This window comes from Streptomyces sp. NPDC059452 (assembly GCF_042750035.1).
Lineage (GTDB): Bacteria > Actinomycetota > Actinomycetes > Streptomycetales > Streptomycetaceae > Streptomyces.
In genome coordinates this window covers 1-57,671 of the sequence record NZ_JBHYVE010000031.1, presented here as the reverse complement: position 1 = coordinate 57,671, position 57,671 = coordinate 1, and the positions used below count along the sequence as shown (strand labels likewise).

39 protein-coding genes are annotated in these 57,671 nt (G+C 72.1%); 21 read left to right on the top strand and 18 right to left on the bottom strand.

What is annotated here, in order from left to right:
- The first annotated feature begins 23 nt into the window (after positions 1–23).
- Entirely contained in the window at positions 24–2,405 is a 2,382-nt protein-coding gene (locus tag ACFW9Z_RS30895; RefSeq protein ID WP_384645922.1) for a peptidoglycan recognition protein, read from the top strand.
- A gap of 45 nt (positions 2,406–2,450) precedes the next feature.
- Entirely contained in the window at positions 2,451–3,956 is a 1,506-nt protein-coding gene (locus ACFW9Z_RS30890; protein WP_384645921.1) for a carboxylesterase/lipase family protein, read from the top strand.
- A 116-nt stretch (positions 3,957–4,072) separates the two neighbouring features.
- On the opposite strand, the gene ACFW9Z_RS30885 is transcribed toward ACFW9Z_RS30890, so the two are convergent.
- The 6 genes from ACFW9Z_RS30885 to ACFW9Z_RS30860 all read right to left on the bottom strand — a co-directional run bounded on the left by ACFW9Z_RS30885 (position 4,073) and on the right by ACFW9Z_RS30860 (position 10,802).
- The gene (locus tag ACFW9Z_RS30885) at positions 4,073–5,176 is read right to left on the bottom strand and encodes a CopD family protein (RefSeq protein ID WP_384645920.1); all 1,104 of its coding nucleotides are present in this window, start codon (positions 5,174–5,176) and stop codon (positions 4,073–4,075) included.
- Between the two features lie 80 nt (positions 5,177–5,256).
- Positions 5,257–6,048, bottom strand: coding sequence for a polysaccharide deacetylase family protein (locus tag ACFW9Z_RS30880; protein WP_384645918.1), 792 nt, complete (start codon positions 6,046–6,048; stop codon positions 5,257–5,259).
- A 375-nt stretch (positions 6,049–6,423) separates the two neighbouring features.
- Positions 6,424–6,939 (bottom strand): ATP-binding protein, encoded by a 516-nt coding sequence (locus ACFW9Z_RS30875; protein ID WP_384645917.1) that lies wholly within the window; start codon positions 6,937–6,939, stop codon positions 6,424–6,426.
- 304 nt (positions 6,940–7,243) lie between these two features.
- Positions 7,244–8,011, bottom strand: a complete 768-nt coding sequence (locus tag ACFW9Z_RS30870; RefSeq protein WP_384645916.1) for an enoyl-CoA hydratase/isomerase family protein — start codon at positions 8,009–8,011, stop codon at positions 7,244–7,246.
- Positions 8,012–8,108: 97 nt separating this feature from the next.
- Positions 8,109–9,356 carry an Ig-like domain-containing protein gene (locus tag ACFW9Z_RS30865; protein WP_384645915.1) on the bottom strand — a complete coding sequence of 416 codons (1,248 nt, stop codon included), beginning with the start codon at positions 9,354–9,356 and terminating at the stop codon, positions 8,109–8,111.
- Between the two features lie 204 nt (positions 9,357–9,560).
- The gene (locus ACFW9Z_RS30860; RefSeq protein ID WP_384645914.1) at positions 9,561–10,802 is read right to left on the bottom strand and encodes an Ig-like domain-containing protein; all 1,242 of its coding nucleotides are present in this window, start codon (positions 10,800–10,802) and stop codon (positions 9,561–9,563) included.
- 154 nt (positions 10,803–10,956) lie between these two features.
- Between ACFW9Z_RS30860 and glgX the strand changes: the two genes are divergently transcribed.
- Positions 10,957–13,287 carry a glycogen debranching protein GlgX gene (gene glgX / locus ACFW9Z_RS30855; protein WP_384645913.1) on the top strand — a complete coding sequence of 777 codons (2,331 nt, stop codon included), beginning with the start codon at positions 10,957–10,959 and terminating at the stop codon, positions 13,285–13,287.
- 63 nt (positions 13,288–13,350) lie between these two features.
- On the opposite strand, the gene ACFW9Z_RS30850 is transcribed toward glgX, so the two are convergent.
- The 4 genes from ACFW9Z_RS30850 to ACFW9Z_RS30835 all read right to left on the bottom strand — a co-directional run bounded on the left by ACFW9Z_RS30850 (position 13,351) and on the right by ACFW9Z_RS30835 (position 17,125).
- Positions 13,351–14,013, bottom strand: a complete 663-nt coding sequence (locus ACFW9Z_RS30850) for a response regulator (protein WP_384645912.1) — start codon at positions 14,011–14,013, stop codon at positions 13,351–13,353.
- 22 nt (positions 14,014–14,035) lie between these two features.
- On the bottom strand, positions 14,036–15,325 hold the full coding sequence (locus tag ACFW9Z_RS30845; RefSeq protein WP_384645910.1) for a sensor histidine kinase: 1,290 nt from the start codon (positions 15,323–15,325) through the stop codon (positions 14,036–14,038).
- 80 nt (positions 15,326–15,405) lie between these two features.
- Positions 15,406–16,206 (bottom strand): ABC transporter permease, encoded by an 801-nt coding sequence (locus ACFW9Z_RS30840; protein WP_384645909.1) that lies wholly within the window; start codon positions 16,204–16,206, stop codon positions 15,406–15,408.
- Between the two features lies 1 nt (position 16,207).
- Positions 16,208–17,125, bottom strand: a complete 918-nt coding sequence (locus ACFW9Z_RS30835) for an ABC transporter ATP-binding protein (protein WP_384645908.1) — start codon at positions 17,123–17,125, stop codon at positions 16,208–16,210.
- Between the two features lie 216 nt (positions 17,126–17,341).
- Between ACFW9Z_RS30835 and ACFW9Z_RS30830 the strand changes: the two genes are divergently transcribed.
- Positions 17,342–19,294, top strand: coding sequence for an ABC transporter ATP-binding protein (locus tag ACFW9Z_RS30830; RefSeq protein WP_384645907.1), 1,953 nt, complete (start codon positions 17,342–17,344; stop codon positions 19,292–19,294).
- Entirely contained in the window at positions 19,291–21,222 is a 1,932-nt protein-coding gene (locus ACFW9Z_RS30825; protein WP_384645906.1) for an ABC transporter ATP-binding protein, read from the top strand. Before ACFW9Z_RS30830 ends, ACFW9Z_RS30825 begins: the two co-directional genes overlap by 4 nt.
- 184 nt (positions 21,223–21,406) lie before the next feature.
- Here the strand turns inward: ACFW9Z_RS30825 and ACFW9Z_RS30820 are convergent, their stop codons facing one another.
- Positions 21,407–22,639, bottom strand: a complete 1,233-nt coding sequence (locus tag ACFW9Z_RS30820) for a hypothetical protein (protein ID WP_384645905.1) — start codon at positions 22,637–22,639, stop codon at positions 21,407–21,409.
- A gap of 420 nt (positions 22,640–23,059) precedes the next feature.
- On the opposite strand from ACFW9Z_RS30820, the gene ACFW9Z_RS30815 reads away from it, so the two are divergent.
- Positions 23,060–23,434: a hypothetical protein gene (locus tag ACFW9Z_RS30815; protein WP_384645904.1), complete on the top strand. Its 375-nt coding sequence runs from the start codon at positions 23,060–23,062 to the stop codon at positions 23,432–23,434.
- A 76-nt stretch (positions 23,435–23,510) separates the two neighbouring features.
- Here the strand turns inward: ACFW9Z_RS30815 and ACFW9Z_RS30810 are convergent, their stop codons facing one another.
- Positions 23,511–24,152 carry a TetR/AcrR family transcriptional regulator gene (locus tag ACFW9Z_RS30810; protein ID WP_384645903.1) on the bottom strand — a complete coding sequence of 214 codons (642 nt, stop codon included), beginning with the start codon at positions 24,150–24,152 and terminating at the stop codon, positions 23,511–23,513.
- A gap of 80 nt (positions 24,153–24,232) precedes the next feature.
- Here ACFW9Z_RS30810 and ACFW9Z_RS30805 point away from each other — a divergent pair, with 80 nt between their 5' ends.
- Genes ACFW9Z_RS30805 through ACFW9Z_RS30795 form a run of 3 tightly spaced genes read left to right on the top strand, consistent with a single transcriptional unit; the run spans position 24,233 to position 27,426 of the window.
- On the top strand, positions 24,233–25,213 hold the full coding sequence (locus ACFW9Z_RS30805) for a zinc-binding dehydrogenase (RefSeq protein ID WP_384645902.1): 981 nt from the start codon (positions 24,233–24,235) through the stop codon (positions 25,211–25,213).
- Positions 25,210–26,781 (top strand): MFS transporter, encoded by a 1,572-nt coding sequence (locus ACFW9Z_RS30800; RefSeq protein WP_384645901.1) that lies wholly within the window; start codon positions 25,210–25,212, stop codon positions 26,779–26,781. Before ACFW9Z_RS30805 ends, ACFW9Z_RS30800 begins: the two co-directional genes overlap by 4 nt.
- A 15-nt stretch (positions 26,782–26,796) precedes the next feature.
- Positions 26,797–27,426: a DsbA family oxidoreductase gene (locus tag ACFW9Z_RS30795; protein ID WP_384645899.1), complete on the top strand. Its 630-nt coding sequence runs from the start codon at positions 26,797–26,799 to the stop codon at positions 27,424–27,426.
- 30 nt (positions 27,427–27,456) lie between these two features.
- Here ACFW9Z_RS30795 and ACFW9Z_RS30790 read toward each other — a convergent pair whose 3' ends face one another.
- Positions 27,457–28,545, bottom strand: coding sequence for an FAD-dependent oxidoreductase (locus ACFW9Z_RS30790; RefSeq protein ID WP_384645898.1), 1,089 nt, complete (start codon positions 28,543–28,545; stop codon positions 27,457–27,459).
- Between the two features lie 131 nt (positions 28,546–28,676).
- Here ACFW9Z_RS30790 and ACFW9Z_RS30785 point away from each other — a divergent pair, with 131 nt between their 5' ends.
- Positions 28,677–29,267 (top strand): TetR/AcrR family transcriptional regulator, encoded by a 591-nt coding sequence (locus ACFW9Z_RS30785; RefSeq protein WP_384645896.1) that lies wholly within the window; start codon positions 28,677–28,679, stop codon positions 29,265–29,267.
- A 103-nt stretch (positions 29,268–29,370) separates the two neighbouring features.
- On the opposite strand, the gene ACFW9Z_RS30780 is transcribed toward ACFW9Z_RS30785, so the two are convergent.
- Positions 29,371–30,447 carry an LPXTG cell wall anchor domain-containing protein gene (locus tag ACFW9Z_RS30780; protein ID WP_384645895.1) on the bottom strand — a complete coding sequence of 359 codons (1,077 nt, stop codon included), beginning with the start codon at positions 30,445–30,447 and terminating at the stop codon, positions 29,371–29,373.
- A 680-nt stretch (positions 30,448–31,127) separates the two neighbouring features.
- Here ACFW9Z_RS30780 and ACFW9Z_RS30775 point away from each other — a divergent pair.
- Positions 31,128–33,170 carry a M4 family metallopeptidase gene (locus tag ACFW9Z_RS30775; RefSeq protein WP_384645894.1) on the top strand — a complete coding sequence of 681 codons (2,043 nt, stop codon included), beginning with the start codon at positions 31,128–31,130 and terminating at the stop codon, positions 33,168–33,170.
- A gap of 139 nt (positions 33,171–33,309) precedes the next feature.
- Here the strand turns inward: ACFW9Z_RS30775 and glgP are convergent, their stop codons facing one another.
- Complete coding sequence (gene glgP / locus ACFW9Z_RS30770) at positions 33,310–35,982, bottom strand: alpha-glucan family phosphorylase (protein WP_384645893.1); 2,673 nt, start codon at positions 35,980–35,982, stop codon at positions 33,310–33,312.
- A gap of 738 nt (positions 35,983–36,720) precedes the next feature.
- On the opposite strand from glgP, the gene ACFW9Z_RS30765 reads away from it, so the two are divergent.
- From ACFW9Z_RS30765 to glgB, 4 genes are all read left to right on the top strand, one after another.
- Positions 36,721–38,739, top strand: a complete 2,019-nt coding sequence (locus ACFW9Z_RS30765; protein ID WP_384645892.1) for an alpha-1,4-glucan--maltose-1-phosphate maltosyltransferase — start codon at positions 36,721–36,723, stop codon at positions 38,737–38,739.
- Positions 38,736–40,442, top strand: coding sequence for a maltose alpha-D-glucosyltransferase (treS, locus tag ACFW9Z_RS30760; protein WP_384645891.1), 1,707 nt, complete (start codon positions 38,736–38,738; stop codon positions 40,440–40,442). The genes ACFW9Z_RS30765 and treS overlap by 4 nt, the downstream gene beginning before the upstream one ends.
- Positions 40,443–40,675: 233 nt before the next feature.
- Positions 40,676–42,097 (top strand): phosphotransferase, encoded by a 1,422-nt coding sequence (locus ACFW9Z_RS30755; protein WP_384645890.1) that lies wholly within the window; start codon positions 40,676–40,678, stop codon positions 42,095–42,097.
- A gap of 58 nt (positions 42,098–42,155) precedes the next feature.
- Positions 42,156–44,672: a 1,4-alpha-glucan branching enzyme gene (glgB, locus tag ACFW9Z_RS30750; RefSeq protein WP_384645889.1), complete on the top strand. Its 2,517-nt coding sequence runs from the start codon at positions 42,156–42,158 to the stop codon at positions 44,670–44,672.
- Positions 44,673–44,753: 81 nt separating this feature from the next.
- On the opposite strand, the gene ACFW9Z_RS30745 is transcribed toward glgB, so the two are convergent.
- The gene (locus ACFW9Z_RS30745) at positions 44,754–46,088 is read right to left on the bottom strand and encodes an LPXTG cell wall anchor domain-containing protein (protein WP_384645887.1); all 1,335 of its coding nucleotides are present in this window, start codon (positions 46,086–46,088) and stop codon (positions 44,754–44,756) included.
- Positions 46,089–46,314: 226 nt separating this feature from the next.
- On the bottom strand, positions 46,315–47,682 hold the full coding sequence (locus ACFW9Z_RS30740; protein WP_384645885.1) for a cation:dicarboxylate symporter family transporter: 1,368 nt from the start codon (positions 47,680–47,682) through the stop codon (positions 46,315–46,317).
- A gap of 215 nt (positions 47,683–47,897) precedes the next feature.
- Here ACFW9Z_RS30740 and ACFW9Z_RS30735 point away from each other — a divergent pair, with 215 nt between their 5' ends.
- From ACFW9Z_RS30735 to ACFW9Z_RS30725, 3 genes are all read left to right on the top strand, one after another.
- On the top strand, positions 47,898–49,616 hold the full coding sequence (locus tag ACFW9Z_RS30735; RefSeq protein ID WP_384645883.1) for an ATP-binding protein: 1,719 nt from the start codon (positions 47,898–47,900) through the stop codon (positions 49,614–49,616).
- The gene (locus tag ACFW9Z_RS30730) at positions 49,613–50,287 is read left to right on the top strand and encodes a response regulator (RefSeq protein ID WP_384645882.1); all 675 of its coding nucleotides are present in this window, start codon (positions 49,613–49,615) and stop codon (positions 50,285–50,287) included. The genes ACFW9Z_RS30735 and ACFW9Z_RS30730 overlap by 4 nt, the downstream gene beginning before the upstream one ends.
- Before the next feature lie 182 nt (positions 50,288–50,469).
- On the top strand, positions 50,470–51,174 hold the full coding sequence (locus tag ACFW9Z_RS30725) for a helix-turn-helix domain-containing protein (protein ID WP_384645881.1): 705 nt from the start codon (positions 50,470–50,472) through the stop codon (positions 51,172–51,174).
- Positions 51,175–51,276: 102 nt separating this feature from the next.
- Here the strand turns inward: ACFW9Z_RS30725 and ACFW9Z_RS30720 are convergent, their stop codons facing one another.
- Complete coding sequence (locus ACFW9Z_RS30720; protein ID WP_384645880.1) at positions 51,277–52,302, bottom strand: ATP-dependent 6-phosphofructokinase; 1,026 nt, start codon at positions 52,300–52,302, stop codon at positions 51,277–51,279.
- Between the two features lie 325 nt (positions 52,303–52,627).
- On the opposite strand from ACFW9Z_RS30720, the gene pta reads away from it, so the two are divergent.
- From pta to pyk, 3 genes are all read left to right on the top strand, one after another.
- Positions 52,628–54,709 carry a phosphate acetyltransferase gene (pta, locus tag ACFW9Z_RS30715; RefSeq protein ID WP_384645879.1) on the top strand — a complete coding sequence of 694 codons (2,082 nt, stop codon included), beginning with the start codon at positions 52,628–52,630 and terminating at the stop codon, positions 54,707–54,709.
- 44 nt (positions 54,710–54,753) lie between these two features.
- Positions 54,754–55,986 carry an acetate kinase gene (locus ACFW9Z_RS30710; protein WP_384645949.1) on the top strand — a complete coding sequence of 411 codons (1,233 nt, stop codon included), beginning with the start codon at positions 54,754–54,756 and terminating at the stop codon, positions 55,984–55,986.
- Positions 55,987–56,060: 74 nt separating this feature from the next.
- Positions 56,061–57,488 (top strand): pyruvate kinase, encoded by a 1,428-nt coding sequence (pyk, locus tag ACFW9Z_RS30705; protein ID WP_384645878.1) that lies wholly within the window; start codon positions 56,061–56,063, stop codon positions 57,486–57,488.
- The last annotated feature ends 183 nt before the right edge of the window (positions 57,489–57,671 follow it).

Below are 57,671 nucleotides of genomic sequence, written 5' to 3'. Positions count from 1 at the left end.
CAGTCCTCGGGGAAACCACACACGTGAGATCACAGCGAAGAATATGGACCACGGCTGCCGTCGCCACGGCTGCCGTGACGGGCGTCCTGGTGTTCCAGGGCGTGACGGGCGGCTCGGCCCCCGACGGTGACGGCAAGGCGGAGGCCAAGTCCGCTCCCGTCGAGGCGGATGTGTACCGGACCCCGCTCAGGACCTCCGAGGACGGCAGCTCCGCCTCCCTCCCGCAGCGCTCCACCGAGCCGTTCAGCCTGCTCGGCGTCACCTGGACCGACCCCGCCGCCCAGGTGACCGGCCGGGTCGAGGCCCGTACCCGCTCCGCCGCCACCGGCGAGTGGACGGGCTGGCTGCCGCTGGACACCGAGATCGACGGGCGCACCGAGGCCGGCCGGCCCGGCGTCCGGGGCACCACCGAACCGCGCTGGGTCGGCCCCTCCAACGGCGTCGAGGTCCGGGTCAGCGCCGAGAACGGGGTGAAGGCCGGACTGCCCGCCGGGCTGCGGCTGGACACCGTCGACCCGGGCGGCACCACCACCTCGCTCACCGCCGAACCGGCCGCTTACACCGCCGAACCGGCCGCGTTCGACGCCGAATCTGCCGCCTTCACCGCCCGACCGGCCGCTTTCGCCGTCGAGGAGACCCCCTCGGACGAGCCCTCACCCAGCGAGGAGACCCCCTCGGGTGAGGTGACGGAGGAGCCCGGCGGCGAGGAGACGGATGAGCCGTCGCCCACCCCGACTCCGACCCCGACGACCGCGTCCCCCTCGCCGACGCCCCCGAGCCCCACGCCGAGCCGGACCACCCCGACCCCGAAGCCGACGACCGACACGCCGAAGCCCACCCCCTCCACGACCCCGCCGCTGCCGCCCGGCCCGCCCTCCACGGCTCCGCGGCCGCCGATCGTCTCGCGGGCCGACTGGAAGGCCGACGAGTCGCTCAGCAAGGAGTCGCCGGACTACCTGGACAGGGTCAAGGCGGTCTTCGTCCACCACACCGCGCAGACCAACTCCTACTCCTGCGCCGACTCCGCGGCCATCGTGCGCGGGCTGCACACGTACCACGTGAAGTCGAACGGCTGGAAGGACCTCGGCTACAACTTCGTGGTCGACAAGTGCGGCACGATCTTCGAGGGCCGCAAGGGCGGCGCGGACCGGGCCGTGATGGGCGCGCACACCTACGGCTTCAACCGGGACACCGCCGGGATCGCCGTGATCGGCATGCACACGGACACCAAGGCCGCGAGCGCCGCGACCACCTCGGTGGCCCGGATCGCCGCGTGGAAGCTGGGCCAGTACAAGGGCAACCCGGCCGGCACGGTCAACCTGACCGCCGGGGCGGCGGGCGGGAACTTCTTCGGGACGAAGTTCGCCGCGGGCAAGGAGTACCCCTTCCCGCAGATCTCCGGGCACCGCGACGGGTTCAACACCCAGTGCCCCGGCGGAAGCCTCTACGGACAGCTCCCCGCGATCCGCTCCCTGGCCGACGCGGTCGCCGGTTCGGTCACCGGCCTCACCATCTCCTCGGTGACCGGGGCGAGCGCCTCCGGCTCCACGTACTACACGAAGTCGAACATCACCGTCGGCTGGAAGGCGGCCACCCCCGCCTCCTTCGTCAAGAGTTACGAACTCCTCGTCGGCGGAAAGCCGGTGGCCACCGTCAAGGGCAACGTCACCTCGGCCCCGGCCACCCTCCCGCTCGGCAGGCACTCCGTGCAGGTCCGGGCCACCCACCAGTCGGGCAGGACGACGACATCGGCGCCCGCCACGGTCGTCGCCGAGAAGACGCCCCCCACCTTCACCACCAAGCCCGCCCTCACGCTGCGCACCGGCACGGTGAACAAGGAAGCGGTCCCGCTCACCCTGAAGTGGAAGGCGACCGACTCCGCCGCCCTGAAGGAGGTCCGCCTCACCGCGCCCGTCGCCCGGACGTACGGCCCGACGACGGGCAGCGCCTCGCACACCGCGCGGTCCGGCAAGGCGACCGCCTGGAAGATGACGGCGTACGACCACGCGGGCAACACGGCCGCCGCCACGGTCACCGGCAGCGCGGTCATCCTCCAGGAGTCCGCCGCCAAGAAGACCGGTAAGTGGACGACGAAGTCCTCCAAGAGCTACCTGGGCGGCAAGTCGTACTCCAGCAGCACCAAGAACGCGAGCCTGACCTGGACGTTCACCGGCCGGTCAGCCTCCTGGGTGGTGTCGCGCGCAGCCACTTCGGGGCAGGCATACGTCTATGTCGACGGCAAGAAGGCCGCCACGGTGGATCTGAAGTCCTCCGCCACCAAGTACCGGGACGCGATCTGGACGAAGTCCTGGGCGTCCAGCGGCAAGCACACGGTCAAGATCGTGGTGGTCGGTACGAAGGGCCGCCCGGCCCTCACCACGGACGGGCTGGTCTACCTGAGGTAGGCACACGGCCGGACCACCGCACCGCGAGAGGGGTAGGCACGCACCATGTCCGACATCGGGGCAGGCGCCCGGGCGGGGACTCCCCCGCGGGCCAGGACCGTGCAGGGCACCGTACGCGGTGCGGTGGAAGGGGGTGTCGCGGTCTTCCGCGGCATCCCGTACGCGGCGCCTCCCGTGGGCGCGCGGAGGTTCCGCGCGCCGGAGCCGCCGGAGCCCTGGGAGGGCGTGCGCGAGGCGGTCGCGTACGGGCCGACGGCCCCCAAGCGCCCCTACGCCCCGCCGCTGGACCGGCTGCTGCCGGACCCGGAGGTGGCGGGCGACGAGTGGCTGAACCTCAATGTGTGGACGCCGTCCACCGGGGAGGGCGAGGGGGCCGAGGGGCTTCCCGTACTCGTCTGGATCCACGGCGGTTCGCTGCTGCACGGGTCCTCGGCGGTGCCGGTGTACGACGGGTCCGCATTCGCCCGGGACGGGGTGGTGCTGGTCTCCGTCAACTACCGCCTGGGCATCGAGGGCTTCGGCCTCTTCCCGGACGCGCCCGCCAACCGGGGGCTGCTGGACCAGCTGGCCGCCCTGGAGTGGGTGCGGGACAACATCGCGGGGTTCGGCGGCGATCCGGACCGGGTGACGGTGGCCGGGGAGTCGGCGGGGGCGGTGAGCATCGCCGCCCTGCTGGCCACGGACCGGGCGGCGGGGCTGTTCCGGCGGGCGGTGCTCCAGAGCGGGGCTCCCGCCGCCCTGGACCCGGAGGCCGCGCGCGGGACGACCGAGCTGATCGCCAAGCGGCTCGGCGTCCCCGCCACGGCCGCCGCCTTCGCCGCCGTGGACCCGGAAGCCCTGCTGACCGCGCAGACCGAGGTGACGAGCGGCGGCAACCCGCTGACCGGCCGCAACTCCTTCCAGATCGTGGTGGACGGCGAACTGCTGACCCGGGATCCGGCGGAGGCGCTGCACACGGGCACGGGCACGGCGGCCGGGATCGACCTCCTGATCGGGACGAACACCGAGGAGTACCGGCTCTGGTTCGTCCCCAGCGGCCTGACCGAACGGATCGGCCGCCTCAAGCTCCGCCTCGCCCTGCTGAAGTTCCGGGTCCCGAACGCCACCGCCCGCACCTACCGGGCCAACCGCCCCGACGCCACCCCCGGCGAACTCCTCGGCGCGCTCGCCACCGATCTGCTGCTGCGGGTCCCGCTCAACCGGCTGGCCGACGCGCGGGCGGGCGCGGAGGGGTCCACGTACGTCTACGAGTTCGGCTGGCCCTCCCCCGTACAGCGGCTCGGCGCCTGCCACGCGCTGGAGCTCGGCTTCGTCTTCGACACCCTCGCCCACCCCGACACTCGGGCCCTGACCGGCCCGGACGCCCCGCAGGAGCTGGCAGAGGCGATGCACGGGGCGTGGGTGCGGTTCGCGGCGACGGGCGACCCGGGCTGGCCGTCCTGGGACGCCTCCCGGCCGGTGGAGTTCTTCGGCCCGGACGGACCGGCGCTCGTCCTGGCCCCGCGCGACGACGAGCTGCGGGGCTGGGAGCCGTACCGCGCGAAGTCTTAGGGCCGCATGGAGATCCGGTGCGGGTCTGTACAAGACCTAGGGCCGCATGGAGATCCAGCACGGGTCTGTACAAGACCTAAGGCCGCATCGAGATCCAGTGCGGGTCTCTACAAGACCTAGGGCCGCATCGAGATCCAGTGCGGGTCGGGGACCACGGTCAGGAGCGCCGAGACCACCACGACCAGCCCCAGGACGACCTGTTCGCGGCGGGCGAGACGGTGGGCGAGCGCCGGGTCGGTGTCGCGGAGCATCCGCCGCCGGGCCGCCACCGCCAGCGCGGTGACCACCACCATCAGCGCCAGCTTGACCAGCAGGGTGCGCCCGTAGGCGGAGGTGAACACCACGTCCAGCGGCAGCCGGCGCAGGGTGGAGGCGGTGCCGGTGGCGGCGAGGGCGACGTACAGCCAGATCGCGAGGCGCGCGTACCGGCCGAGCAGTGCGCGGGCGGCGACCGGCGAGCCGCGCCAGAGCCACATGGTCCGCAGGACGTACAGCAGCCCCCCGGTCCACAGAGACGCGGCGGTGAGGTGAACGACGGTGAGGGCGGCGCCGATCTCCGGGCTGTACGCCTCCGGGTGGGCGCGCAGGGCCTCCGCGCCGATGACGACGGCGAGCGGGGCGAGCGCGAGGGCCGGGCGCCTGCTCGCGGCGCAGAGGGCGGCGAGGACCAGGCCGTTGGCGATGAGGAGGAGGAGCCCGCCGTCCCGGGTGGCGTAGGTGTCGGTGATCCCGAGACCGCTGACGGCGGCGAGCTGGACGATCTGCCCGGCCGAGGCGGCGGCCCCGGCGAGCGCGGCGTACACGGCCCAGCTCCGCACGGCGGTACGGGGGCGGCCGCGCACGGGCCGGACGAGCTGCGGGGCGACGAGCTCGCCGAGGTGCAGGGCGAGCGCCGTGTACAGGACGGTACGGAGCAGGGTGGTGAGCCCCGCGCCGGGTATCCGCAGCTCCCCGGTGCCGCGCGCCACGATCCCGGGGCCGAACAGGGCTATGAGGAGCGCCAGGAGACCGGCCGCGACGAGGGCGGCGGTCATGACGGCCCCGGGCCGCCCGGACCGGCTCCCGGTGGGCACGTCGGCCGCCGACCCGTCCATGGGCACCACGACGGGCACCACGACAGGCTGCGCGGCGGGCGGCGTCACAGGCTGCGCGACAGGCGGCGTGGCGGGGCCGGGCTGCGGGGGCGGGGCGGCCGGCTCGGCGGGAGGTCCGGAGAACATCACGGCCCGATCCTCTCCGGTGGACAAACACACAGCAAGCCGCGCAAGACGCGAACGGCGCGAGCGGTACGCCGACGGAGTCAGCTCAGCAGCTCCGTGGCCGTCACCGCGCGCAGCCCGCGCCGGTCGATCTCGGTGAGGAGCAGCGGGAGCGCGGCGACGGTGACGGGGTGTCCGAACCCCATCCCGACCACGGAACCGTACCGGAGCTCGCCCGCCACCTTGCGGGTGACGGCCGGTACTCCGTTCGCCGCGTGGTCCAGCGACTCCACGTCGTACGAGAGAACGTGCGGGTACCCGGCCCGCTGGGCGAGGCGCTGGACGAGCGGGGTGGCGTCCGGGCCGGGTGAGGCGCGGAACCAGGTGCCGATGGAGCCGGTGAGCCGGCGCAGCCGCCGGGCGCACGCCGTGATCTCCTCGTACGCCGTGCGCTCGTCGAGGGTGGTGAGGTCGCGGTGGTTCTGGGTGTGGTTGCCGAGCTCGTGGCCGCCGTCGAGGATGCGGCGGGCCAGCGAGGGATTCGCGTCGAGCCAGCTGCCGACGGCGAGGACCGTGACCCGGGCGCCGGCCCGTTCGATCCGGGCGAGCGCGGCCCGGGCCAGGTCCGGGTCGCCCCGGCCGTCGAAGGTGAGGGCGATCCGGGGCCGGTCGCGGGGGCCGTGGGCGATCTGGACGGGCTGCCCGGGGAAGCGGCGCGGAACGGCGGGAACCGGGACGGATGCGTACGGGGGTGAGAGCGCGGGAGCTCCGCCGGACGCGGCCGCTCCACCCGCCGGACCCGTCGTACAGCCCGCCGTCAGGGCGGCGGCGAAGAGCCCGGCCCCGGCGCCCAGCGCGTCGCGGCGGCGCATCGGCGCCCTGCGTCCGTCCATGCCCGACCACCTCGCGTTCCATGGATTCCCCGGGACACAGTAGAGGCGGAACGGGCGAAATATAACGATTGACCGATTGGCGGAATGATCTATGAATCATTCAGGGCGTGCCATAAGAATGCATGGAAAGCCAGGCGAGTGACCGAGCCCACCTGTGATTCAGCCAGGAAATGCCCGTCTTGTTCGAGAATCACCCGGAATGCATCTTTGGCACCGAGGTCGCCCGTCTGCCATAGTCGGAGCCACGACCCCCATTGACCCGGGCGAGGTCGCCCCGAGCGGCCGTGGACACACCCCACATTCCACGGCCCCCACACAGAAGCCCCCGCAGCGCCGCACCACGGCCGACCGGGGGCTTCTGTGCGTCCGCACGTGTCAGCGGTCGGAGGTGCGCATCTCGAACCAGGTGGTCTTGCCGCGCGGCAGCAGGTCCACGCCCCACCGGTCGGAGAGCTTGTCGACGAGGAAGAGCCCCCGTCCGCTGATGTCCATCTCGCGCACCGGCATCAGACACGGCAGCCCGCGCGAGGGGTCGCGCACCTCGATCCGGATCCAGCCCCGGCGGCGCACCATCCGTAACCCGAAGACGCGGGCGCCGGTGTGGCGCACCGCGTTGCCGACGAGCTCGGAGACGAGGAGCACCGCGTACTCGGCGGTCTGCGGCGAGAGCGCCCACTGCCGGAGCACCACACAGGAGGTGAGCCGGCGCGCGGTCGCCGCGGACTCCGGCCGCGACGGCAACAGGACTTCCTTCTCGGTCGGATTTCCGAACAACTCCAGCGCCTTGAACGCCTGTTCGTCATTCACACCCGACGTCCAGCGCGCCGCGGTCGCGCTACTGCGCGGTCGCGGCTGATCCACATCCTCCAGGCCCGCCATGCCCACCATCATGGACGCACACCTCGCCCTCCGGGGCCGTTCCATGGGAATCCATCACCCGGAACACCCTATTCCACAAGGGGCTGTTGGCATATGTCAGGGGCAGAACGGCCCCCTTCGCAGCCTTCGTGAACTGCGGTGATGCGCCGCCCGCGCGGGATTACCCCGAGGGGAGCGGCACCGGGCCTTAAGGTTGCCTTAAGGCCCGGATAATCCGCTCGGAGGGATGAACCCGCGTCAGAAGTGCATCCGAAAGAGAAAGCCGGAGGACGTCGGAGGAAGTTCAGGGGAGTTCATCAGGGGAAGTCAGGGGAAGTCAGAGAAACTTCGCCTTCCCCGGGCCCTCCTCCACGAAGCTGCGCATCCCGCGCTCGCGGTCCTCGGTGGCGAACAGACCGGCGAACCAGTTCCGCTCGACGGTGAGCCCGGTGTCGATGTCCGTCTCCAGTCCGGCGTCCACCGACTCCTTGGCCGCGCGCAGCGCCAGCGCGGGCCCCTTCGCCAGCTTGGCGGCCCAGGCGTGCGCCTGCTCGTAGACCTCGGCGGCGGGCACCACACGGTCCACCAGACCCAGTGTCAGGGCCTCCTCCGCCCTGACCATGCGGCCGGTGAAGATGAGGTCCTTGGCCCGGGAGGGGCCGATCAGCCGGGCCAGGCGCTGGGTGCCGCCGGCGCCCGGGATCAGCCCGAGCAGGATCTCGGGCTGGCCGAGCTTGGCGTTGTCCGCGGCGATCCGGAAGTCGGCGCAGAGGGCCAGTTCGCAGCCGCCGCCGAGCGCGTAGCCGGTGACGGCGGCGACGACGGGCTTGGGGATGCGGGCGACGGCGGTGAAGGAGTCCTGGAGCGCCTTGGACCGCACGACCATCGCCGTGTGGTCCATCGCCTGCATCTCCTTGATGTCCGCTCCGGCCGCGAACACCTTCTCGCCGCCGTAGAGGATCACCGCGCGCACGTCCTCGCGCCGGGTGGCCTCCTCGGCCAGCTCCCGCAGCCGGTCCTGGACCGCCACGTCCAGGGCGTTCATCGGCGGCCGGTCCAGCAGGATCGTGCCGACGTTGTCGCGTACTTCGAGGGTCACAGTCATACAGGCAGGTTAACCACTGCTAACGCGGGCGGGCCCGGTGCCGTCGGTCACAGCACCGGGCCCGCCGGGGTACAGCCGGAAGTCGGGGGAGGAGGCCCTACTTCTTCCACTCCTCCCAGTCCATGTTCCAGCCGTTGAGGCCGTTGTCCGGCTGGATCTGCTTGTCCTTGGAGTTCTTCACGATGACGACGTCACCGATCATCGACTTGTTGTAGAACCAGGCCGCCGGGGTCTGACTGTCGTAGCCGCCGCGCACATCGCGCAGACCGACGCAGCCGTGGCTGGTGTTGGTCGTGCCGAAGATGGAGGGCGCACCCCAGTAGTTGCCGTGCAGGAAGGTGCCCGAGGTGGAGAGCCGCATGGCGTGCGGCACGTCCTTGATGTCGTACTCGCCGCCGAAGCCGACGGTGTCGCCGTTCATCCGGGTCACCTTGAGCTTCTCGCTGATGACCATCTGACCGTTGTACGTGGTCGTCGCCGGGGCGCCCGCCGAGATCGGGATGTCCTTGATCTCCTTGCCGTCGCGGACGACCTTCATCCGCTTGGCGCTCGCGTCGACAGTGGATATCTGGCTGCGGCCGATGGTGAACGTCACCGTCTTGGCCTGCTGACCGTAGACCCCCGGCCGCCCCTCCACACCGTCCAGGTTGAGCTCCACACTCACCTTGGTGCCCGGCTTCCAGTACGTCTCCGGACGGAAGTCGAGGCGGTCGTTGCCGAACCAGTGGCCCTCGATCTCGACGGCGGGCTCGGCCGTCACCTTGATGGCCTTCTCCACCGCGGCGGGCTCGGTGATGCCCCGGGTGAAGTTGATGGAGACCGGCATGCCGACCCCGACGGTGGAGCCGTCCTCCGGCGTGTAGTGGCCGATGAAGGTGTTCTCCGGCACCAGCGTGGTGAAGGTGGTGTCCTTGGCCGACTCACGGCCCTTCGCGTCCTTGGCGACCGCGTGCACCGCGTACTTGGTGGCGGCGGCGAGGTGCCGCTCCGGCACCCAGCTCGCGCCGTCGGCCGTGACCTCGCCCGGGACCTCGTTGCCCTTGGGGTCGGCGACCTTGACCGTGGTCAGCTTGCCCTGCGCGGCGGTGATCTTCAGCGCGCCGCTGGTCGCCACGGCCTCCGCGCCGTCCTTCGGGGCGATGGTCACCACCGCCTGCGAGGCCGTGGTGTCCTCCGCCGTCGGGCTGCTCTTGCCGGCGTCGCCCTTGCTCTCCGCCTCCGCGTTGCCCCCGCACGCCGTCACCAGCAACAGCATCGCTCCCAGAGCCAGGGCCAGTGGCCCCGATCCGCCGCGCCGCTTCCTGGCCGCCCCGGCCGATGCCCCCGATATCGGCTGCCCGTTCACTGTGGTTCTCCCCTCGCCGGGCCCGGCATCGCCATGGCCCGCACCCCCGCACGCTGCACATGCGCGCTCCAGGCAAGATAATCACACCGTGGACGGGGTGGATCCCCTCCGGAATGTCACCGTTCCGTCCCAACTGAGGGAGAGTGCCGCGCAGGTGGGGCGGGGTGCCGGGGCCCGGGGCGGCCCCGGCGGAGCACCACGGTCTCAGCGCAGGGCGGAGCCCGCCTTCCACTTCTTCCAGCCCATGTTCCAGCCGCTGAGCCCGTTGTCCGGCGCGACCTTCTTGTCCTTGGAGTTGACGACCTCCACCACGTCCCCGATCAGGGTCCGGTCGAAGAACCAGCCGCCCGGGGTGGTGGCGCCGCCGCCCTTCGCGTCGCGCAGCCCGATGCAGCCGTGGCTGACGTTCTCCTTGCCGAAGACGGACTCGTCGGCCCAGTAGTTGCCGTGCAGGAAGGTGCCGGAGGTGGTGAGCCGGATGGCGTGCGGGACGTCCTTGATGTCGTACTCGCCCTTGCCCTCCTCGTCCGTGAAGCCGACGGTGGCCCCGTTCATCCGGGTCACCTCGTGCAGCTCGGTGACGACCATCTTCCCGTTGTACGTGGTCGTCTTCGGGGCCCCCGCCGTGATCGGGACCGTACTGACCAGCTCCCCGTCCCTCCGTACCTCCATGGTCTTGGCCTCCGCGTCCACCAGGGAGACCTGGGAGCGGCCGACGGTGAAGGTGACCGTCTTGTCCTGGCTGCCGTAGACCTCCGGGGCGCCCTCCACGTCCCGCAGCCCGATGTCCACGGTGACCTCGGTGCCGGGTTTCCAGTACGTACGCGGGCGGAAGTCCAGCCGGTCCTTGCCGAACCAGTGGCCGACGACCTCCACCTCCGGTTTCGCGGTCACCCGGATGGCCTTCTGCACCGCCGCGCGGTCGGCGATGGGGCGGTTGAAGGAGAAGGAGACGATCATGCCGGTGCCCACGGTGGACCGGTTCTCCGGTTTGAAGTAGCCGATGAAGCGGTGCTCGGGGACGAGCGTGGTGAACGTGGCGTGGCGGGCCGAGCGCTGTCCGGTCCGGTCCACCGCCACCGCGTCGATGCTGTACTTGGCGGCCAGGGCGAGCCGGGCCGCGCCGGGCTCCGGGTTCCAGGAGAGGCCGTCCTCGGCGATGCGTCCCGCAACCGTCTGCTGCTGCGCGTCCTCGATCCGCATCACCTTGACGCTCTCCAGCCGGCCGTCGGGGATCTTCACCCGGATCCGGGTCTCCGCGTCGACCTCCTCGGCCCCGTTCTCCGGGAAGATGCTGATCACATCCGGGGGAGAGCCCGAAGCGCCGTTGAACAGGGCCTCCCTCGTATCGGTGCATCCGGTCAGCAGGGCCAGCACGGTGAGCAGTCCTGCCCATGTCAGCACGGCGGCCGAGCCCGCCCGTGCGCTCTTCGCTCCATGGTTCACGCTCCCCCAACGACCAGGGCCGGTCGGGGGAAACGTGAGTGCGGGGCCCGTGGTGGGCAGAACAGAGGGAAGGACTACCAGGAGAGGGCCGCGGCCGGGACGTCGCGCGCCCCCTTTCCGGTGCCCGTCCTCATGAGCCGCGGGAGGCGACACGATGTCGAGCGCAGCCGAGCAGGAGGCAGTACAGGACCCGGCCGGCAGGGCGGTGCGGCCCGGAGAACCACCGGGCCGCACCGCACCCGGCACCACAGTCACGGAGGCCGCAAGCACCGTACGTACGCAGGACACGGACCGGCTGCGCCCGGAGACCGCGGAAGCCGTACGGGCCGAGCCCCGGGCCCCCGTCGTGTGGCCCGGGGCGCCGATGCCGCTGGGGGCCCGGTTCCGGGTCGGCCCGGACGGGGTGGCGGGCACCAACTTCGCGCTCTGGGCGGGCGGGGCCGAGGCGGTCGAGCTGTGCCTCTTCGACAAGGACGGCGCCGAGACCCGCTGCCCGCTGACCGAGCTGACCCACGAGATCTGGCACGGCTTCCTTCCGGGCGTCCGGCCAGGTCAGCGCTACGGCTACCGGGTGCACGGCCGCTGGGACCCCTGGACGGGCGCCCGCTGGAACGCGGCCAAGCTGCTGCTCGATCCGTACGCCCGTGCGGTCGACGGCACCTTCACCCTGCCGCCCGAGGTCTACGGGCACGTACGGGACTGGCCGGACCAGCATGTCGCCGACACCGTGCGCGACAACCGGGACTCGGCTCCGTACGTCCCCAAGGGCGTGGTCGTCCACGATGACGACGACTGGGTGGAGGACCGGCGCCCCAAGACCCCGTGGGCCGACTCGGTCATCTACGAACTCCACGTACGCGGCTTCACCAAGCTCCACCCGGACATCCCGCCCGAGCTGCGCGGCACATACGCCGGGCTCGCGCACCCGGCCGCGATCGAGCATCTGACCCGGCTCGGGGTGACCGCCGTCGAACTGCTCCCGGTCCACCAGTTCGCCCACGAGGACCATCTGCTGCGGCGCGGGCTGCACAACTACTGGGGCTACAACTCCATCGGCTACTTCGCCCCGCACGCCGACTACTCCGCATCCGGCTCGGCGGGCGGGCAGGTCGGTGAGTTCAAGCGGATGGTGCACGCCCTGCACAGCGCCGGGATCGAGGTCATCCTCGACGTCGTCTACAACCACACCGCCGAGGCGGGCGAGCTCGGCCCGATGCTCTCCCTGCGCGGTATCGACAACCGGGGCTACTACCGCCTCCAGCAGGACCCCCGCCGCTACGCCGACTACACCGGCTGCGGCAACACCCTGCACGTCGTCCAGCCCCAGGTGCTGCGGCTCATCACCGACTCGCTGCGCTACTGGGTCACCGAGATGGGCGTCGACGGCTTCCGCTTCGACCTGGCCGCGGCGCTGGCCCGCTCGATGCACGATGTCGACATGCTCTCCCCGTTCCTCGCGGTGATCGCCCAGGACCCGGTGCTGCGCCGGGTCAAACTGATCGCCGAGCCGTGGGACGTGGGCAACGGCGGCTACCAGGTAGGCGCGTTCCCTCCTCTGTGGACCGAGTGGAACGACCGCTACCGGGACGCCGTACGGGACTTCTGGCGCGGCGCGCTCCCCGACGTACGGGATCTCGGCTACCGGCTGACCGGCTCCAGCGACCTCTATGCCTGGGGCGGGCGCCGCCCGTACGCCTCGGTCAACTTCGTCACCGCGCACGACGGCTTCACCCTGCGCGACCTGGTCTCCTACGAGCACAAGCACAACGAGGCCAACGGGGAGGGCAACCGGGACGGGACGAGCGACAACCGGGCGTGGAACTGCGGGGCGGAGGGCGAGAGCGAGGACCCGGAGATCAACGCCCTGCGCCGCCGCCAGCTCCGTAACCTCCTCACCACCCTGCTGCTCTCCACCGGGGTGCCGATGCTGGTGGCGGGTGACGAGATGGGCCGTACGCAGGGCGGCAACAACAACGCGTACTGCCAGGACAACGAGATCGGCTGGCTGGACTGGTCGCTCCTGGAGCAGCCCGAGTGGCGGGAGCTGACCGCGCTGACGGCCCGGGTGCTGAAGCTGCGCCAGACCCATCCGGTGCTGCGGAGGCGGGCGTTCTTCTCGGGGCGGGCCCAGGCGCCGGACGGGCTGCGGGACCTGGCCTGGTTCACCCGGGACGGCCGGGAGATGACGGAGGGCGACTGGTACGCGCCCGCCGCCACGCTCGGGCTCTACCTCTCCGGCCGGGACATCCCGGGACGGGACGCGCGGGGCGAGCCGGTCACCGACGACAGCTTCCTCGCCGTCCTGCACGCGGGCGCGGAACCGGTCGCCTTCGAGCTGCCGGGTGCCCCGTGGGCGGCCTCGTACGAACTGGTCCTGGACACCTCCCGGGAGGACCAGGCCGAACCGCCCGGCACGGTCCTGGACGGCGGTACGGAGCTGAGCGTCCCGGCCCGCTCGGTGCTGCTGCTGCGGGTGACCGCGTAAGGGCCCCTTCTCGGCGGGGGACCAGCGGGGGACCAGCGGGATCAGCGGGGGATCAGCGGGGGATCAGCCGAGGATGCCCCGGTCGTAGCCGACGGCGACGGCCGCGGCCCGGTCCTTGGTGCCCAGCTTGGCGAAGATGTGGGTGAGGTGGGTCTTCACGGTCGCCTCACTGATGAAGAGTTCGGCGGCGATCTCCCGGTTCGTCGTGCCCTTCGCCACCAGCACCAGCACCTCGCGCTCCCGGGCGGAGAGGGAGGCGTCGGCGGGGGCGGCGGGGGTACGGACCCGGGTCATCAGCCGGGAGGCGACGGCGGGCGACAGGACGCTGCGCCCGTCGGCGGCGGCCCGGACGGCGGCGAACAGCTCCTCGCGCGGGGCGTCCTTGAGCAGATAGCCGGTGGCGCCCGCCTCGATCGCGGGGAGCGTGTCGGAGTCGGTGTCGTACGTGGTCAGCACCAGGACCCGGGCCCGGGAGCCGCGCCGGGCCAGCTCGGTGATCGCGGCCACTCCCCCGCCGCCGGGCATCCGCAGGTCCATCAGGACGACATCGGGGTCGAGACGCTCGATGACGGCGAGGGCTTCGACCCCGTTGGACGCCTCGCCGAGGACCTCGAAGCCGGGGGCGGCGGTGAACATGCCGCGCAGCCCGTCGCGGACGACGGGGTGGTCGTCGACGAGGACGAGGGTGATGGTGCGTGCGGGGGCGCCTGCGGGGTTCTCGGTCATGGCACCCCCACCGTACGGCCGGTCACACGTGCCTGACCAGGGGCACCCGGGCCGAGACCGCCGTGCCGGCGCCCGGCTCCGACTCCACCTCCACCGTGCCCGCGATGCGCTCCGCGCGGGCCCGCATGCCGCCGAGGCCGAACCCGCCGGTGCGGCCGACGGGGGCGGCGGCGCCCGGGTCGAAGCCGCGGCCGTCGTCCCGTACGTCCAGGGTCAGTTCGTCGCCCATGAAGGAGAGCGTGACCCCGACCCTGGAGGCTCCGGCGTGCCGGCCCGCGTTGGCCAGGGCCTCGCCCGCGATGCGCAGGAGGGTGGCGGCGACCTCGTCGTGGACCGGTTCGGCGGTGCCGGTGACGGTGAAGTCGGCCCGTACCCGGTGCTGCTCGGCCCAGGTGGCGACCGTCTTCTCCAGGGCGCCGGTCAGCTCGTCGTGCTCCAGGGCGGCGGGGGCCAGGTTGTGGACGGAGCGGCGGGCCTCGCCGAGGCTGTGCCGGGCCAGGGCGGCGGCCCGGTCCAGGTGGACACGGGCGGTGGCCGGGTCGGTGTCCCCGGTGGAGGTGACGACCTGGAGCTGGGCGATGATGCCGGTCAGCCCCTGGGCGAGGGTGTCGTGGATCTCGGCGGCGAGCCGGCGCCGCTCGTCGTCGACCCCGGCCTCTCGGGCCTGGACGAGGAGCTGGGCGTGCAGGGCCGCGTTCTCCGCCATCGCCTCCTCCAGCCGGAGGTTGGTGCGCTCCAGCTCGGCGATGGTCGCGACCTGGACACGGGCCTTCTCCTCCTCCCGCATCCCCACGTACCAGAAGAAGAGGACGAGGGCCGCGTTGACGACGTACAGCACGCCGAAGGCGACCCAGTTCATCAGGGAGGCGGGCGGCAGCCCTCCGCTCTGCGAACCGGCCAGGGTGACGGCGGTGGTGAGCAACCCGACGCGGACGAAGCGCTTGGGCAGCAGGGGTTCGACGTCGAAGTAGCTGAGCGCCGCGTAGATCGCGAAGAACGGGTTGAGCCAGGACAGGGCGAAGGCGAGGGCGGTCCTCACGACGTAGTAGGCCACCCCGGCCGGGGCCGCCGGCGCGGTACGCGGGCGGACCCGGCCCCACCAGATCTGGAGCCCGTACGCGGCGGCGGCCAGGACCCCGGCCGCGTACATCTCGGTACGGGTCATGACCAGGTCGGCGGCGACGGCCGCGACGAGGGTGGACAGGGTGAGGACGGCGTAGGGCCCGTACCGGTAGAACTGCTCCCAGCGGTCCTCGATGGTGCGGGGGCCCGTCGCGCCGGACGGGTGCGGGGAGCGGGGCGGCTGCGTCATGCGGGCAGTCTCCCCCCGGGTGCGGGCCGCCGTCACGCCCGGCCCGGGCACGGACCGGACCTCGGCCTCCGTCACCCCGGTCACTGCCACCGGAAGAGGCGGCTCGCCGTGAAGCCCAGCAGCGCCGTCCACAGCGCGACGATCCCGAGGTACACCCAGCTCGGCCACTGGCCGGAGGCGGCCTGGTCCAGGGCCTGGGAGGCGGCGCCGAACGGGGTGATCTCCACGATGCGCCGCAGGGTGTCGGGCATCGCCCGGACCGGGAGCCAGAGCCCGGAGGTGAACATCATCACGAGGTAGGCGACCGAGCCGACGGCGGTGGCCGCCTTCGACGTCCGGGACAGGGCGCAGATCGTCGCCCCCAGGGTCAGTACGGCGGTGGTCGCGAGCAGCAGCGCCAGGAGGTATCCGGCCAGGTGGCCGGGCAGCGCCACTCCGTAGGCGAGGCCCCCCACGGCGGTGACCAGGATCGCGGAGCCGAGGGCGGCGGCGCCGTGCAGGGCGATCTGGGCGGTGAGGAGGGCGGAGGGCCGCACCGGGGTGGTGAACATGCGGCGCAGGATGCCGCGTTCGCGGTAGGCGGTGAGGACCGGGGGCATCGCCTGGAGCCCGGCCATGATCATGGCGAGCAGGATCGAGATGGGGACGTACAGGTCGATGACGCGCCGCCCGCCGAGGTCCTCCTGGGGTTCCCTGAAGGGCGGGACGAAGCCGAGGATCACCAGGAGGACGGAGGGGAAGGCGAGGATCCAGAAGAGGCTGCCGGGTTCGCGGAGGAAGAGCCGGGTCTCGGCGAGCAGGACGGCCTTCAGGGGGCTGTGGCGGGCGGTGGAGACTGCGGCGGGGGCGGCCGGGGCGGCGGCGGTGTCGGAGGAGTTCATGTCAGGCGTCCTGTCCGGTGAGATCGAGGAAGGCTTCGTCCAGGCTGGTCTCGGTGATCCGCAGTCGCTGGGCGGTGACGCCGAGTCCGGCGAGCAGGGAGATGAGCGGGGTGACGGTCTCGTCGGTGGCGTGCAGGACGAGGACGCCGGAGGCGTCGGGCGGGGTCACCGATTCGACGCCCGGCAGCGCGGCGAGCCGGGTCAGCTCGGGCCCGGTCGGGGTGCGGGAGGGGACGAAGGAGAGGACGGTGGAGCCGGTGGCCTGCCGGATCAGCCCGGACGGGGTGTCCAGGGCGACGACCTTGCCCCGGTCGATGACGGCGATCCGGTCGCAGAGGCGCTGGGCCTCCTCCATGAAGTGGGTGACGAGCAGGACGGTGACCCCGCTGTCGCGGATCTCCTCGATGAGCTTCCAGGTGTCGCGGCGGGCCCGGGGGTCCAGTCCGGTGGTCAGCTCGTCGAGGAGGACGACCTTCGGGTTGCCGATCAGGGCGAGCGCGATGAACAGCCGCTGCTTCTGGCCGCCGGAGAGCTTGGCGAAGCGGGTGGTGAGCCGGTCCACCAGGCCCAGCCGCTCCACGAGGGGCCGCCAGTCGGCGGGGGACGGGTAGAAGGCGGAGTAGAGCTCCAGCGCCTCCCGTACGGTCAGTTTGGCCTGGAGCTCGCTCTCCTGGAGCTGGGCGCCGAGCAGGTGCGTCACCCGGTCGTGGTCGGCGACGGGGTCGAGCCCGGCGACCCTGACGGTGCCCGCGTCGGGGATGCGCAGGCCCTCCACGCATTCGACGGTGGTGGTCTTGCCCGCCCCGTTGGGGCCGAGGATGCCGAAGATCTCCCCCTCCTCGACGGAGAAGGAGACGCCGTCGACCACATGACGGCCCGCGTAGGTCTTGCGCACCCCGTTGACTTCGATGATTGCCATGCCCCCAGGGTTCCGGCGGGCGGGTCCGGGCGGTATCCACCATCACGCTCGACGCTCCATCAACCGATCGGAGGATGCGCGGGTACGACCTTCCCCGGGTGCACGGCGGCCACGGCGGCGGCGGCACGGCATCCACGGCGGCGGCCGCACGGCGGCCACGGCTCCGGCGGAAATTGGGAGGACCGATGTCAGTGGTGAAACGTACAGTCGGACCTGATGCCCGAAAAGCCTGCAGAGCACACGGACCGGTCCGCCGTGCGCTCCCTCCTGCGTCTGTGGCCCTATGTCCGCCCGGTACGGGTCCGTCTGTTCACCGCCGCCTTCGTGGCGATCCTGGCGTCCTGTCTGTCGCTGGTCATCCCGCTGATCCTGAAGTGGATGGTGGACGGGCCCGTGGCCGACCGGGACCCGGGCGGGGTCTGGCTGGGGGCGCTGTATCTGCTGCTGCTCGGCATCGCGGAGGCCGCGCTGTTCGGGTTCCGGCGGTGGCTGGTGGCGCGTCCGCTGGCCGGGGTCGAGGCGTCGATGCGCGCCGATCTCTACCGCCATCTGCAACGGCTGCCGGTGGCCTTCCACGACCGCTGGCCCTCGGGCCAGCTGCTGTCGCGCGGAACGTCCGACCTGATGCTGCTGCGGATGTTCCTGGCGTTCCCGCTGACCTTCCTGGTCGTCAACGGGGCGACGATCCTGGTCGGTTTCGTCATCCTGTTCGCCCAGGACTGGTCGCTCGGCCTGGTGCTGCTGGCGCCCGCGGTGCCGCTGATCATCCTGTGCTCGGTGTTCGAGACGAAGTACTCGCTGGTGGCGCGGAAGGCCCAGGACCAGACGGGCGATCTGACCACGGTCGTCGAGGAGAGCGTGCTCGGCATCCGGATCGTCAAGGGCTTCGGCCGCCACCGCAGCCAGGCGCAGGCATTCAAGGCGCTGTCGCAGCGGCTGCGCTCCACGGAGCTGGGGAAGGCGCGGCTGCTCGCCGGGATCTGGGCGCTCATCACCACCATCCCGGAGCTGGCGATCGGGGCGGCGCTGGTGCTCGGCACGATCCAGGTGGCGGACGGCTCGCTGTCGGCGGGCACCCTGGTCGCCTTCCTCTCGACGGCGCTCGCGCTGCGGTGGCCGGTGGAGTCGATCGGCTTCCTGCTGGCCATGAGCCAGGAGGCGGCGACGGCGACGGACCGGTACTTCGAGGTGATGGACGCGGCGGAGGAGCAGGACCCGGCGGGCGCCCGCGCGGGTGCGCCGAAGTCCCCCGCCGGGATGGTGTTCGAGGGCGTGGAGTTCCGCTACCCGGACGCGGAGCCGGGCTCACCGCCCGTCCTGGCCCGGATCGACCTGGAGGTGCGGCCCGGCGAGACGATGGCCCTTGTAGGCGGTACGGGCTCCGGGAAGACGACGCTCACCGCGCTGGTGCCCCGGCTGCACGAGGTGACCGGCGGGCGGATCACGCTGGACGGCGAGGACATCGCCACGATGGAGCGGGCGCGGCTGCGGGAGCTGGTGTCGGTGGCGTTCGAGGAGCCGACGCTGTTCTCCGCGACGGTCGGCGAGAACGTGCTGATGGGCGCCGAGGGCGCGGACGAGGCGCAGGTGCGGCGGGCGCTCGCGGTGGCGCAGGCCGACTTCGTGCACGAGCTGCCCAAGGGGCTGGACACGGAGGTCGGTGAGCAGGGCCTGAGCCTCTCCGGCGGCCAGCGCCAACGCCTCGCCCTGGCCCGTGCGGTGGTGGGCGGACCACGCTTCCTGGTGCTGGACGACCCGCTCTCGGCGCTGGACGTGCACACGGAGACGCTGGTGGAGGCGGCGCTGCGGCAGGTGCTGGAGGAGACCACGGCGGTGGTGGTGGCGCACCGCCCCTCGACGGTGATGCTGGCGGACCGGGTGGCGCTGCTGTCCGGGGGCCGGATCACGGCGGTGGGCACCCATCAGGAGCTGCTGCGGTCGAACACGGAGTACGCGTGGCTGATGTCGGGGGCGGAGCCGGGGGGCGGGGGTGGCCTCGGGACGGACCCGGGCGACGGGACCGTGGCGCCCGGGGCCGGGGCGGGTGACGGGAGCGTGCCCGGTGACGCCCGCGCCGACGCCGGACCTCCGGCCGACGGGGAGCCCGCCGCCCCGGCCCCCGGCCCCGTAACGACCACCAAGGTCCCCGCCGAGGAGGGCACCCGATGACCACGACCACCGACGACGCGGCCGCCGGGCGCACCCCGCCGACCGGCGACGACGAGGCCGCCCGGACAGGCGCCGCCACCGCCCCCGGCGAAGCGTCCGGCAAGGGGCCCGGCAGGGCCGCGCCCGCCCCGGAGGCCGCCGACCCCTTCGACCAGGACGACCTGCCCGCCCCGCCCGGCGCGACCCGGGCGCTGTTGTTCTCCCTGCTCCGCCCGATGCGCGGCCGGGTCGCCATCGCCGCGCTCCTGCTGGTGCTCCAGCAGGCGGCGGTCCAGGCGGGCCCGCTGCTGGTGGCGTACGCGATCGACAGCGGGGTCCCGGCGTTCCGGGACCACGACTACGGGCCCCTGATCGCGGTGGCGGTCGGCTATCTGCTCTGTTCGGTGGGCGCGGGACTGCTCCAGTACGCGTTCATCCGGGGCGCGGCCCGCATCAACCAGAACGCGCTGCTGGACCTGCGCGGCCGGATCTTCCGTCACGCCCAGGCGCTGAGCGTGGACTTCCACGAGCGCTACACCTCGGGGCGGCTGATCTCGCGCTCCACCACGGACGTCGAATCGCTCCAGGAGCTGCTGAGCGAGGGGCTCCAGGAGCTGATCACGGTCGTCCTCTCCTTCGTGTCGATCGGGCTGGTCCTGCTCTGGCTGGACCTGGGCATCGGCGGAATCGCGGTGCTCTCCTTCGTACCGCTGTATCTGCTGGTACGGCTCTACCGGCGGCGCGCGGCCGTCGTGTACGGGGCGCGGTCGACGGCGATCGCCGCGGTGATCGTCAAGTTCGCGGAGACCATGAACGGCATCCGCCCGGTCCGGGCGTTCCGCCGGGAGCGGTCCAACGACGCGGCGTTCGCCCAGCTCAACGGGGTGCACGAGCGGCGCAACGGCGACGCGCTGCTGGAGATGGCGCGCTATGTCGTCGGCTCCCGGCTGGTCGCGAACACGGCGGTGGCCGGGATGGTGCTGTGGGGCGCCTACCGGGTGGCCGGGGGGACGCTGGCGCTCGGGGTGCTGGCGGCGGCGGTGCTGTATCTGCGCCGCCTCTACGACCCGATCGACCGGCTGGGGATGTTCCTCAACTCCTACCAGTCGGCGGCGGCCTCGCTGGAGAAGATCGCGGGCCTGCTGGCCCAGACCCCGACGGTCCCGGTGGCGGCGGACCCGAAGGAGCTGCCCGCCCGCTCGGGCGACCACCCGCGCCGGGAGGTCGTCTTCGACGGGGTGCGGTTCGCCTACCGTACGGGCGGCGAGGTGCTGCCCACGTTCGACCTGCGCATCCCGGCCGGGGCCACGGTGGCGGTCGTCGGCTCGACGGGCGCGGGCAAGTCGACGCTGGCCAAGCTGCTGGCCCGGTTCTACGACCCGACCGAGGGCCGGGTGCTGCTGGACGGGGTGGACCTGCGGGAGCTGGCCACGGCCGAGCTGCGCAGGGGCGTGGTGATGGTGACGCAGGAGGCGTTCCTGTTCTCCGGGACGGTGGCGGAGAACATCGCGATCGGCCGCCCGGACGCCACCCGCGACGAGATCGAGCGCGCGGCGAAGGCGATCGGCGCGCACGACTTCATCGCCTCGCTCCCCGAGGGCTACGACACGGACGTACGGAAGCGGGGCGGCCGGATCTCGGCGGGCCAGCGCCAGTTGGTCGCCTTCGCCCGCGCCCTGCTCGCGGACCCGGCGGTACTGATCCTGGACGAGGCGACCAGCTCCCTGGACATCCCCGGCGAGCGGGCGGTGCAGCGCGCCATGGACACGGTGCTGCACGGCCGCACGGCGGTGGTGATCGCCCACCGCCTGTCCACCGTGGAGATCGCGGACCGGGTGCTGGTGATGGAGGGCGGCCGGATCGTGGAGGACGGGGCACCGGCCGAACTGATCGGCGGCACGGGGCGGTTCGCGGGGCTGCACCGGACGTGGAAGGACAGCCTGGTCTGAGGATCCGCCTTCCGGGTTCCGCGGCCGGGCCACTCCCCGTGCCGGTGCGTGGAGGCTCATGCTCCGGCCTCCGCACATGGCTCGGGCCCCGGCCTCCGCACATGGCCCGGGCCCCGGCCTCCGCACATGGCTCGGGCCCCGGCCGGAATCGGCTGGGGCCCGGGCGGTTACGGCCGTTCGGCGGTCAGACCTTCACCAGTTCGTAGGTGCCGGTGCCGTCCTGCCTGCCGCTGCTGTACTGGCGCAAGAACTCGCCGTCGGCGTAGCGGTCATGGCCGATCATGTAGCCGGTGTACTTGTTCTGGACGCCGATCTTCCCGGAGCCGGGGACGTCGCGGTAGATGTAGAACCGCTGGAGGTCGTCCTCCGCGCAGGCGGCCGTCATCAGGGCCGCCCGTTCGGTGGAGGGGTTCTGCTGGGCGATGGTCGCGCACCAGCCGCTGCCCCCGTTCCACAGGGTCGCCTCAAGGACGCCGTTGTTCTCCGTCACGTTGCACAGCCGCCAGCGGTCCAGGTTGGCGCTGAAGATCGTCGAGGGTCGCAGGCGGACACCGTCGCTCGCGAGAACCGGCGCACCCCAGGACAGGGGCTTGCCGGGTACGGCGATCTTGTAGACGTCGGTGCCACAGGTGAGAGCGGCCCGTGCGCCGGGCGCGGTGGCCGGGGCGCTCTCCGCGCTCCCGGTGGCCTTGGCGGCGCTCTCGGCCGTGTGCCGGGCGGCGGTGGCTTTCGCCGAGGGGACCGGGCCCGCCGCGTGCTGGGCGGTGGCGGTGGCGCTGCCGCAGTCCAGCAGGCTCTGCGCCTTGGCCATGAGGCTGGTGGCGGGGACATCGTCCTCGCAGCGGACCGCGCCTTCCTCGATGGTGGAGTAGGTGGTGTAGCTGCCGCCGTCAGGGCCCTCGACCCACTTCAACGCGTAGCTGCCGTCGCCTTGTTGAACGCGGTTGCAGTTGAGGCTTCCGTAGGTGCCGGTGACCTTCTTCGTGCCCTTGTAGAGACCGTAGTAGCCGGGCTGCAGGAAGTTCCAGGTGATGGAGTCCGACACGGTGCTGGTGGAGGTGTAGTTGACCTGCACGCTCAGGCCCAGGCTCGCGCCGACCGAGCCGAGGGCCTCGACGGCGAAGCTGCCCTGGACGTTGCCGTTGACACCGACGGCGACCGAGATGGTGGTCTGGGTGCTGGTGGAGACGGTCTGGGAGCCGGTCGTGCCCTCGGTGACGTACCAGCCCGTGAAGTGGGTGATCGTCGGTGAGACTTCGGTGGTCTTGATGACCGGGTGGCGCTTGCCGAGATCGGCCGCGGTACAGGTCTGGCCGGGCTGGGCCGCCTGCTGGGCGACGGCAGGCGCGGCAGGCGCGGCAGGCGCGGCGGCGGCCGGGGTGGCGGCCAGGCCCGCGGCGGCCGTCGCGGTGGCCATGAGCGCTCCGAGCCCTCTGCCCAGACGGATTCCGGTGTGGCGCATCGTTGTTTCCCCCTTGCTGTGTGTGGTCGGTGAGCTGAGTGAAAGTAGCGCCGTCGGGGGAGGCGAGGCGATACCACAACTGGCCAAATATGATCAAGAGATGTCCCGTTCTCCTTCGGTATGAACGGGAGTTGTCGGTTCCGTAGCTGCGGTGCGACCACGAAGAGGCCACCGTCCAAGGACGTCGGCGGTACGGGCCCGAGAATCGGCCGGCCGCCGGTCAGGGGGGTCTGCCACGGTGGCGGCCATGACTCATGACTTCCTGCCCGGCCTCGAACTGGCCCGGCTGTTCCACGCCGAGGCCGTCGCCCCGTCCTGCACACGGCGCTGGACGGGGTCCCGTATGCGACGGCGCTGATCGGCTGGGGCTCCGAGGTGCAGGGTTTCGACACCGTACGCTCGACCGACCACGCCTGGGGGCCGCGGCTCCAGGTGTTCCTCGGCGGCGACGACTTCCGCGCGCACGCGGAGGAGCTCCGAGCGCTGCTCGACCGCGCGTTGCCCGAGACGTTCCGCGGCCACCCGGTCCGCTTCTCCTTCCCCTACGGTGCGCCCGCCCGGCACTGGGTCGACGTCCACGACCTCCGGGGCTTCTTCATGGCGACCATCGAGGACCCCGGGGTCAGGTCGCTGCCGCCCGTGGGGGCGATCGACCAGTTCGTCGACAGCACCGACGTGACCTCGTCCGCCGACCGTCGCCGACGCTGCGTCACGGGGCCCGTACCGGCCATGCCGAACCTCGACACGTAGACACGTAGACAGGAAGGCGCGTAGGCGCGTAGGTCGCAGGCAGGCGCCGGAGGAGGGCCGGGGAAGCCCCGCCGTCCTACCAGCGTTCGGCGAGGAGGCCGGGGCCGGGCGGGCTGCCCGGCAGGGAGCCGTGGCCGGGGCGCAGCCCGTCCAGCGCGATGGCGATGACGCGGTGGCGGGCGTTGCCCGCCGCCTCGGCGAGGTCGGTCCTGCCCTGCGCCTCGAACTGCTCGACCAGCGAGGACTTGCCGAGCTGTTCGACGAGCAGGGAGATGTCCACGGTCGTGGCGTCCGCCCGCAGCACCCCGGCCGCATGGGCCCGCTCCACCAGGGCCCTCGCGAGCTCGTCGGACCTGGTGAACTTCTCGGCCATCTCGTCGGTGACCTCGACCGTTCCGGCCAGCGGCCCGAGCGCACCGGCGCTGAACTCGATGGCCGCGGTGACGTAGTGGACGAGCCCCTCCCAGGCGTCGTCCCGGGCGAGCCCCTCCTCCGCCGCCTGGATCCACTGCCCGAGCGAGAGCGCGCACAGGTGCTGGAACAGCTCCTCCTTGGTGCGGTACCGCCGGTAGAGGCTGGCGATGCCGACACCCGCGCGGGCCGCGATCGCCGCCACGGACGCATGGGCGCCGTCCGCGGCGAGGACCTTCCGGGCGGCCTCCAGGAGGGCGCGGTCGTTGCGTTCGGCTTCTGCGTACCGGGGAGCTCGTCGGGCCATGGGCCCACTGTAGTCACTTGCGAAGCGAATCGCTCCGTTATAGCTTCCAAACGAAGCGAAACTATCCGTTTGGAGGCACCGTGCTGTCCGTGGTGATGGAGGAGTTCGGAGGACCGGAGGTCCTGAGGGCTCGGCAGGTCGAGGATCCGGTGCCGGGGCCCGGTCAGTTACTCGTCGACGTGGCGTACGCGAGCGTCACCTTCGTCGAGACGCAGGTGCGCTCGGGCAACGGCCCCTTCGGCCGTCCCCCGCTCCCCCGCGTACTGGGCAACGGCGTCGGCGGCCGGGTCGTCGCCGTGGGGCCGGGCGCGGACCCCTCCCTGGTCGGTACGGTCGTGGTCACCACGACCGGCGGTACGGGCGGCTACGCCGAACGCGCCCTCGCCCGGGCCGACGAGGTGGTGCCGGTTCCGCCCGGCCTCGCCCTCACGGACGCGGTCGCGCTGCTGGCCGACGGCCGCACGGCCCTCCTGCTGTTCCGGCAGGCGGAGATCGAGCCCGGCGAGAAGGTCCTCGTGGAGGCCGCCGCCGGAGGTGTCGGCAGCCTTCTGGTCCAGCTGGCCGTGCACGCGGGCGCCCACGTCATCGGCGCCGCACGCGGCACGCGCAAGGCCGAGCTCGTCGTCTCGCTCGGCGCCGCCTTCGTCGACTACTCCCAGGAGCAGTGGCCGCGCCAGGTACGGGACGCGGCCGGGGGCGGTCTCGACGTCGTCTTCGACGGAGTGGGCGGAGTAATCGGCACCGCGGCGGCGGGCGCCCTGGGCCCCGGCGGTCGCCTCAGCCTCTACGGTATGGCGAGCGGCGCGGACGCCGAGCTCGACGAGGACGACCTCGCCGCCCGGCGGATCCGTACCCTCGGACTCTTCGCGGCGCCGGACCCCGCCGCGACCCACGCCTTCATCGGTGAGGCGCTCCGGCTCGCGGCGGACGGCGTCCTGCGCCCGGTCGTCGGCCAGGTCTTCCCGCTCGCATCTGCCGCCGAGGCGCACGCCGCCATCGAGGCACGGGCCACCGTGGGCAAGACCCTGCTCGCCGTCGGCGGCCCGGACTCGGGCCGATGAGCGCCCGACCGGAGTCCGGATCGCCGGAGCGGGCGGGCGCCAGGGAGTGGACCGCCCTCGCGGTCCTGGGCGTTCCGGCCGTCCTCGTCATGATGAACATGTCGGTGCTCTACCTCGCGCTCCCGACGCTCAGCCGCGATCTGACCCCCAGCGGACCGCAGTTGCTGTGGATCACGGACATCTACGGTTTCATGGTCGCCGGTGCCCTGATCACCATGGGCACGCTCGGCGACCGGCTCGGCCACCGCCGGATCCTGCTGGCCGGGGCCGTCGCCTTCACCTGCGCCTCGGTCTTCGCGGCGTACGCGGACAGCGCCGGGACGCTCATCGCCGCGCGGGCGGTCCAGGGCGTCGCCGCCGCCTCCCTCGCACCCTCCTCGCTCTCCGTGATCCGTACCCTCTTCCGCGATCCCGGGCAGCGCACCCTCGCGATCACCATCTGGATGATGAGCTTCATGGGCGGCGGGGCGCTCGGTCCGCTCGTCGGCGGGGTCCTGCTCCAGTACTTCTGGTGGGGCTCGGTCTTCCTGGTCGCCGTACCGACCATGCTGGTGCTGCTCCTCACCGTCCCGTTCCTGGTGCCGGAGTTCCGTCCGGCCGAGTCCGGGCGGCTCGACCCCGTCAGCGTGGCGCTGTCCCTGACGGCACCGCTCGCGATCGTGTACGGGGTCAAGGGCCTCGCCTCGGACGGCGTCGGGCCGTCCGCGCTGGGTGCCATCGCCGCGGGTGCGGCCGTCGGCGCGGTCTTCGTACGGCGTCAACGGCGGCTCGACACGCCTCTGCTCGACCTGTCCCTCTTCAGGATCCCCGCGTTCGCGGTCCCGGCCGGAGGAATGATCGTGGTCGGGATGCTCCTCTTCGGGACGAGCCTCCTCACCTCGCAGTACCTGCAACTGGTGCTGGGCTTCGAGCCCTTGGAGGCGGGACTGTGGCAACTGCCGACCGCCGTGGGCGGCACGGCGGCCGCTCTGTGGGTCTCGGGTCTCGCCGCCCGTTTCCAGCCCGCCGTGCTGATGAGCGGGGGCGCCGCCCTCGCCGTCCTCGGGCCGGTCCTGCTCACCCGGGCCGATGGCGGCCCCGGCTTCGTGGTGGCGGGCTCGCTGCTGCTCTTCGCCGGTCTCACCCCCTTCATGGCCCTGGGCACCGGCCTGGTCGTGGGCGCCGCGCCGCCCGAACGCGCGGGCGCCGCCTCGGCCGTCTCCGAGACCGGGGCGGAACTCGGCGGCGCGCTGGGCATCGCCACCCTGGGCAGCATCGCCACCGCCGTCTACGGCGGCCGCATGACGGACCGGTTGCCCGACGGCGTACCGGCGGAGCTCGCCGGACCCGCCGGGGAGACGCTCTCCGCCGCGCTGGAGGCCGCGCAACAGCTCCCCGAACCGCTGGGCGCCGCGCTGGCCGACACCGCCCGCGCCGCGTTCACCCACAGCCTGCATGTGCACGGGCTCATCCTGATCCCCCTCCTGCTGGCCCTCTCCGCGCTCACGCTCACCCTGCGGCGGCGCGACGGGAACCAGGCCGACGACGACCGGACACCCGCCGACGCCCCGGCGCCGGTCACCGACTGAGAGGAGACCCGACTCATGCGGGTCGAGGTGTACTTCGACATCCTGTGCCCCTGGTGCTACATCGGGAAGAGGAGGCTGACGACCGCACTCGCCGGACGCGAGGACGTGGAGGTCGTCTGGCGCAGCCTGGAACTCGATCCGGAGGGCGGCCGGACGGCGGGGCCGACGGCGGCCGAGGTCATCGCCCGGTACCGGAGCAGTGCGGAGCGGGCCGCCGCGCGGGTGCGGCACATCCAGTCGCTCGGCGAGGCCGAGGGGCTGCGGCTCGACCTGCACCGGGCGCGGCCGGTCAACTCCTTCGACGCGCACCGGCTGGTCCGGCTGGGCGCCGCCCACGGCCGGGCCGACGAGGTGCTGGAGCGGCTGCTGTACGGCTACCACACCGAAGCGCTCGACATCGCCTCCCACAAGGTGCTGGAGGAGCTGGGGGCCGAGGCGGGACTGGAGCCGCCGGTGGTCCGCCGGATGCTGGAGGGCACGGAGTTCACGGACGGCGTGCGCGCGGACGAGCGGTCCGCGCGGGCGCGGGGCGTCGAGGGCGTTCCCACGCTGATCGTGGACGGCGGGTCACCCGCCTCGGCCGTCCAGGACCCGGAGACCCTGGCCCGGCTGCTGAGTTCCCGGCGTTCCCCGTCCGGCGGCTGACGCCACCACGGCGTCCGGGCAGCCCCCGCCTCACCCCGGCAGCAGCCGTACCACCCCGTCGCGCAGCCAGGTCCGTTCCGTGCTCATGAAGCGGTGCAGGGTCCGGGAGGCGAAGGCGGCCCGCTGGGCACCGCGGCGGCGTTCGCGGTCGTAGGCGCGCAGGGCGGCGGTGAGGCCTGCGGGGCCCGGGGGCGCGGCGGCCACCGCGCGGGCCAGGGCGTCCGCGTCCAGGATCGCGGTGCAGGCTCCCTGGCCGAGGTTGGGGGTCATGGCGTGGGCCGCGTCGCCGACCAGCGCGACGGGGACCGCCGAGCCGTCGGCGGAGACGAACGAGGGCAGGGCCGGGTACAGATGGCGCATCTCGTAGCGGATCCAGGTCTCCGGGTCGGTGGCGCCCAGGATGCGCGGGATCGGGTCGTGCCAGCCGGTGAAGAAGGCGCGCAGTTCGTCGGCGGTGGTCGCCCCGGGGACGGTGGCGTACCAGTTGGTGCGGCCCGGCTCGACGGGGGTCATCCCGAAGAACCGGCCGCTGCCCCAGGTCTCCCCGTGGAGCGGGCTCTCGAAGTCGGCGATGCCGATCCAGGCGACGGTGGAGACCGGGCGCGGGCCGCTGCGGTCGCCGAAGCGAGCGGTGCGCACGGCGCTGCGGATGCCGTCGGCGCCGACCACCAGGTCCTGCCCGGCGGTCAGGGCCCGTACGTCGGTGACGGTCTCCCCCAGTTCCAGCGGTACGTCCCCGAAGCCGTCCAGCCCGGCGAGCAGGGCGTCGATCAAGTAGGGACGAGAGATGAGGAGTTCGGGGCGGCCCGCCTTCCGCTCGATGCGCTCCAGCGGGAGACGGGCCAGCACACGGCCGTCCGGGGTGCGGATGCGCGCGTCGCGGTAGGGGACCGCGTGGTCGCGCAGGGCCTGCCCGACGCCGAGCCGGTCGAGCGCCGACTGGGCGGTGGGGTGGATGCCGAAGGCGGCGCCGTACCGCTCCAGTTCGGGGCGGCGCTCCAGCACGGTCACCCGCCAGCCCGCGCGGCGCAGCCCGATCGCCGTGGCCAGGCCCCCGACACCCGCCCCGACGACGGTCGCCGTTCCGGGCCCTGCTCCCGCTCCCGCGCGCCCTGTCATGACGTACTCCCGAAGCTCGTCCGGCCGGTGCGAACAACCACCACATCCGTGGTACCACGCCTGGGGTAGCATCGGCAAGCAGAGACGAGAGACAGGGACAGCAGCGGTTACGGGGCCGAGGGAGCGGGCGCATGAATCCTGACCGGCGCGACCGGCTGCGCGACGCGGCCATCGCCGTACTGGCCGGTGAGGGCGGGCGCGGCCTCACCCACCGGGCCGTGGACCGGGCGGCCGAGGTGCCGGACGGGACCACCAAGAACTACTTCCCGACCCGGGACGCGGTGCTGCGGGCGGTGGCCGAGCGCTGTCTGGAGCAGTACCTCGCGCTCACCGCACAGCTCGCCGCCGCACCCGGCCCCGCCGACCGCGAGGGGCTGGTGACCCTGTTCCGTACCCTCCTGGAGAACGTCGCCGGGCCCGGCCGCCCCCGGCTCCTCGCCTGTCTTGAGCTCCAGGCGGAGGCGGCCCGGCGGCCCTGGCTCGCCGCCCTCCTGGACCCGATGGCGAGCGGCGACTTCGCCGGGTTCGAGGCGGCCCAGCGATCCGCCGGACTGCCCGTCACCCCGCAGCGGGCCGCCACCGTCACGCTCGCGCTGCACGCGGCGATCCCGCACCTGCTGGGCGGCGGCCCGGCCACCCGGGCGGCGGCGGGGCTGGACGACCTCGACCGGTTCGTACGGGGACTGCTGGACGCGGTCTACCCGGCGGACGCGCCGCCCTGACCGGGCCCCACACACAGGTGCGTCCCCCTGCCCGGCGAGGCAGGGGGACGCACTTCACGTTCCGTACGAGACGTTACGAGTCGTTACGAGACGCTGTGGAACGTCAGGCGGCCGCACCGTCCCGGCGGCGACGGCCCAGCGCGAAGACGACACCGGCACCGGCCAGGATCGCCACCCCGCCGATGGTCGCGATGACCGGCAGGTTGGAGTCCGAACCGGTCTGGGCGAGCCTGCCCTCGGGCTTGATCTCGGTGTTGCCGACGGGCTTGACCGGGACCGGCTTCTTGCCGCCCGTCTGGGGCTTGGCCTCGTTCGGCTCGCCCGGCTCGGCACCGGCCGCGATGACATCGAACGGGTAGAAGTCCTCGCCGCCGAGGGAGACGCAGTTGCCCTGCTCATCGGCGTAGAGGCCGATGGCAAGGGCGTAGGCGAAGCCCGCGGGCGCCTTCTTGTCGACGCTCAGCCGCAGGTCGATCGCGAAGGACTCCTTGGCCCGGATGTCGGTATAGCCGAGGTAGCCGGGGAGCTCGTCCTCCGCGCCGAGGGAGATGTCCGTCCAGACGCCCGTCTCCGGGTTCTTGAACTGGAGCGTGAGGTGGCCGCTGGCCTCGTCCCATGTGTCGGTGTCGACCTGCGCGGCGACGACACCCAGGTCGACGCGCTTGTAGGCCTTGTCGCCCTCGTTGACCACGTTCAGCTTGAAGGCGTGGAACCCGCTGCCCGCCACGATCCTGGACGGGAGGCCGGAGAGCCCGGCGGACAGGTCCTCGTCGAGGTTCAGGTCTCCCCGGTCCTCGCAGATGTCGCCGATCGCGGTCGGGGCCGGGGCGGGAGAAGTCGTGGCGGGGGCCGGAGGGTCCTTGGGCTTCTCGCCCTCCGCGGCCTCCTCACCCTCCGCGGCCTCCTCGCCCTTCTCGGTGTTCTCGCCGTCCGTGGCTTCTTTGTCCTCATCCGTCCCCGGGGCCGGAGCGGCCTCCTCCTGCTCCTCGGCCGTGGGGGCGCCCTCGCCCGCCTCCGGCACGGACGACTCCTCGGTCTCCTCCGTCGCGGGGGACGCCTCGGAGGTCTCCGTGGCCTCGGTGGCCGGGACGGGGTTCGCGACGGCGACGGAGGCCGACAGGAGAGTGACCGGGGCGAGTACTGCGGTCGCGGCGGCGGCCAGTGCGCGGCGGAGCTTCATGAGATGAGGACCTCGGAAGAGTCTGGGTGCCGCCGGAGCGGCACGAAGGCTGGGAGGGCCGTCCGGGTTTCGGAGGTGGAGGGAGAACACGGGTGAGGCCAATGCGTTCGACCGCTACCGGTGGCGCAGGGTTGTACGCGAGAGTCAGCAACTCGTGTGACATGCCGCACAGACCACGCCCGACCGCTGCCATGCCTGCCCCGCACAGGGCACATCCGGTCACCGCCGGACCTGTCCCCGCACAGGACGCGCGTCCGGTCACCGCCAGGCCCGCCCCGCCTTACCCCGCCCCGCGGGCCGCCCCCTTCCGCTGACGGGCTGACGGGCTGACGGGCTGACGGGCTGACGGGATCTGGCCAGAACCCGACCCTGTCTCACCAGGTGGGCGACAACCGCTTCCGGGCGCGCCGTTCGAATGTGCCATCGACACACCGAACCTGTGCCCACCCTGTGAATACGGGCCTTCGCACACCCCGGCAACATTCCGGCAATGATCGGCGAAACGTCCGCTTAACGAACATGACCTTTCCGGCAACGAACGAATTCCGGCCAAGTTATTGACGCGCTCCTGACAGGCGTACGGATCTGCTGACACTCTTCCCCCGTTCTGCGCACCGCCTGCACCAGCCGGACGGCTCATCCAGCGCCGCCCGGTAACCCCCCTCGCAGAAGGAGTCCGCGTGAGATCCACGCCCAGCCGTCGCGCCACCGCGACCGGCGCTCTGATAGCCGCAGCAGCCATGATCGCCGTCGGACTGCAGTCCGGCTCCGCCACCGCCACCCCGGCCTCGGCCGCCCCCGCCGGGGGGATCACCGCCGGCACCAAGGCCGACCCCGGTTCGCTCCCCGCCACGCTCTCCCCCGCCCAGCGCGCCGAACTCCTCAGCGAGGCCAACGCCACCAAGGCGGCCACCGCCAAGGAGCTCGGGCTCGGCCCCACGGAGAAGCTCCTCGTCCGCGATGTCGTCCAGGACCGGGACGGCACCACGCACACCCGCTACGAGCGCACCCTGAACGGGCTCCCCGTCCTCGGCGGCGACCTGGTGGTGCAGGAGACCACGGCCGGGAAGACCCTGAGCGTCGTCAAGGCGTCGAAGGCGACCACCGCGCAGCTGAAGGCCGTCGGCCTCACCGCCGACGTCGCCCCGGCCGCCGCCGAGAAGCAGGCGCTCGGTGCGGCGAAGGCCGAGGGCTCGAAGGCGACGAAGCCGAGCGAGGCGCCGCGCAAGGTCGTCTGGCTGGGCAGCGGCTCCCCGCAGCTCGCCTACGAGACGGTCGTCGGCGGACTCCAGCACGACGGCACCCCGAACGAGCTGCACGTGATCACCGACGCCGCCTCCGGCGAGAAGCTGTACGAGTGGCAGGCCGTCCACAACGGGACCGGCAACACCCAGTACAGCGGCCAGGTGACGCTGGGCACCGCGCCCTCGTACACGCTGACCGACACCGCGCGCGGCAGCCACAAGACGTACAACCTGAACCGGGGCACCTCCGGCACCGGCACGCTCTTCACCAACTCGACCGACATCTGGGGCAACGGCACCCCCCAGAACCTGGAGACCGCAGGCGCCGACGCCCACTACGGCGCCGCGCTCACCTGGGACTACTTCAAGAACGTGCACGGCCGCAACGGCATCCGCGGTGACGGCGTCGGCGCGTACTCCCGGGTCCACTACGGCAACAACTACGTCAACGCGTTCTGGCAGGACAGCTGCTTCTGCATGACGTACGGGGACGGCGCGGGCAACGCCAAGCCGCTGACCTCCATCGACGTGGCCGCCCACGAGATGACCCACGGCCTCACCTCGAACACCGCGCGCCTCGTCTACAGCGGCGAGTCCGGCGGTCTCAACGAGGCGACGTCCGACATCTTCGCCGCCGCCGTCGAGTTCCACGCGAACAACGCCCAGGACCCGGGCGACTACCTGGTCGGCGAGAAGATCGACATCCGCGGCAACGGCACGCCGCTGCGCTACATGGACAAGCCGAGCCGGGACGGCAGCTCCAAGGACTACTGGTACGCGGGCATCGGCGGCGTCGACGTCCACTACTCCTCGGGCCCGGCCAACCACTGGTACTACCTGCTCTCCGAGGGCAGCGGCGCCAAGACGATCAACGGCGTCAGCTACGACTCCCCGACCTCCGACGGACTGCCGGTCACCGGCATCGGCCGGGACAAGGCGTCGCTGATCTGGTTCAAGGCGCTCACCACCAAGTTCACCTCCTCGACCAACTACGCCGCCGCCCGCACCGGCACGCTCGCGGTCGCCAGTGAGCTGTACGGCGCCACCAGCCCCGAGTACGCCGCCGTGGCGCACGCCTGGGCCGGCGTCAACGTGGGCACCCGGCCCGGGGGCGGCGACCCCGACCCGGGCGGCAAGGTCTTCGAGAACAACACCGTGGTGAACATCCCGGACGCGGGCGCGGCCGTCACCAGCGCGGTCAACGTCACCGGCATCGCGGGCAACGCCCCGAGCGCCCTCAAGGTGGACGTCAACATCAGCCACACCTACCGCGGTGACCTGGTCATCGACCTGGTGGCCCCGGACGGCGGCACCTTCCGCCTGAAGAACTCCTCCGCCTCTGACTCCGCGGACAACGTGATCGCGACCTACACGGTCAACGCCTCGTCCAAGGTGGCCAACGGGCAGTGGCGGCTGAGGGTCCAGGACGTGTACCGCTCGGACACCGGCCGGATCAACAGCTTCAAGCTCACCTTCTGACCCCACGGGATCACCGCACCACCGGATGCAACCGGATCAAACCGGATGCAACCGGATGCAACCGGATGAGGACGAACGGCCCGGCAGGGGTTCTGCTCCCCTGCCGGGCCGTTCGCTCTTCCGTCCGTACGGGACATCCTCAGCGCATCAGCACGCCCGCGCCCTCCCCCGTAGCCTCGTTCGGCACCGCGACCAGGCCCAACTCGGCGCCCGAGGCCAGCAGTTCATGGGCGGGCAGAACGCGTACCGTGTAGCCGTACGGTCCCGTCCGGTCCAGGGCGAGCGGGCCCTCGTACAGCCAGCGGTCCTCCAGGTCGTGGCCGCCCGCCGGCTTCAGCGGGAAGACCTGGGCGTCCGCGATGGCGTCGGCCGAGTCCACCCGGCCCGCGACCACCTGGACCTCGACGTCGTCCGGGTCCAGGCCGCCGAGGGCGATCCGCACCCGGAGCGACAGCGTCGCCCCCAGCTCCGCCGAGCCGCCCGCCACCGTGTCGGTGACCGACTCCACATGGTCCACGGAGACTTTCGGCCACGCCGCCCGGACCTTCGCCTTCCACTCGGCGAGGTCCCGCGCGACCGCCGGGCCGAGCGCCCGCCGGGAGTGCGCGGCGGGGGCGTACAGCCGCTCCACGTACTCACGCACCATCCGCCCCGCGAGCACCTTCGGCCCCAGGTTGACCAGGGTGGAGCGGACCATCTCGATCCACCGGTCCGGCAGCCCCGTCGCCCCCCGGTCGTAGAAGCGCGGGGCGACCCGGTCCTCGATCAGGGCGTACAGGGCGTTCGACTCCAGCTCGTCGCGCCGGTCCTCGTCGACCGCCGAGCCGTCGGCGGTGGGGATCTCCCAGCCGAAGTCGGGCTCGAACCACTCGTCCCACCAGCCGTCGCGCACGGAGAGGTTGAGGCAGCCGTTGAGCGCGGCCTTCATCCCGCTCGTGCCGCACGCCTCCAGCGGGCGCAGCGGGTTGTTGAGCCAGACGTCACAGCCCGGGTAGAGCTTCTGCGCCATGCCCATGCCGTAGTCCGGCAGGAAGACGATCCGGTGGCGCACGCGCGGGTCGTCGGCGAACCGCACCAGGTCCTGGACCAGCCGCTTGCCGCCGTCGTCGGCGGGGTGGGCCTTGCCCGCGACCACGATCTGGATCGGGTGCGTCGGGTGCAGGAGGAGCCCCCGCAGCCGGTCGCGGTCGCGCAGCATCAGCGTCAGACGCTTGTACGAGGGGACCCGGCGGGCGAAGCCGATGGTGAGGACGGACGGGTCCAGGACGTCGTCGATCCAGCCCAGTTCGGCGGTGCCCGCGCCGCGCCTGCGCCAGGAGGCGTAGAGGCGGCGGCGGACCTCGGTCACCAGCTGGCCGCGCAGCTCCCGGCGCAGCTCCCAGATCTCCTGGTCGCCGATCCCGCCCACCGCGTCCCAGCGGCGCGGGGTGCCGGGCTGCCGCGCGGAGGTCCCGTCCGCCACCGGTCCGCCTGCCAGCACCTGGTGGGCGCGGCCGGTGCCGACCTGTCCGGCGCCGAGGCGGAAGACCTCGGGGGCGACCCAGGTGGGGGCGTGCACCCCGTTGGTGACGGACGTGATCGGCACGTCGGCGGGGTCGAAGCCCGGCCAGAGCCCGGAGAACATCTCCCGGCTGACGGCCCCGTGGAGGGTGGAGACGCCGTTGGCGCGCTGGGCGAGCCGGAGCCCCATCACCGCCATGTTGAACAGCTCGGGCTCGCCGCCGGGGTAGGTCTCGCGGCCCAGCGGCAGGATCTTCTCCACGGGTACGCCGGTCAGCTCGCCGTCGTCGCCGAAGTGGCGGGCGATCAGCTGCCGGTCGAAACGGTCTATCCCGGCGGGTACCGGGGTGTGGGTGGTGAAGACGGTCCCGGCCCGGACCACTTCGAGGGCCGCCTCGAAGTCCAGCCCGGTGGCGGCCAGTTCGCGGATGCGCTCCAGGCCGAGGAAGCCCGCGTGGCCCTCGTTGGTGTGGAAGACCTCCGGCTCCGGGGTCCGGGTGAGCCGGCACCAGGTGCGTACGGCGCGCACCCCGCCGATGCCGAGCAGCATCTCCTGGAGGAGGCGGTGGTCGCTGCCGCCGCCGTAGAGCCGGTCGGTGACATCGCGTTCGCCCGGGGCGTTCTCCTCGACGTCGGAGTCGAGCAGGAGCAGCGGGACGCGGCCGACCCGGGCCAGCCAGATGCAGGCGTACAGCGAGCGCCCGCCGGGCAGGGCGAGCACCACCCGGGCGGGGGTGCCGTCGGCCTCGCGGACCAGGTCGAGCGGGAGTTCGTTGGGGTCGAGGACGGGATAGTGCTCCTGCTGCCAGCCCTCGCGGGAGAGGCTCTGACGGAAGTAGCCGTGGCGGTAGAGCAGGCCCACCCCGATGAGCGGGACGCCCAGGTCGCTGGCGGCCTTGAGGTGGTCACCGGCCAGGATGCCGAGGCCGCCGCTGTACTGGGGCAGGGCGGCGGTGACGCCGAACTCGGGTGAGAAGTAGGCGATGGCGGAGGGCAGTTCCGCGCCCGAGGCCTGCTGTTCCTGGTACCAGCGGGGGCCGTCCAGATACTCCTTCAGGTCGGCGGAGGCCTCGGCGAGGCGGGAGAGGTACTCCTCGTCCCGCCCCAGTTCGGCCAGGCGCCCGGCGGTCAGGGAGCCGAGCAGCCGTACGGGGTCGGCGTCCGCGGGCCGCCACCCCTCGGGGTCGGCGGACCGGAAGAGCTCGCGGGTCTCGGTGTGCCACGACCAGCGCAGGTTGCGCGCGAGGTCGTGGAGGGGTCGGAGGGGTTCGGGGAGGACAGGACGCACGGTGAATCGACGAATGGCCTTCACGTACTCCACCTTTACAGGGGACTTGCGCATCCGAGGGGACGCACGACGGTGTGCGCCCTTCCGTCACCCTCGACGGTAGCGGCCGTCCGTGGCCCGCGACCACGGCGCGCGGGCGGCTCACCGGGGCCGGAAGCGGCTCGCGCGCGCCGCCCCACAGGAACACCACACGCACCGTCAGCCCTCCCCCACCCCACCCTTCACCTGCGGGTTTGGCCGATTTCCTTCCCGTACGCAGCCTTGTGGACCTTCGTGTCACAGGGAAGGCTGCCGTGTGGCGCCGCAGAGCGGGTATCCGGAACCTGTGAGGGTGCCACGGGCTTCGTACGCCTACTGGGGCGTGCGCCGGGCGCGACCGGGCCGGACCGGGGCGCGACCGGGGTACGACCGGGCGGTTACGACCGAGTAGTTAACACAGCGCCGGATTTCCCGTGAACGAGCGCGGGGAAGGCTTTCCGCGTACTTCCCGGTACGCAGTCGGACCCGGCCCGCACGCCCTCTCGGCGCACCTTTCGGTGCACCCTCTCGACGCATCCGAAACATGCACGAAACCCCCGCGACCCACCCATTCGAGTGCCATTCGAGTGAACGCGGACAGGAGCGGCCATGCCCACAGCCCGTCAGTCGACAGCTGAGCAGCTACAAAGGACAGATCCCCATCATCGCGGCACGCGCGGTCGGTCCTCCGCGTCCGTGCCGTCCCCCGTGCACGCCGAGCTCCTCCAGCCCTCAGGTGATTCCATGATCGGTCGTATTCCCGTCCTGGACGTCCGTCCCCTCGTCGACTGCGGCAGACGGCCGGCGAAGGCCGTCGTCGGCGAGACCTTCCAGGTCACCGCCACCGTCTTCCGCGAAGGCCATGACGCGGTGGCGGCCAATGTCGTCCTGCGCGATCCGAGCGGACGGGTCGGACCGTGGACCCCGATGCGCGAGCTGGCCCCGGGCACGGACCGGTGGGGCGCGGAGGTGACCACGACCGCCGAGGGCCGCTGGACGTACACGGTGGAGGCCTGGGGCGATCCGGTCGCCACCTGGCGCCACCACGCCGCGATCAAGATCCCGGCGGGCATCGACACCGATCTGGTGCTGGCGGAGGGCGCGGCCCTGCTGGAGCGGGCCGCCGCGGGCGTGCCGAAGAAGAACGGCCGGGAGGCGGTGCTCGCCGCGGTGGACGCGCTGCGCGACACCGCGCACGCCCCGGCCGCCCGGCTGGCCGCCGCCCTGACCCCGGCCGCCGAGGCCGTCCTCGCCCGGCACCCGCTGCGCGAGCTGGTCACCCGGTCCAAGCCGCTGGCGGTGCGGGTGGAACGCGAGCGGGCGCTGTACGGGTCGTGGTACGAGCTGTTCCCGCGCTCGGAGGGCGCGAAGCGGGTTCCGGTGGACCCGGCCGACACCTCGCCGGACGCGGAGACCCGGCTGGTCAGCGGCACGTTCCGGACGGCGGCCGAGCGGCTGCCGGCGGTCGCCGCCATGGGGTTCGATGTCGTGTACCTGCCCCCGATCCACCCGATCGGGACGACCCACCGCAAGGGCCCCGACAACACGCTGACGCCCGGTGAGCACGATCCGGGCGTGCCGTGGGCGATCGGTTCGCCGGACGGCGGGCACGACGCGGTCCACCCGGAGCTGGGCACGCTGGAGGACTTCGACCACTTCGTCTCGGTGGCCCGCAATCTGCGGATGGAGATCGCGCTGGACTTCGCGCTCCAGTGCTCGCCGGACCACCCGTGGGTCAAGGACCACCCGGACTGGTTCCACCACCGCCCCGACGGCTCGATCGCGTACGCGGAGAACCCGCCGAAGAAGTACCAGGACATCTATCCGATCGCCTTCGACAAGGACATGCGCGGTCTGGTGGCGGAGACCGTACGGATCCTGCGCTTCTGGATGGACCACGGGGTACGTATCTTCCGCGTCGACAACCCGCACACCAAGCCGGTGGTGTTCTGGGAGAAGGTCATCGCCGACATCAACGGCACCGACCCCGATGTCGTCTTCCTGGCGGAGGCGTTCACCCGACCGGCGATGATGCACACCCTGGGCGCGGTCGGGTTCCAGCAGTCGTACACGTACTTCACCTGGCGGAACACCAAGCGGGAGCTGACGGAGTACGTCACCGAGCTGTCCGGCGAGGCCGCCTCGTACATGCGGCCCAACTTCTTCGTGAACACCCCGGACATCCTGCCGGGGTACCTCCAGCACGGCGGCCGCCCGGCCTTCGAGGCCCGGGCCGTGCTCGCCGCCACCCTCTCCCCGTCCTGGGGCGTCTATGCGGGATTCGAGCTGTGCGAGAACACCCCGGCCAAGCCGGGGAGCGAGGAGTACCTGCACTCGGAGAAGTACGAACTGCGCCCGAGGGACTGGGAGTCGGCGGAGCGCGAGGGCCGCACGCTGACCCCCCTCATCACCTCGCTGAACCGGATCCGACGACGTAACCCCGCGCTCCAGCAGCTGCGTGACGTCCACTTCCACCACGCCGACAACGAGTCGCTGATCGTCTACAGCAAGCGGTCCGGCTCGAACACCGTTCTGGTGGTCGTGAACCTCGACCCTCACCACACCCAGGAGGCCACGGTCTCGTTGGACATGGAGCGGCTCGGCCTCCAGGGGCACGAGCGCGTACCGGTGCGCGACGAGCTCACCGGCGACACCTACCACTGGGGCAGGGCCTTCTATGTGCGCCTGGAGCCGGGCATCACGCCCGCGCACATCGCCGTCCTGCGACCGTCCCCGCCGACCGGAGGGTCACCCACACCATGATCGTCAATGAGCCTGTCCACGACACGTTCGAGGACACACCCGCCAAGGACCGTGATCCCGACTGGTTCAAGCGCGCCGTCTTCTACGAGGTGCTCGTCCGGTCCTTCCAGGACTCCAACGGCGACGGAATCGGCGACCTCAAGGGCATCACCGCCAAGCTGGACTACCTCCAGTGGCTCGGTGTCGACTGCCTCTGGCTGCCGCCGTTCTTCAAGTCCCCGCTGCGCGACGGCGGTTACGACGTCTCCGACTACACCGCCGTCCTGCCGGAGTTCGGCGACCTCGCCGACTTCGTGGAGTTCGTGGACGCCTCGCACCAGCGGGGCATGCGCGTCATCATCGACTTCGTCATGAACCACACGAGCGACCAGCACGAGTGGTTCCAGCAGTCCCGCAGCGACCCGGACGGGCCGTACGGGGACTACTACGTCTGGGCCGACGACGACAAGCAGTACCAGGACGCCCGGATCATCTTCGTCGACACCGAGACGTCCAACTGGACCTTCGACCCGGTCCGCAAGCAGTACTACTGGCACCGCTTCTTCTCCCACCAGCCGGACCTCAACTACGAGAACCCGGCGGTCCAGGAGGAGATCCTCGCGGCCCTGCGGTTCTGGCTGGACCTGGGCATCGACGGCTTCCGAGTCGACGCGGTGCCCTACCTCTACCAGCGCGAGGGCACCAACTGCGAGAACCTCCCCGAGACCCACCACTTCCTCAAGCGGGTCCGCAAGGAGATCGACGCCAACTACCCGGACACCGTGCTCCTCGCCGAGGCCAACCAGTGGCCGGAGGACGTCGTCGACTACTTCGGCGACTACGAGGCGGGCGGCGACGAGTGCCACATGGCGTTCCACTTCCCCGTCATGCCGCGCATCTTCATGGCCGTGCGCCGCGAGAGCCGCTACCCGGTCTCCGAAATCCTCGCCAAGACCCCGGCGATCCCGAAGAACTGCCAGTGGGGCATCTTCCTGCGGAACCACGACGAGCTGACCCTCGAAATGGTCACGGACGAAGAGCGCGACTACATGTACGCGGAGTACGCCAAGGACCCGCGGATGCGCGCCAACATCGGCATCCGCCGCCGTCTGGCCCCGCTGCTGGACAACGACCGCAACCAGATCGAGCTGTTCACCGCGCTGCTGCTGTCGCTGCCCGGCTCCCCGATCCTCTACTACGGGGACGAGATCGGGATGGGCGACAACATCTGGCTCGGCGACCGGGACGCGGTCCGCACCCCGATGCAGTGGACCCCCGACCGCAACGCCGGTTTCTCCTCCAGCGATCCGGGGCGGCTCTACCTCCCCACGATCATGGACCCGGTCTACGGCTACCAGGTCACCAACGTCGAGGCGTCGATGGCCTCGCCGTCCTCGCTGCTGCACTGGACCCGGCGGATGATCGAGATCCGTAAGCAGAACCCGGCCTTCGGGCTGGGTGAGTACACCGAGCTGCCGTCCTCCAACCCGGCGGTGCTGGCGTTCACCCGCGAGTACAAGGACGACCTCGTCCTGTGCGTGCACAACTTCTCGCGGTTCGCCCAGCCGACCGAGCTGGACCTGCGGTCGTTCGGCGGACGTCATCCGGTGGAGCTGATCGGCGGGGTACGCTTCCCGGCCATCGGCGAGTGGCCCTACCTGCTGACCCTGGCGGGACACGGCTTCTACTGGTTCCGGCTGCGCAAGGACGCGCCGCCGGCCTGATCCGGCGGCGGCCCGTGCGGGACGGTTTCCGCCGTCCCGCACGGGGCACTCTGACCGAGACGACAAGGCCCGGAGCCCTCGCGGTTCCGCCGCCTTCGTCCTTCACGGTTCCGCCGTTCGAGTCCGTAAGCACCTTCCTCTCCCGACACGTCCCGCACAGCCGGACAGCCATTGCCGCAATCCGGGACACTCTTCGCATCCTGTGGTGTGCCCGGGGGAAAGGACGCGATGCCATGTCGGAGGCTGCATCCACTCACGTCGCCCTGGCGAAGAGCACAAGGAACAGCGCGACCCCACGCAGTACGGTGGACGGCTCCCTGCTGCCGTCCCTCGCCCCCCTGCTCCACGAATGGCTGCCCCGGCAGCGGTGGTTCGCCGGCAAGGGCCGGCCGGTCACCGGGTTCGGCCTGGTGTCGGCCACCGAGATGCTGCCGGTGGACGGCACGGCCGGGCCGGGCCTGCTCCATCTCCTGGTCCGGGTCCAGCAGCCGTCACTGTCCCCCCGTCCGTCGGACGACTGCTACCAACTCCTCCTGGGCGTACGGACATCGCTGCCGACCACGCTCGGCGGGGCGCTGATCGGCCGGGTGGAGCGCGGACCGCTGGCCGGGCGGACCGTCTACGACGCGCTGCACGATCCCCGCCTGGCGGACCTTCTGCTGGAACGGTTCCGCCGCCCGGGAACCCTCGGCTCCCTCCGCTTCGAGCGGACCGCCGCGATCCCGTCCGGGCTGGCGCCCCGGGTGCTGGACGCCGAACAGTCCAACTCCTCGCTCGTCTACGGCGATGCGTACATCCTCAAGATCTTCCGCCGGGTCTTCCCGGGCACCAACCCGGATCTGGAGCTGCCGCTCGCCCTGGCCCGCGAGGGGTGCGAACGCGTCCCGGCCCCGGTCGCCTGGTTCGAGGCGCCCGGCCCCGAACCGCTCACCCTCGGTGTGCTCCAGCCCTTCCTGCACGGCGCCCGGGACGGCTGGCAGCTCGCCCTGACCGCGCTCACGGCGGGCCGCGACTTCGTCCCGGAGGCGCGGGCGCTGGGCCGGGCCACCGCCGAGGTGCACACCGCGCTCGCCGCCGCCCTGCCCACCCCGGCGCTGCACGGCACACAGACCCGGCAGCTGATCGCCCAGATGACCCAGCGTCTGGAGGCCGCCGCCCAGGCGGTTCCCGCCCTCGCCCCGTACGTCCCCGGGCTGCGCACCGCGTTCGACGCCGTGACCGCGCTCGGCCACCGGGGCGGCGGCTGGGCACAGCAGCGGGTGCACGGCGATCTCCACCTCGGCCAGGCGCTCCGCTCCCCCGACGGCTTCTGGTCGCTGATCGACTTCGAGGGCGAACCGGCCCGCCCGCTGGACGAGCGCCGCCGCCCGGCACCCCCGGTGCGCGATGTGGCGGGCATGCTCCGCTCCTTCGACTACGCGGCCCGCTCCCACCGCCCGTGGAATCCCGAGTGGGCGGCCCGCTGCCGCGCCGCCTACTGCGAGGGGTACGCGCTCGCGTCGGGCACCGATCCGCGCGGCGAGCCGGAGCTGCTGCGCGCCCATGAGACCGACAAGGCGGTGTACGAGGTGGTGTACGAGGCCCGGCACCGCCCCGACTGGCTGCCGGTCCCGATGGCCGCCATCCAGCGCCTGGCCCAGTCCGCCGCGGCCTGAACCCGCACTCCCCCCTTCCTCCCCTCCGCCCTCCAACCCCTCCGAGGAGGCAGTCCCTGTGACCGCCCGCAAGCCGTCCCGTAAGGCAAGCCGCAAGACCGCGACCGCCGAAGCCGACACGAGGGCCAAGGCCCCTGCCGAGGCTGTGAGCGTGGAAACCACGCAGACGGCCGCGCCCGTCTCCGCCTCCTTCGAAGGCACCGAAGCCGCTGAGGCCGCTGCCGCTCCGGCGCCCGTGCCCGCCGCGGCTTCCGCCTCCGCCTCCGGAGAAGCCGGGATCAAGGCCGCCGCGCCGGGAGCCGCTGCCACGGCCACCGCGCCCGCTCCCAAGCGCTCCCGGCCCCGGCGCGCGGACGCGGGTCCGCCGCGCCCCCGGCAGGGCGGTGACGGCGGGAGCGCGCGTCCCGCCCCGGCCCTGGACGGCGCGGACCGGGGCCGGCTGCTGGCCGGTGACCACCACGCACCGCACGACGTGCTGGGCGCCCGTCCGATCCCGGGCGGGGTGCTGGTACGGGCGCTGCGCCCGTTCGCCCGCTCGGTGACGGTGCTGGCCGAGGGGGTGCGGGCCGAACTGCACGACGAGGGCGACGGGTTCTTCTCCGGGGTGCTGCCGGTGCAGGAGGTCCCCGTCTACCGGCTCCAGGTCGCGTACGACGACAACACCATCGAGGTGGATGACCCGTACCGCTTCTGGCCCGCGCTCGGCGAGCTCGATCTGCACCTGATCGCGGAGGGCCGCCACGAGGAGCTGTGGCGGGCGCTGGGCTCGGAGCCGATGGTCCACCAGGGCGTGGCCGGGACCCGGTTCACGGTGTGGGCGCCGAACGCGCGCGGGGTGCGGGTCACCGGTGACTTCAATTACTGGGACGGCACGGGCACGCCGATGCGTTCGCTCGGCTCGACCGGGGTGTGGGAGCTGTTCCTGCCCGGGATCGGCGAGGGCGCGCTGTACAAGTACGACATCTGCCGCCCCGACGGCTCGCACACGGTCCGGGCCGACCCGATGGCCCGGCACACCGAGGTCCCGCCCGCGACGGCTTCCGTCGTCACCGCCGCGCACCACGAGTGGCAGGACGCGGACTGGATGGCCCACCGGGGCGACCGCCCGGTCCACGAGGCCCCGTTCTCCGTCTACGAGGTCCACCTGGCCTCCTGGCGACCGGGACTGACGTACCGTCAACTCGCTTCCCAGCTCCCCGCCTACGTCAAGGACCTGGGCTTCACCCACGTCGAACTGATGCCGGTCTCGGAGCACCCCTTCGGCGGCTCCTGGGGCTACCAGGTCACCGGCTTCTTCGCCCCGACCTCGCGGATGGGCTCCCCGGACGACTTCCGGTACCTGGTGGACGCCCTGCACCGGGCGGGCATCGGCGTCATCATGGACTGGGTCCCGGCCCATTTCCCGCGCGACGACTGGGCGTTGGCGGAGTTCGACGGACGGCCGCTGTACGAGCACTCCGACCCGCAGCGCGCGGCGCACCCGGACTGGGGGACGCTGGAGTTCGACTACGGCCGCACGGAGGTGCGTAACTTCCTGGTCGCCAACGCCACTTACTGGTGCGAGGAGTTCCACATCGACGGGCTGCGGGTCGACGCCGTGGCCTCGATGCTCTACCTCGACTACTCCCGCGAGGACGGCCAGTGGTCGCCCAACGACCAGGGCGGGCGGGAGAACTGGGACGCGGTCGCCTTCCTCCAGGAGATGAACGCGACCGTCTACCGGCGCAACCCCGGGGTCGTCACCATCGCCGAGGAGTCCACCGCCTGGGACGGCGTCACCCGCCCCACCGACAGCGGCGGCCTGGGCTTCGGGCTGAAGTGGAACATGGGCTGGATGCACGACTCGCTGGTCTACATCTCGAAGGAGCCGGTGCACCGCAAGTACCACCACAACGAGATGACCTTCTCGATGGTGTACGCGTACAGCGAGAACTACGTGCTGCCGATCTCGCACGACGAGGTGGTGCACGGCAAGCAGGCGCTGGTGGCGAAGATGCCCGGCGACTGGTGGCAGCAACGCGCCAACCACCGCGCCTACCTGGGCTACATGTGGGCCCACCCCGGCAAGCAACTCCTCTTCATGGGCCAGGAGTTCGCCCAGGGCGCGGAGTGGTCCGAGGGCCACGGCCCGGACTGGTGGCTGCTGGACCCGACGTACGAGGCCTCCGGCGACCACCGCGGGGTGCGGGACCTGGTGGGCGACCTGAACGCGGTGTACGGGGCGGTGCCCGCCCTCTGGCAGCGCGACACCGTGCCGGAGGGCTTCAGCTGGGTGGACGGCGGAGCGGCCGAGGACAACGTCTTCGCCTTCCTCCGCTACGACGCCGACGGCTCCCCGCTCCTCGCGGTCTCCCACTTCTCCCCGGTGGTCCGCCACGACTACCGCCTCGGGGTACCGGAGACCGGCACGGAGGGCTGGGTGGAGGTCCTCAACACGGACGCGTCCCGCTACGGCGGCAGCGACGTACGCAACGAGGACCCCCTGAAGGCGGAGGCAGTGCCGGCGCACGGCCGCCCGTCCAGCATCTCACTGACACTGCCACCGCTGGCAACGGTGTGGTTCCGGCCCGCGTGAGGGTCTGATCGCACAAGGAAAAGGAAGGGGCCCGCCCCGTGTCATGGCCGACACGGGGCGGGCCCCTTCCACGAGGAGCGGTCAGCCCTTGCGTGCCGCCGTGCGACGGCGCATCGCGTAGAACAGGCCGCCGCCCGCGAGCACCGCCGCGCCCGCCGTGAGCGCGACCGGGAGGGTGGAGTCCGAGCCGGTGGCCGCCAGGTTGCCGCCCGTCTGCGGGGTGGTGCCTCCGGTGGTCGAGTCGCTGCCCGAGGTGGCGGAGGAGGAGCCGGTGGTGCCCGTGTCGGCGCCTTCGGTGGAGCCCGTGGAGCCGGTGGAGCCCGAGGTGGAGCCGCCTGTCGAGCCCGTACCGCCTTCCGAGCCGCCGGAGTTGCCCGAGCTGCCGGAGGTGCCGGAGCCGCCCGTGGTCGTCGTGCCGCCCGTGGCGGGGGCGCCGGTCTCGACCACGATCTCGGCGGTGTCGTTGGCCGCGTTCTTGTCGAAGGGGCGGGCCGGGCCCGCGAAGGAGACCTTGCCCGTCGTGCGGCCGACGGCCTTGTCGATGCGGAGCACGAAGGGGTAGGTCGCGCCGTCTGCCGGGTTCACCCACGACTGGCTGGTCCCGCACGTGTAGTGCGTCTTGGTGACCGGGGTGCAGAAGCCGTTGGCCTTGGTGACCGTGACTCCGGCCGGGATGCGTACGTCGACGGTGGTGACGCTGGTGTCCCGTTCGCCCATCACCCAGGCGGGGCCCTTGTTGGTGAACTTCACCTGGGCGGTGACCTTGTCGCCCACCGTGCCCTTGAGCTCGGCGCCGGTCAGGGCGAAGTCTGCGGTGTTGACCGCCGTGACGTCCGCGCCCACGGAAGAGTCGGGGTGGGCGGCCCGGTCGGCCTCGGTGGCCTCGCCCCGCTCGACCAGCTTCAGGGGCGCGCCGGTGCCCGGTACGTGCTCGCTCTCGCCGCCGTCGTCGGGGGCCGGCTCGTCCGCCGACACCGAGTACCCCGCGCGGTCGTACAGCGCGTCCGCCCCCGCCTTGAGGCCGAGCGGCTTCTCCGTGCCGTACAGCACACCGGGCTTCAGCGGCTGGTCGAGGGTGCAGAGGGCCCTGTTCCGCTCCGGCCGCTCGTCGTAGGAGTTGACCCTGAAGTAGACGCAGTTGGAGTAGGTCTCGGCGGTCTCCAGGCCGACGGAGAAGCCGTAGCTCAGATAGACCTTGGGCACCTCTTCCGTCCCCTTGTTCAGCACGCTCACCGGCAGCCCGAACGTGCCGCCCGGGGCGATCCCGGTGACGGGGGTGAGAGCGCCGACCCCGAGATCGGGTCCGCTCTCGTCGGCCTGGGCCGGTGCGGTGGCGGTCAGCGCGATCAGGGCGGCGGATGCGAGCACCGCACCTCCGCTCAGCAGCGTACGGCGGCCGGAAACGGCGATCCCCATGAAAGTCCCTCGGTCGAATGACGGTCGACTGCCCACGGGGGCAGTGCGGTTGTTCACCCGGAAGACATGTTCCGGTGGCGAATGGTTGTGCGGGGCACACGGATGCCTTCGTACGTGAGTGGCTTCGTACGCGGACGGTTTCCGTGTGCGGCAGCGCAAGGACACCCGTACCGGGGGATACGGGTGTCCTTGAGTGGGGGGTGTCGCAGTGGCTTGAATGCGCCGGTCAGACCTTGGCGGGCTCGGCCGCCGTCTCGCGCGGCTCGGGTACGTCGGTGGAGGCGGCGGGGGCTCCGTGGCCGTCGTCCACCAGCGTCCGCTCGTCGAACGGGAGCTGCCCGGCGAGCACTTGGCCGACGCGCTCCTTGTCGATCTCCTTCGTCCAGTGGCCGACCAGGACCGTGGCGACCGCGTTGCCCGCGAAGTTGGTCAGGGCGCGGGCCTCGCTCATGAAGCGGTCGATGCCGACGATCAGGCCGACCCCGTCGACGAGTTCGGGGCGGTGCGACTGGAGCCCGCCCGCGAGGGTCGCGAGGCCCGCGCCGGTCACGCCCGCCGCGCCCTTCGAGGCGATGATCATGAAGATGAGGAGCGAGATCTGTTCGCTCGCGCTCAGCGGGTCGCCCATCGCGTTGGCGATGAAGAGCGAGGACATCGTGAGGTAGATCGCGGTGCCGTCGAGGTTGAAGGAGTAGCCGGTCGGCACGGTGATGCCGACGACCGGCTTGCTGACGCCCAGGTGCTCCATCTTCGCGATGAGCCGGGGCAGGGCGGACTCGGAGGAGGAGGTGGAGAGGATGAGCAGGAACTCGCGGCCCAGGTACTTCAGCAGGGCGATCAGATTGACCCCGGCGACCAGGCGCAGGATCGCGCCGAGCACCACGAAAACGAAGAGCGCGCAGGTGAGGTAGAAGCCGATCATGATGATCGCGAGGGACTTCAGGGCGTCGAGCCCGGTCTCGCCGACCACCGCCGCGATGGCGCCGAACGCGCCGACCGGGGCGGCCCACATGATCATGGCGAGGATGCGGAAGACGAGCCGCTGGATGTGGGTGATGCCCCGGATGATCGGCTCGCCCGCCGAGCCCATCGCCTGGAGCGCGAAGCCCGCGAGCAGCGCGACCAGCAGGGTCTGGAGCACCTCGCCCGCCGTGAAGGCGGAGACGATGGTGGTCGGGATGATGCCGAGCAGGAAATCGACCGTGGACTCGCTGGCGCCGGACGCCTGTGCCTCGCCCGCGGCCCGCGCCTGCTCGGTGATGTGGAGGGTGGAGCCGGGCTCCAGGAAGTTGCCGACCAGCAGGCCGATCGCGAGGGCGACGGTCGACATGACCAGGAAGTAGCCGAGTGCCAGGCCGCCGACGGCGCCGACCTTGGCCGCCTTGCGGACCGAGCCGACGCCCAGCACGATCGTGCAGAAGATGATCGGCGAGATCATCATCTTGATCAGGTTCACGAAGCCGGCGCCGATGGGCTTGAGCTCGACGGCCACCCCGGGGGCGACGAAGCCCACCAGGATGCCGAGCGCCACGGCGGCGATCACGGCGATGTACAGGTAGTGGGTGCGGTCCCGCTGTTTGGCTGCCACAGCCATGGTGGGGCTCCTCGGCTCGGGTCAGGGCGTGCGCCCCGTCCCGGGGGGCCGCGCTCTCTCGTCTTTGGGGGCTCCCCCGTCCCTGGGGGCTCCGGTGACTATCCACCGCCCTGTGACCCCGGTCACCCTTGCGTTCATATCGTTCACGGGGCGCTGTTCGCCGATGCTTTCGAGCCACTGGGGCTCCGGTGTTCCGGCGAGGCAGACTGTGCGGCATGCGTTTCCCCCGTACCCGCCCGCGCAGCCTGGCCGGGCAGCTCTTCGCCATGCAGGTCGTGCTGATCGCCGCGGTGGTGGCCGGGTGCGCGGTCTTCGCGTACGTCTCCGGGTCCGCGCAGGCCGAGCAGACGGCGGCCCGGCAGGTACGGGCGGCGGCACTGGCGGTGGCCGACTCCCCCTCCGTACGGGAGGCCATCCGCACCCCGAACCCCTCCGCCGTACTCCAGCCGTACGCGGAGCAGGTGCGCCGGGACACCGGGATCGCCTTCGTCACGATCATGGACACCGAGCGGGTGCGCTGGACGCACCCCGACGCGTCGCTGATCGGTGAGACCTTTCTCGGCCACACGGAGGAGGCGCTTGCCGGGGAGACCTTCACCGAGACGTACACCGGCACGCTGGGTCCCTCGATACGGGTGGTGACCCCGGTCCGGGACGGGGACCGGATCATCGGGCTGGTCAGTGCGGGCATCACCGTGGACCGGGTCTCCTCGCAGGTACGCGAACAGCTCGGCGCCCTCGCGCTGGCGGCGGGCGGGGCGCTGGCGCTCGGCGGGATCGGCACGTACGTGATCAACGCCCGGCTGCGGCGCCACACCCACGGGATGAACGCGGCCGAGCTGAGCCGGCTGCACGACTACCACCAGGCGACCCTGCACGCGGTGCGCGAGGGGCTGCTGATGCTGGACGGGCAGCGCCGGATCGCGCTCATCAACGACGCGGGGCGCGAGCTGCTGGGGCTCGGCCCGGAGGCGGAGGCGGTCGGCCGTACGGTGGACGAGCTGTCCCTGCCCGCGCCGCTGACCGGGGCGCTGCTGGCCTCGGAGGCGCGGGTGGACGAGCTGCACCTGACGGCGGACCGGGTGGTGGTGGTCAACACCCGTCCGGTGGTGGGCGGTGAGCGGCGCGGCACGGTGGTGACCCTGCGGGACCACACCGAGCTCCAGGCGCTGACGGGTGAGCTGGACTCCGAGCGCGGCTTCACGCAGGCGCTGCGCTCGCAGGCCCACGAGGCGGCGAACCGGCTGCACACGGTGGTGTCGCTGATCGAGCTGGGGCGGGTGGCGGAGGCGGTGGAGTTCGCCACGGCCGAGCTGGAGCTGGCCCAGGTGCTGACCGACCGGGTGGTGGGCGCGGTGGAGGAACCGGTGCTGGCCGCGCTGCTGCTGGGCAAGGCGGCCCAGGCGCACGAGCGCGGGGTGGAGCTGGAGCTCGCCGAGGACAGCCTGATCGACGACGGGGCGCTGCCCGCCTCGCCGACCCAGCGGGATCTGGTGACGATCCTCGGCAATCTGATCGACAACGCGGTGGAGGCGGCGGCCTTGGAGGGCGACTCCGCGGGGGCCGTTCCGGCGCCTCGTACGGGTTCGCAGGGCGGCGCCGGGCGGGCCCGGGTCACCGTGACCGCGCTCGCCGACGGCCGGGAGCTGCTGCTGCGGGTCTCGGACACCGGGGCGGGCATCCGCCCGGAGGAGGCGGACGAGGTGTTCCGGCGCGGCTGGTCTACCCATGGGGCCGGGCGCGGGCTCGGCCTCGCGCTGGTGCGGCAGGCGGCGCACCGCAACGGCGGGTCGGTGGAGCTGGACCGGGCGCCGGAGGGCGGGGCGCGGTTCACCGTACGGCTGCCGCTCGGGGACCGTACGGCTTCCGGGGGCGCCCTCGGGGACCGTACGGCTTCCGTCGGGGACCGTGCCGCCACGGAGGTGACCGCGTGATCCGGGTCCTGGTGGTGGAGGACGATCCGGTGGCCGCCGACGCGCACCAGATGTACGTGGAGCGGGTCGCCGGGTTCACCGTGGCCGCCGTGGCCCACACCCGGGCGGAGGCCGTACGGGTGCTGGAGCGGACCCCGGTGGACCTGCTGCTGCTGGACCTCTACCTGCCCGACGGGCACGGGCTCGGGCTGCTGCGCTCGCTGCGGGCCGCCGGGCACGGGGCGGACGTGATCGCGGTGACCTCGGCGCGGGACCTCGCGGTGGTGCGGGAGGGGGTGTCGCTGGGGGTCGTGCAGTACGTCCTGAAACCGTTCACGTACCCCACGCTGCGGGACCGGCTGGTGCGGTACGCGGAGTTCCGGGGTGCCGCCGGTGAGGCGAGCGGGCAGGAGGAGGTGGACCGGGCGCTGGGCGCGCTGCGGGTCACCGGGCCGACCGCGCTGCCGAAGGGGCTCAGCGGGCCGACCCTGGAGGCGGTGACCCGGGTCCTGCGGGAGTCCGCGGAGGGGGTGACGGCGGCGGCCGCCGGGGAGCGGCTCGGGATCTCGCGGATCACCGCGCGCCGCTATCTGGAGCATCTGGTGACCGTGGGGAGCGCGGCGCGCCGTCCGCATTATGGGCAGGTCGGCCGACCGGAACTCCACTACCGCTGGCTGGCCGGCGGACGCTGAGCGACGGCCGCGGACGCATACCACAAGCGCTTTCCGCAAGGGCGCGCGGAGGTGTGACGGAGCGTACGGGCGAGTAAGGAAAGCGCTGGTGGGGCGCGTTTTTACGGACCGGCCGTTCGGTTCATGCTAGGAGGTTCCTACGAAGCGTGTTCTGTGAGGGACGGACCGTAGCCAGAGAGGAAATGGACTTCTACGGTGGGGCCGTGCACCCCACCCCGCCCTTCAATGCCCCCGCCGCGCGACGACTCCGTGAGGCACTGGGGATGGCTCCCGGACATGTCGCCTACGGACTCGCCGCCCAGTACGGGCTCCGGATACCCGCCGAGACCGTCGTCGCCTGGGAACGCGGTGTCGCGACCCCCGGCGAACGCGAACTGACCGCCCTCGCCGGAGTCCTCTGGTGCGCCCCCGGTGAGCTGCTGGCCGCCGCCACCACCCTGCGCGAGCACCGGATGAGCCGCGAGCTCTCCGTGGACGACCTGGCGCGTCAGCTCGGCATGACCGGGTCCTCGTACCTGCGGATGGAGGAGTCCGGGCGCTGGAAGGGCAACGAGCGGCAGTCCGCCGCGCTGTGCCGGGCGCTCGGCCTGTCGGCCGCGCAGTTCCTCACGGCGACGGGCCGGGACGAGGAGCTGGCGGAGCTGCTGACCAGTGCGGTCACCACGCGCTGGCAGGCGTACGTCCGGCCGGTCGCCAAGATCGTCCCGCTGGAGCGGGGGCAGATCCAGGACGTGCTGGAGCAGCTGCACGCCGACTACCAGGCCCTGATGGTCTCCACCCTGAGCTGGAGCAGCACGGGCCAGGAACGGTCCGGGTCGACGGGCGACGAGGGACGGGCGTTCCTGGCCCGGGTGGTGGAACAGTTCTGGCGGACCGCCGGGGTGTGAGCTCCGTACGGCCCGTACCGCTCCAGGCGGTCCAGTAAGGCCCCGTACCGCTCCCGGAAGACCTGCTCAGTTCTAGAAGGCTCCCGGAAGGCCTGCTCAGTTCTAGAAGACCGACTCCGCCTCGTACATCCGGTCCACCGGGACCGTCTTCAGCCGCGTCACCGCGTCCGCGAGCGGGACCATGGCGATGTCGTTGCCGCGCAGGGCGGTCATCCGGCCGAAGTCGCCGCGGTGCACGGCCTCCACCGCGTTCCAGCCGAAGCGGGTGGCGAGGACCCGGTCGTACGCGGTGGGCGTGCCGCCGCGCTGGACATGGCCGAGGATGACCGGCCGGGCCTCCTTGCCGAGCCGGGCCTCCAGCTCGACGGCGAGACGGTTGCCGATGCCCTGGAAGCGCTCGTGGCCGTACTGGTCGATGGCGCCCTTGGCGTACGGCATGGAGCCCTCGGCCGGGTGCGCGCCCTCGGCGACGCAGATGACGGCGAACTTCTTGCCCCGGGCGAACCGCTCCTCGACCATCTTGACCAGGTCGTCGACCTCGAAGGGGCGCTCGGGCAGACAGATGCCGTGGGCGCCGCCGGCCATCCCGGACTCCAGCGCGATCCAGCCCGCGTGGCGGCCCATGACCTCGACGACCATCACCCGCTGGTGGGACTCGGCGGTCGTCTTGAGACGGTCTATGGCCTCGGTCGCGACGCCCACCGCCGTGTCGAACCCGAAGGTCCGGTCGGTGGCGGAGATGTCGTTGTCGATGGTCTTGGGGACGCCGACGACCGGCATGCCCGCGTCGGAGAGCATCCGGGCCGCCGTCAGCGTGCCCTCGCCGCCGATCGGGATGAGCGCGTCGATGCCGTAACGGCGGGCCAGCTCCTCGCAGTTCTCGGCGGCCTCGCGCAGCCGGTCGCGCTCCAGGCGGGCCGAGCCGAGGATGGTGCCGCCGCGGGCGAGGATGCCGCTGACCGCGTTGAGGTCGAGGGGGCGGTAGTGGCCGTCGAGCAGCCCCTTGAAGCCGTCCTCGAAGCCGATGACCTCGTCGCCGTGGCCCACGACGGCCCGGTGGACGACCGACCGGATCACTGCGTTCAGGCCGGGGCAGTCGCCGCCCGCGGTGAGAATTCCGATGCGCATCGAGGTGTGTCTCCTGCTCGTTAGTAACCGCGCTTTCCGGGGGACCGGCTGAGGCGGCCCCCGTGCCCTGAACCACGTCGATTGTCCCACGCCCGGCGCGGACCTCGCGCTTTCGGCCGGGCCGGGGGGCGGGAAGCGGGGTAGGAGAGGGCCGAGGACCGACCGAAACCTCCGGCGGGCGGTATAGCGTCCCGCGCAGGTATCGTCAAGAGGCAATGCAGGCCAATGGCCGCACCCCACGGAAGGCCGGGGACAGCACGGGGAGACCCCCCACGTCCTGGGCGGACCGCCGGTCGCGGCACCGCACAACGACGGGAGAGCACGCGTGGCGCGCAGCGTGTACGTGACCGGGATCGAACGGGGGGACGGCCGGCAGGTCGTCGAGCTGGGAGTCATGGAGCTACTGACGCGTCAGGTGGACCGGGTCGGGGTCTTCCGCCCGCTGGTCCACGACGGTCCCGACCGGCTCTACGAGCTGCTGCGGGCCCGCTACCGGCTCTCCCAGAGCCCCGCCTCGGTCTACGGCCTGGACTACCACGAGGCCGCCGCCGTGCAGGCCGAGAAGGGCACCGACGAGCTGGTCTCGCTGCTCGTCGAGCGCTTCCACCAGGTGGCCCGGGAGTACGAGGTGGTCCTCGTGCTCGGCAGCGACTTCGCCGCCACCCAGCTCCCCGACGAGCTGGCGCTCAACGCCCGCCTGGCCAACGAGTTCGGCGCCTCGGTGATAGCGGTCGTCGGCGGCAAGGGCCAGACCGCGGAGTCCGTCCGCGCCGAGACCCGTAACGCCTACCGCGCCTACGCGGGCCTGGGCTGCGACGTGCTGGCGATGGTGGTGAACCGGGTCGCCCCCGAGGACCGGACGGTGATAGCGGAGCGGCTGGCGGCCCGGCTGCCGGTGCCCGTCTCCGTACTGCCGGACGACCCGGCGCTCTCGGCCCCCACGGTCGCCCAGATCACCGCCGCCCTGGACGGCACGGTGCTGCTCGGCGACGACTCGGGGCTGGCCCGGGACGCGCTGGACTTCGTCTTCGGCGGGGCGATGCTGCCGAACCTGCTGAACGCGCTGACGCCCGGCTGCATGGTGGTGACGCCCGGGGACCGGGCCGATCTGGTGGTGGGTTCGCTGGCCGCGCACAGCGCCGGGACCCCGCCCATCGCGGGCATCCTGCTGACCCTGAACGAACGCCCCGGCGAGGAGATACTCACGCTGGCCGCCCGGCTCGCACCGGGGACCCCGGTCGTCTCGGTGGCCGGCGGCTCCTTCCCCACGGCGGCCGAACTCTTCACCCTGGAAGGGAAGTTGAACGCGGCCACGCCCCGCAAGGCGGAGACCGCGCTCGGCCTCTTCGAGCGCCATGTCGACACCGGGGCCCTGCTGGAGCGGATCTCGGTGGCCCGCAGCGGCCGGGTCACGCCCATGATGTTCGAGCACGAGCTGCTGGAGCAGGCCCGCTCCGACCGCAAGCGCGTGGTGCTGCCCGAGGGCACCGAGGAACGCGTGCTGCGCGCGGCCGACGTCCTGCTGCGCCGCGATGTCTGCGACCTCACCCTCCTCGGTGATGTGGACACGATCCGCAAGAAGGCCGCCGACCTCGGCATCGACCTCGCCGAGACCCAGATCATCGACCCGCAGACCTCCGAACTGCGGCAGGTCTTCGCCGAGCGGTACGCGCAACTGCGCGCGCACCGGGGGGTGACGGTGGAGCTGGCGTACGACGTCGTGGCGGACGTCAACTACTTCGGCACGCTGATGGTGCAGGAGGGGCTGGCCGACGGGATGGTGTCGGGCTCGGTGCACTCCACCGCCGCCACGATCCGCCCGGCCTTCGAGATCATCAAGACCAAGCCGGACGCCTCGATCGTCTCCTCCGTCTTCTTCATGTGCCTGGCCGACAAGGTCCTCGTGTACGGCGACTGCGCGGTCAACCCGGACCCGAACGCCGAGCAGCTCGCGGACATCGCGGTGCAGTCGGCGGTGACCGCCGCCCGGTTCGGGGTGGACCCGCGGATCGCGATGCTGTCGTACTCCACCGGGACCTCCGGCTCCGGCGCGGACGTCGACAAGGTGCGCGAGGCCACCGAGCGGGTGCGCGCCTCGCGGCCGGAGCTGCGGGTGGAGGGGCCGATCCAGTACGACGCGGCCGTCGAGCCCTCCGTCGCGGCGACGAAGCTGCCGGAGTCGGAGGTGGCCGGGCAGGCCACCGTACTGATCTTCCCGGACCTCAACACCGGCAACAACACCTACAAGGCCGTGCAGCGCTCGGCGGGCGCGGTGGCGGTCGGCCCGGTGCTCCAGGGGCTGCGCAAGCCCGTCAACGACCTCTCCCGGGGCGCGCTCGTCCAGGACATCGTCAACACGGTGGCCATCACGGCGATCCAGGCGCAGGGCGAGGAGCGCCCCGTATGACGAACCCCGCCTCCGTCCCCGATCACGAAAGCACGGCAGCCCCTGTGGAACCGCACCGCGTCCTCGTCCTCAACTCCGGCTCCTCCTCGGTGAAGTACCAGCTCCTCGACATGCGCGACCGCTCGCGGCTCGCCTCCGGTCTGGTGGAGCGGATCGGCGAGGAGACCTCCCGCCTGGTGCACACCCCGCTGACCGGCGGCGGCGCCGAGCCCCGGGAGCGTACGGGCCGGATCGCCGACCATGCGGCGGCGCTGGAGGCGGCGGCCGAGGAGCTGACGGCGGACGGGCTCGGCCTGGACTCCCCCGAACTCGCGGCGATCGGCCACCGGGTGGTGCACGGCGGGCTGAAGTTCTCCGCGCCGACCGTGATCACCGACGAGGTGCTGAAGGAGATCGAGCGCCTGGTGCCGGTGGCCCCGCTGCACAACCCGGCCAACATCACCGGCATCCGTACGGCGCGGGCGCTGCGCCCGGACCTGCCGCAGGTGGCGGTCTTCGACACGGCGTTCCACACGACGATGCCGGAGGCGGCCGCCCGGTACGCGATCGACGTGGAGACCGCCGACGCGCACCGCATCCGCCGCTACGGCTTCCACGGCACCTCGCACGCGTATGTGTCGAGGAAGACGGCCGAGCTCCTGGGCAAGGCACCGGAGGACGTCAACGTCATCGTGCTGCACCTGGGCAACGGGGCCTCCGCCTCGGCGGTCGCGGGCGGGCGGTGCGTGGAGACTTCCATGGGGCTGACGCCCCTGGAAGGGCTCGTGATGGGGACGCGCTCCGGGGACATCGACCCGGCGGTCACCTTCCACCTGAAGCGGGTGGCGGGCATGTCGACGGACGAGATCGACGTCCTGCTCAACAAGAAGAGCGGGCTGGTCGGCCTCTGCGGCGACAACGACATGCGGGAGATCCGCCGCCGGATCGAGGAGGGCGACGAGCGGGCCGCGCTCGCCTTCGACATCTACATCCACCGGCTGAAGAAGTACATCGGCGCGTACGCGGCGGTGCTCGGCCGGGTGGACGCGGTGGCGTTCACGGCGGGGGTCGGGGAGAACTCGGCCCCGGTGCGGGAGGCTGCCATCGCGGGTCTGGAGGAGTTCGGTCTCGCGGTGGACACCGGCCTCAACGCCGTACGGTCCGGTGAGCCGCGGCTGATCTCGCCGGAGTACGCACGGGTGGCGGTCGCCGTGGTGCCGACGGACGAGGAGCTGGAGATCGCCGACCAGACGTTCGCGCTCGTCGCCCCCAAGGACGCCGTACAGGTCGACAACTGAGCGCCCCCGCGCCCCTTTGTATCTTCCACCAGACGGAATATTCCGCAGCGAAACAAACCGATAGGATCCGCCCTATGCGCCGTTCCAAAATCGTCTGCACCCTCGGTCCCGCCGTCGACTCCCATGAGCAGCTCGTCGCTCTGATCGAGGCCGGCATGAGCGTGGCCCGTTTCAACTTCAGTCACGGCACCCACGAGGAACACCAGGGCCGGTACGACCGTGTCCGCAAGGCGGCCGCCGAGACCGGCCGCGCGGTGGGCGTGCTCGCCGACCTCCAGGGCCCGAAGATCCGCCTGGCCAAGTTCGCCGAGGGCCCGGTAGAGCTGGTCCGCGGGGACGAGTTCACCATCACCTCCGAGGACGTCCCCGGCGACAAGTCGATCTGCGGCACGACCTACAAGGGTCTGCCCGGCGACGTCACCAAGGGCGACCCGATCCTGATCAACGACGGCAACGTCGAGCTGAAGGTCGTCGCCGTCGAGGGCCCCCGGGTGAAGACCATCGTCATCGAGGGCGGGGTCATCTCCGACCACAAGGGCATCAACCTGCCCGGCGCGGCGGTGAACGTTCCCGCTCTTTCCGAGAAGGACGTCGAGGACCTGCGCTTCGCCCTGCGGATGGGCTGCGACCTGGTCGCCCTCTCCTTCGTCCGGGACGCCGACGACGTCAAGGACGTGCACAAGGTGATGGACGAGGAGGGCCGCCGGGTCCCCGTCATCGCCAAGGTGGAGAAGCCGCAGGCCGTCGAGCACATGGAGGGCGTCGTCATGGCGTTCGACGGTGTGATGGTGGCCCGTGGCGACCTCGCCGTCGAATACCCGCTGGAGAAGGTCCCGATGGTGCAGAAGCGCCTGGTGGAGCTCTGCCGGCGCAACGCCAAGCCGGTGATCGTGGCGACCCAGATGATGGAGTCGATGATCACCAACTCGCGGCCGACCCGCGCCGAGGCGTCCGATGTCGCCAACGCGATCCTGGACGGCGCGGACGCGGTCATGCTGTCGGCCGAGTCCTCGGTGGGCGCGTATCCGATCGAGACGGTCAAGACGATGTCGAAGATCGTCGTCGCCGCCGAGGAGGAGCTGCTCTCCAAGGGCCTCCAGCCGCTGGTCCCGGGCAAGAAGCCCCGTACGCAGGGCGGTTCGGTGGCCCGTGCGGCCTGCGAGATCGCGGACTTCCTCAACGGCAAGGCCCTGGTGGCCTTCACCAAGTCGGGCGACACCGCCCGCCGCCTCTCCCGCTACCGGGTGGCCCAGCCGATCCTGGCCTTCACCACCGACGAGAACACCCGCAACCAGCTCGCCCTGAGCTGGGGCGTCGAGTCGTACGTGGTCCCGCACGTGGACAACACCGACGCGATGGTCGACCTGGTCGACGCGGAGCTGCTGAAGCTGAACCGCTACACCGCCGGCGACACGATGGTCATCACGGCCGGTTCGCCCCCCGGCATCCCCGGCACCACCAACATGGTGCGCGTCCACCACCTGGGCGGCGAGCAGGGCTAGCGGCGCCCCGGCGGGACGGTCTCCCGCCACTGACCGAGATCCGGGCCGGGCCCGGGGGGCGCCCCCCCCGGGCGGGCGGCACCCCCGCCCCGCCCCCGCGCGGGGCGGGGGGGCCCCGGGGGGCCCCGGGGGGACGTAGGGACAGTGGGGGATACGGGGCACGTGAAGGTTTCGGGGGTCGCG

Excerpts from the sequence above, each read along its gene's own strand:
- ACFW9Z_RS30890 (WP_384645921.1), top strand. The coding sequence starts at position 2,451 with ATGTCCGACATCGGGGCAGGCGCCCGGGCGGGGACTCCCCCGCGGGCC.
- ACFW9Z_RS30885 (WP_384645920.1), bottom strand. The coding sequence starts at position 5,176 with ATGTTCTCCGGACCTCCCGCCGAGCCGGCCGCCCCGCCCCCGCAGCCC.
- ACFW9Z_RS30880 (WP_384645918.1), bottom strand. The coding sequence starts at position 6,048 with ATGGACGGACGCAGGGCGCCGATGCGCCGCCGCGACGCGCTGGGCGCC.
- ACFW9Z_RS30875 (WP_384645917.1), bottom strand. The coding sequence starts at position 6,939 with ATGATGGTGGGCATGGCGGGCCTGGAGGATGTGGATCAGCCGCGACCG.
- ACFW9Z_RS30870 (WP_384645916.1), bottom strand. The coding sequence starts at position 8,011 with ATGACTGTGACCCTCGAAGTACGCGACAACGTCGGCACGATCCTGCTG.
- glgX (WP_384645913.1), top strand. The coding sequence starts at position 10,957 with ATGTCGAGCGCAGCCGAGCAGGAGGCAGTACAGGACCCGGCCGGCAGG.
- ACFW9Z_RS30850 (WP_384645912.1), bottom strand. The coding sequence starts at position 14,013 with ATGACCGAGAACCCCGCAGGCGCCCCCGCACGCACCATCACCCTCGTC.
- ACFW9Z_RS30845 (WP_384645910.1), bottom strand. The coding sequence starts at position 15,325 with ATGACGCAGCCGCCCCGCTCCCCGCACCCGTCCGGCGCGACGGGCCCC.
- ACFW9Z_RS30840 (WP_384645909.1), bottom strand. The coding sequence starts at position 16,206 with ATGAACTCCTCCGACACCGCCGCCGCCCCGGCCGCCCCCGCCGCAGTC.
- ACFW9Z_RS30835 (WP_384645908.1), bottom strand. The coding sequence starts at position 17,125 with ATGGCAATCATCGAAGTCAACGGGGTGCGCAAGACCTACGCGGGCCGT.
- ACFW9Z_RS30830 (WP_384645907.1), top strand. The coding sequence starts at position 17,342 with ATGCCCGAAAAGCCTGCAGAGCACACGGACCGGTCCGCCGTGCGCTCC.
- ACFW9Z_RS30825 (WP_384645906.1), top strand. The coding sequence starts at position 19,291 with ATGACCACGACCACCGACGACGCGGCCGCCGGGCGCACCCCGCCGACC.
- ACFW9Z_RS30820 (WP_384645905.1), bottom strand. The coding sequence starts at position 22,639 with ATGGCCACCGCGACGGCCGCCGCGGGCCTGGCCGCCACCCCGGCCGCC.
- ACFW9Z_RS30810 (WP_384645903.1), bottom strand. The coding sequence starts at position 24,152 with ATGGCCCGACGAGCTCCCCGGTACGCAGAAGCCGAACGCAACGACCGC.
- ACFW9Z_RS30800 (WP_384645901.1), top strand. The coding sequence starts at position 25,210 with ATGAGCGCCCGACCGGAGTCCGGATCGCCGGAGCGGGCGGGCGCCAGG.
- ACFW9Z_RS30795 (WP_384645899.1), top strand. The coding sequence starts at position 26,797 with ATGCGGGTCGAGGTGTACTTCGACATCCTGTGCCCCTGGTGCTACATC.
- ACFW9Z_RS30790 (WP_384645898.1), bottom strand. The coding sequence starts at position 28,545 with ATGACAGGGCGCGCGGGAGCGGGAGCAGGGCCCGGAACGGCGACCGTC.
- ACFW9Z_RS30785 (WP_384645896.1), top strand. The coding sequence starts at position 28,677 with ATGAATCCTGACCGGCGCGACCGGCTGCGCGACGCGGCCATCGCCGTA.
- ACFW9Z_RS30780 (WP_384645895.1), bottom strand. The coding sequence starts at position 30,447 with ATGAAGCTCCGCCGCGCACTGGCCGCCGCCGCGACCGCAGTACTCGCC.
- ACFW9Z_RS30765 (WP_384645892.1), top strand. The coding sequence starts at position 36,721 with ATGATCGGTCGTATTCCCGTCCTGGACGTCCGTCCCCTCGTCGACTGC.
- treS (WP_384645891.1), top strand. The coding sequence starts at position 38,736 with ATGATCGTCAATGAGCCTGTCCACGACACGTTCGAGGACACACCCGCC.
- ACFW9Z_RS30755 (WP_384645890.1), top strand. The coding sequence starts at position 40,676 with ATGTCGGAGGCTGCATCCACTCACGTCGCCCTGGCGAAGAGCACAAGG.
- ACFW9Z_RS30745 (WP_384645887.1), bottom strand. The coding sequence starts at position 46,088 with ATGGGGATCGCCGTTTCCGGCCGCCGTACGCTGCTGAGCGGAGGTGCG.
- ACFW9Z_RS30740 (WP_384645885.1), bottom strand. The coding sequence starts at position 47,682 with ATGGCTGTGGCAGCCAAACAGCGGGACCGCACCCACTACCTGTACATC.
- ACFW9Z_RS30735 (WP_384645883.1), top strand. The coding sequence starts at position 47,898 with ATGCGTTTCCCCCGTACCCGCCCGCGCAGCCTGGCCGGGCAGCTCTTC.
- ACFW9Z_RS30725 (WP_384645881.1), top strand. The coding sequence starts at position 50,470 with ATGGACTTCTACGGTGGGGCCGTGCACCCCACCCCGCCCTTCAATGCC.
- ACFW9Z_RS30720 (WP_384645880.1), bottom strand. The coding sequence starts at position 52,302 with ATGCGCATCGGAATTCTCACCGCGGGCGGCGACTGCCCCGGCCTGAAC.
- pyk (WP_384645878.1), top strand. The coding sequence starts at position 56,061 with ATGCGCCGTTCCAAAATCGTCTGCACCCTCGGTCCCGCCGTCGACTCC.